This is a genomic window from Segatella buccae ATCC 33574 (assembly GCF_000184945.1).
Taxonomy (GTDB): Bacteria; Bacteroidota; Bacteroidia; order Bacteroidales; family Bacteroidaceae; genus Prevotella; species Prevotella buccae.
Genome location: NZ_GL586311.1, coordinates 860,402 through 918,072, shown reverse-complemented (window position 1 = coordinate 918,072; position 57,671 = coordinate 860,402). Strand labels below are relative to the sequence as shown.

Annotated in this window: 44 protein-coding genes and 1 pseudogene (2 of these 45 running past the window's edge); 32 read left to right on the top strand and 13 right to left on the bottom strand. The window is 51.1% G+C overall.

Features of this window, described 5'->3' with window-relative positions; translation table 11 throughout:
• Both HMPREF6485_RS03405 and HMPREF6485_RS03400 read left to right on the top strand, forming a co-directional pair.
• Positions 1 to 182: the 3' end of a SufE family protein gene (locus HMPREF6485_RS03405; RefSeq protein WP_004341967.1), read on the top strand. The gene continues 235 nt to the left of window position 1, outside the view; 182 of the gene's 417 nt are visible here — the last part of the coding sequence; the start codon falls outside the window, past its left edge; it ends in the stop codon at positions 180 to 182.
• A gap of 69 nt (positions 183 to 251) precedes the next feature.
• Positions 252 to 788: an RNA methyltransferase gene (locus HMPREF6485_RS03400; protein ID WP_004344695.1), complete on the top strand. Its 537-nt coding sequence runs from the start codon at positions 252 to 254 to the stop codon at positions 786 to 788.
• Positions 789 to 867: 79 nt separating this feature from the next.
• Here the strand turns inward: HMPREF6485_RS03400 and pncB are convergent, their stop codons facing one another.
• Entirely contained in the window at positions 868 to 2,091 is a 1,224-nt protein-coding gene (pncB, locus tag HMPREF6485_RS03395; RefSeq protein WP_044126230.1) for a nicotinate phosphoribosyltransferase, read from the bottom strand.
• 318 nt (positions 2,092 to 2,409) lie between these two features.
• On the opposite strand from pncB, the gene cysS reads away from it, so the two are divergent.
• Positions 2,410 to 3,957: a cysteine--tRNA ligase gene (cysS, locus tag HMPREF6485_RS03390; protein WP_004344691.1), complete on the top strand. Its 1,548-nt coding sequence runs from the start codon at positions 2,410 to 2,412 to the stop codon at positions 3,955 to 3,957.
• Between the two features lie 161 nt (positions 3,958 to 4,118).
• On the opposite strand, the gene trhA is transcribed toward cysS, so the two are convergent.
• The gene (trhA, locus tag HMPREF6485_RS03385) at positions 4,119 to 4,775 is read right to left on the bottom strand and encodes a PAQR family membrane homeostasis protein TrhA (protein ID WP_004341971.1); all 657 of its coding nucleotides are present in this window, start codon (positions 4,773 to 4,775) and stop codon (positions 4,119 to 4,121) included.
• A 1,311-nt stretch (positions 4,776 to 6,086) separates the two neighbouring features.
• Here trhA and HMPREF6485_RS03375 point away from each other — a divergent pair.
• Complete coding sequence (locus tag HMPREF6485_RS03375; RefSeq protein ID WP_169310380.1) at positions 6,087 to 8,333, top strand: TonB-dependent receptor; 2,247 nt, start codon at positions 6,087 to 6,089, stop codon at positions 8,331 to 8,333.
• A gap of 686 nt (positions 8,334 to 9,019) precedes the next feature.
• Positions 9,020 to 9,435, top strand: a pseudogene (locus HMPREF6485_RS03370) (EamA family transporter).
• A gap of 31 nt (positions 9,436 to 9,466) precedes the next feature.
• Here HMPREF6485_RS03370 and HMPREF6485_RS03365 read toward each other — a convergent pair.
• A complete protein-coding gene (locus HMPREF6485_RS03365) occupies positions 9,467 to 11,551 on the bottom strand; it encodes an LTA synthase family protein (protein WP_004344686.1) in 2,085 nt (694 codons plus the stop codon).
• 204 nt (positions 11,552 to 11,755) lie between these two features.
• Between HMPREF6485_RS03365 and HMPREF6485_RS03360 the strand changes: the two genes are divergently transcribed.
• The 5 genes from HMPREF6485_RS03360 to HMPREF6485_RS03340 all read left to right on the top strand — a co-directional run bounded on the left by HMPREF6485_RS03360 (position 11,756) and on the right by HMPREF6485_RS03340 (position 20,940).
• Positions 11,756 to 12,436, top strand: coding sequence for an RNA polymerase sigma-70 factor (locus tag HMPREF6485_RS03360; protein WP_004344685.1), 681 nt, complete (start codon positions 11,756 to 11,758; stop codon positions 12,434 to 12,436).
• Between the two features lie 67 nt (positions 12,437 to 12,503).
• The gene (locus tag HMPREF6485_RS03355; RefSeq protein WP_004344684.1) at positions 12,504 to 13,505 is read left to right on the top strand and encodes a FecR domain-containing protein; all 1,002 of its coding nucleotides are present in this window, start codon (positions 12,504 to 12,506) and stop codon (positions 13,503 to 13,505) included.
• Between the two features lie 246 nt (positions 13,506 to 13,751).
• Entirely contained in the window at positions 13,752 to 17,039 is a 3,288-nt protein-coding gene (locus HMPREF6485_RS03350) for a TonB-dependent receptor (RefSeq protein WP_004344682.1), read from the top strand.
• 21 nt (positions 17,040 to 17,060) lie between these two features.
• On the top strand, positions 17,061 to 18,659 hold the full coding sequence (locus HMPREF6485_RS03345; protein WP_004344680.1) for a RagB/SusD family nutrient uptake outer membrane protein: 1,599 nt from the start codon (positions 17,061 to 17,063) through the stop codon (positions 18,657 to 18,659).
• Between the two features lie 316 nt (positions 18,660 to 18,975).
• Complete coding sequence (locus HMPREF6485_RS03340) at positions 18,976 to 20,940, top strand: glycoside hydrolase family 97 protein (RefSeq protein ID WP_004344677.1); 1,965 nt, start codon at positions 18,976 to 18,978, stop codon at positions 20,938 to 20,940.
• 207 nt (positions 20,941 to 21,147) lie between these two features.
• On the opposite strand, the gene HMPREF6485_RS03335 is transcribed toward HMPREF6485_RS03340, so the two are convergent.
• Positions 21,148 to 22,284 (bottom strand): hypothetical protein, encoded by a 1,137-nt coding sequence (locus HMPREF6485_RS03335; RefSeq protein WP_004344676.1) that lies wholly within the window; start codon positions 22,282 to 22,284, stop codon positions 21,148 to 21,150.
• A gap of 955 nt (positions 22,285 to 23,239) precedes the next feature.
• A complete protein-coding gene (locus tag HMPREF6485_RS03330) occupies positions 23,240 to 24,166 on the bottom strand; it encodes a hydrogen peroxide-inducible genes activator (RefSeq protein WP_004341980.1) in 927 nt (308 codons plus the stop codon).
• A 295-nt stretch (positions 24,167 to 24,461) separates the two neighbouring features.
• On the opposite strand from HMPREF6485_RS03330, the gene HMPREF6485_RS03325 reads away from it, so the two are divergent.
• From HMPREF6485_RS03325 to HMPREF6485_RS03310, 4 genes are all read left to right on the top strand, one after another.
• Positions 24,462 to 25,166: a superoxide dismutase gene (locus HMPREF6485_RS03325; RefSeq protein WP_004344674.1), complete on the top strand. Its 705-nt coding sequence runs from the start codon at positions 24,462 to 24,464 to the stop codon at positions 25,164 to 25,166.
• A 263-nt stretch (positions 25,167 to 25,429) separates the two neighbouring features.
• Positions 25,430 to 25,996 carry an alkyl hydroperoxide reductase subunit C gene (gene ahpC / locus HMPREF6485_RS03320; RefSeq protein WP_004344673.1) on the top strand — a complete coding sequence of 189 codons (567 nt, stop codon included), beginning with the start codon at positions 25,430 to 25,432 and terminating at the stop codon, positions 25,994 to 25,996.
• A 205-nt stretch (positions 25,997 to 26,201) separates the two neighbouring features.
• Positions 26,202 to 27,761, top strand: coding sequence for an alkyl hydroperoxide reductase subunit F (gene ahpF, locus HMPREF6485_RS03315; protein WP_004344672.1), 1,560 nt, complete (start codon positions 26,202 to 26,204; stop codon positions 27,759 to 27,761).
• A gap of 172 nt (positions 27,762 to 27,933) precedes the next feature.
• Entirely contained in the window at positions 27,934 to 28,422 is a 489-nt protein-coding gene (locus HMPREF6485_RS03310; RefSeq protein ID WP_004341985.1) for a Dps family protein, read from the top strand.
• A gap of 139 nt (positions 28,423 to 28,561) precedes the next feature.
• Here HMPREF6485_RS03310 and HMPREF6485_RS03305 read toward each other — a convergent pair whose 3' ends face one another.
• A complete protein-coding gene (locus HMPREF6485_RS03305; protein WP_004344669.1) occupies positions 28,562 to 29,374 on the bottom strand; it encodes a carboxylesterase family protein in 813 nt (270 codons plus the stop codon).
• Between the two features lie 77 nt (positions 29,375 to 29,451).
• Positions 29,452 to 30,054 carry a DUF4840 domain-containing protein gene (locus HMPREF6485_RS03300; protein WP_004341987.1) on the bottom strand — a complete coding sequence of 201 codons (603 nt, stop codon included), beginning with the start codon at positions 30,052 to 30,054 and terminating at the stop codon, positions 29,452 to 29,454.
• A 370-nt stretch (positions 30,055 to 30,424) separates the two neighbouring features.
• Here HMPREF6485_RS03300 and HMPREF6485_RS03295 point away from each other — a divergent pair, with 370 nt between their 5' ends.
• Together HMPREF6485_RS03295 and HMPREF6485_RS03290 are read left to right on the top strand one after the other, a co-directional pair.
• Positions 30,425 to 30,991 carry an RNA polymerase sigma factor gene (locus HMPREF6485_RS03295; RefSeq protein WP_004344666.1) on the top strand — a complete coding sequence of 189 codons (567 nt, stop codon included), beginning with the start codon at positions 30,425 to 30,427 and terminating at the stop codon, positions 30,989 to 30,991.
• Positions 30,988 to 32,301 (top strand): porin family protein, encoded by a 1,314-nt coding sequence (locus HMPREF6485_RS03290; protein WP_004344663.1) that lies wholly within the window; start codon positions 30,988 to 30,990, stop codon positions 32,299 to 32,301. Before HMPREF6485_RS03295 ends, HMPREF6485_RS03290 begins: the two co-directional genes overlap by 4 nt.
• A 218-nt stretch (positions 32,302 to 32,519) precedes the next feature.
• Here HMPREF6485_RS03290 and rnr read toward each other — a convergent pair whose 3' ends face one another.
• A complete protein-coding gene (gene rnr / locus HMPREF6485_RS03285) occupies positions 32,520 to 34,811 on the bottom strand; it encodes a ribonuclease R (RefSeq protein ID WP_004344660.1) in 2,292 nt (763 codons plus the stop codon).
• Positions 34,812 to 34,947: 136 nt separating this feature from the next.
• Complete coding sequence (locus HMPREF6485_RS03280; RefSeq protein ID WP_036927264.1) at positions 34,948 to 35,319, bottom strand: winged helix-turn-helix transcriptional regulator; 372 nt, start codon at positions 35,317 to 35,319, stop codon at positions 34,948 to 34,950.
• A gap of 233 nt (positions 35,320 to 35,552) precedes the next feature.
• Here HMPREF6485_RS03280 and HMPREF6485_RS03275 point away from each other — a divergent pair, with 233 nt between their 5' ends.
• From HMPREF6485_RS03275 to HMPREF6485_RS03220, 12 genes are all read left to right on the top strand, one after another.
• Entirely contained in the window at positions 35,553 to 36,008 is a 456-nt protein-coding gene (locus tag HMPREF6485_RS03275; protein ID WP_004344656.1) for a cupin domain-containing protein, read from the top strand.
• Positions 36,002 to 36,307, top strand: a complete 306-nt coding sequence (locus tag HMPREF6485_RS03270) for a winged helix-turn-helix transcriptional regulator (protein WP_004344655.1) — start codon at positions 36,002 to 36,004, stop codon at positions 36,305 to 36,307. The genes HMPREF6485_RS03275 and HMPREF6485_RS03270 overlap by 7 nt, the downstream gene beginning before the upstream one ends.
• Positions 36,308 to 36,926: 619 nt before the next feature.
• On the top strand, positions 36,927 to 37,922 hold the full coding sequence (locus HMPREF6485_RS03265; protein ID WP_004344653.1) for an NAD-dependent epimerase/dehydratase family protein: 996 nt from the start codon (positions 36,927 to 36,929) through the stop codon (positions 37,920 to 37,922).
• Positions 37,923 to 37,989: 67 nt separating this feature from the next.
• The gene (locus tag HMPREF6485_RS03260) at positions 37,990 to 38,949 is read left to right on the top strand and encodes a phosphatase PAP2 family protein (protein ID WP_004344651.1); all 960 of its coding nucleotides are present in this window, start codon (positions 37,990 to 37,992) and stop codon (positions 38,947 to 38,949) included.
• 105 nt (positions 38,950 to 39,054) lie between these two features.
• Complete coding sequence (gene miaB / locus HMPREF6485_RS03255) at positions 39,055 to 40,389, top strand: tRNA (N6-isopentenyl adenosine(37)-C2)-methylthiotransferase MiaB (RefSeq protein ID WP_004344649.1); 1,335 nt, start codon at positions 39,055 to 39,057, stop codon at positions 40,387 to 40,389.
• 68 nt (positions 40,390 to 40,457) lie between these two features.
• A complete protein-coding gene (locus tag HMPREF6485_RS03250) occupies positions 40,458 to 42,299 on the top strand; it encodes an ABC transporter ATP-binding protein (RefSeq protein WP_044125783.1) in 1,842 nt (613 codons plus the stop codon).
• Between the two features lie 83 nt (positions 42,300 to 42,382).
• A complete protein-coding gene (locus HMPREF6485_RS03245) occupies positions 42,383 to 44,392 on the top strand; it encodes an LTA synthase family protein (protein ID WP_004344646.1) in 2,010 nt (669 codons plus the stop codon).
• Positions 44,389 to 45,372, top strand: coding sequence for a lysophospholipid acyltransferase family protein (locus tag HMPREF6485_RS03240; protein ID WP_004344645.1), 984 nt, complete (start codon positions 44,389 to 44,391; stop codon positions 45,370 to 45,372). Before HMPREF6485_RS03245 ends, HMPREF6485_RS03240 begins: the two co-directional genes overlap by 4 nt.
• The gene (locus tag HMPREF6485_RS03235; RefSeq protein WP_004344644.1) at positions 45,369 to 46,265 is read left to right on the top strand and encodes a glycosyltransferase family 2 protein; all 897 of its coding nucleotides are present in this window, start codon (positions 45,369 to 45,371) and stop codon (positions 46,263 to 46,265) included. Before HMPREF6485_RS03240 ends, HMPREF6485_RS03235 begins: the two co-directional genes overlap by 4 nt.
• 32 nt (positions 46,266 to 46,297) lie before the next feature.
• Positions 46,298 to 47,080, top strand: a complete 783-nt coding sequence (locus tag HMPREF6485_RS03230; RefSeq protein WP_004344643.1) for a DUF5672 family protein — start codon at positions 46,298 to 46,300, stop codon at positions 47,078 to 47,080.
• A 541-nt stretch (positions 47,081 to 47,621) separates the two neighbouring features.
• On the top strand, positions 47,622 to 47,864 hold the full coding sequence (locus HMPREF6485_RS03225; protein ID WP_004342003.1) for a hypothetical protein: 243 nt from the start codon (positions 47,622 to 47,624) through the stop codon (positions 47,862 to 47,864).
• Complete coding sequence (locus HMPREF6485_RS03220; protein WP_004342004.1) at positions 47,846 to 48,124, top strand: Txe/YoeB family addiction module toxin; 279 nt, start codon at positions 47,846 to 47,848, stop codon at positions 48,122 to 48,124. Before HMPREF6485_RS03225 ends, HMPREF6485_RS03220 begins: the two co-directional genes overlap by 19 nt.
• 181 nt (positions 48,125 to 48,305) lie before the next feature.
• Here the strand turns inward: HMPREF6485_RS03220 and glf are convergent, their stop codons facing one another.
• Positions 48,306 to 49,499: a UDP-galactopyranose mutase gene (gene glf / locus HMPREF6485_RS03215; protein WP_004344640.1), complete on the bottom strand. Its 1,194-nt coding sequence runs from the start codon at positions 49,497 to 49,499 to the stop codon at positions 48,306 to 48,308.
• A gap of 169 nt (positions 49,500 to 49,668) precedes the next feature.
• Here glf and HMPREF6485_RS03210 point away from each other — a divergent pair, with 169 nt between their 5' ends.
• Complete coding sequence (locus tag HMPREF6485_RS03210; protein ID WP_004344639.1) at positions 49,669 to 50,736, top strand: C1 family peptidase; 1,068 nt, start codon at positions 49,669 to 49,671, stop codon at positions 50,734 to 50,736.
• An 81-nt stretch (positions 50,737 to 50,817) separates the two neighbouring features.
• On the opposite strand, the gene HMPREF6485_RS03205 is transcribed toward HMPREF6485_RS03210, so the two are convergent.
• Together HMPREF6485_RS03205 and HMPREF6485_RS03200 are read right to left on the bottom strand one after the other, a co-directional pair.
• Positions 50,818 to 51,549 carry a nitroreductase family protein gene (locus HMPREF6485_RS03205; RefSeq protein ID WP_004344638.1) on the bottom strand — a complete coding sequence of 244 codons (732 nt, stop codon included), beginning with the start codon at positions 51,547 to 51,549 and terminating at the stop codon, positions 50,818 to 50,820.
• Between the two features lie 99 nt (positions 51,550 to 51,648).
• On the bottom strand, positions 51,649 to 51,909 hold the full coding sequence (locus tag HMPREF6485_RS03200) for a SemiSWEET family transporter (RefSeq protein ID WP_004344637.1): 261 nt from the start codon (positions 51,907 to 51,909) through the stop codon (positions 51,649 to 51,651).
• A gap of 196 nt (positions 51,910 to 52,105) precedes the next feature.
• Here HMPREF6485_RS03200 and ychF point away from each other — a divergent pair, with 196 nt between their 5' ends.
• The 3 genes from ychF (at position 52,106) to HMPREF6485_RS03185 (ending at position 56,940) form a co-directional block, all read left to right on the top strand.
• Positions 52,106 to 53,209, top strand: a complete 1,104-nt coding sequence (gene ychF / locus HMPREF6485_RS03195) for a redox-regulated ATPase YchF (protein ID WP_004342009.1) — start codon at positions 52,106 to 52,108, stop codon at positions 53,207 to 53,209.
• Between the two features lie 169 nt (positions 53,210 to 53,378).
• Positions 53,379 to 54,224 (top strand): prolipoprotein diacylglyceryl transferase, encoded by an 846-nt coding sequence (gene lgt / locus HMPREF6485_RS03190; protein ID WP_004342010.1) that lies wholly within the window; start codon positions 53,379 to 53,381, stop codon positions 54,222 to 54,224.
• 172 nt (positions 54,225 to 54,396) lie between these two features.
• Entirely contained in the window at positions 54,397 to 56,940 is a 2,544-nt protein-coding gene (locus HMPREF6485_RS03185; protein ID WP_044125781.1) for an alpha-L-arabinofuranosidase C-terminal domain-containing protein, read from the top strand.
• Positions 56,941 to 57,129: 189 nt separating this feature from the next.
• Here the strand turns inward: HMPREF6485_RS03185 and mutS are convergent, their stop codons facing one another.
• Positions 57,130 to 57,671, bottom strand: partial view of a DNA mismatch repair protein MutS gene (mutS, locus tag HMPREF6485_RS03180; RefSeq protein ID WP_004344633.1) — the final stretch only. Its footprint extends 2,128 nt past the window's final position; only the last 542 of its 2,670 coding nucleotides appear in the window; its start codon lies off the right edge, out of view — the gene reads right to left on this strand; the stop codon is at positions 57,130 to 57,132.

Here is a 57,671-nt window from a genome sequence, read left to right as displayed (position 1 = left end):
GCATCATCGCCCTGCTCATCCGCGTCATCAGCGGGCACACACCGCAGGAAATACTCGATGCCGACCTCTATTTCATCGACCGCATAGGACTGAAAGAGCATCTTTCGCCCACGCGCTCCAACGGCCTGCTGGCCATGGTGAAGCAAATCAAGGCCTACGCACTGGCCTATTCCATGAAATAAGGGGGACAGCAGGACAAGGAGTTCATTTAACACCCACCACCTGTCACCTACCACTTATCACCTGCCCAAATGCGCAAACTACGCACCATAGAAATGTCCCGCCTGTCGGTGGAGGAGTTTAAGGAAGCCCCGAAGCTGCCGCTTGTCGTCGTGCTTGACAACGTAAGGTCGCTCTACAATGTCGGTTCGGTGTTCCGTTCGGGCGACGCTTTCCGTGTGGAATCCATCTATCTGTGCGGCATCACCGCCACTCCGCCCAACGCCGAGATACACAAGACGGCACTCGGAGGGGAAGACTCCGTAGACTGGAAATATTTTGCCACAACCGAAGAAGCCGTCAACCAACTCAAGGCCGACGGCTACTTCGTATACAGTATCGAACAAGTGGAGGGCTCGACCAAACTGCAAAGGCTCGAAACCGGGCAGGGACAACGCTACGCCGTGGTCTTCGGCAACGAGGTGAAGGGCGTGAGCCAAAGCGTGGTAGACTTGTGCGACGGATGTCTGGAGATACCTCAATTTGGCACCAAACACTCGCTCAACGTGAGCGTCACGGCCGGCATCGTGATCTGGGAGTTCCTAAAGAAAATGAAAAATGAGAAGTGAGGAGTTAAGGGTTGTGGGGGAATAACTCTTAATTCCTCTTTTTTCACTCTTAACTCCTCACTTCCCATTCCTCACTCCCTCACCCTATCAGCTTCAGCAGATAGGCGCATTTTTCAGGGTTGCCGAGTGTTTTGCCCTTGTCGCAAGAGAGTTTCACGCAGTCGTGCCATTCTCTTTTCTCGGTGATCCGGCAGCGGGTGAGTTTCACGACGATATTCATGGGCTTGGCATTCTCCACATCGCAAGTGAGAAACGTGCCCATACCGTAGGAATCTTTCATGCGCCCGCCCACGTATCGGTGTATCTCGATGGCCCGCTCGATGTTGAGTCCGTTGGAAAACACCACCTGCTTGGCCTTCGGATCGATGCCCAATGACTCGTATTTTTCAATGATTTTCTCTGTCTGTTCCTCCTCTATGCCACTGTCCACACGCAGTCCGTTGAACATCATGGCCATGCGCTTGGACAGATTGCTGAAGAACACACGGTCGCCGAAGCAGTCGTAGAGATAGATGCCGTTGTCGCCATCATAGACATCGCTGAACTTGCGCATCACATTGAAATTGCACTCGAAAATGCCGCTCACGTTCTCTTCGAACTCTATGAGCTGGTGGCTCATCGTACCGATGGGCACAAGATCGTACTTCATCGCGAAGTAGACATTGCTCGTACCGATGAACTTTCCCGTCCAAGGATGGAACATCCCCCCATCGTCTTCATATCCTCCCTGCTCGTCAATGGCCTTCATCGTGGCCATCACCATATCGTGGTGGTCGAACGAAAGGCGGCGGCGCGTGCCCATGTCGGCCAAGAACAGCTCGTTAGAGAGTATCCTGCGCGTCTTCTCCACACAACGCTCGCGCTCGCGGTCAGGGTCGTAGCGGTCGAGGTCGCCCTGCAATCCGTGCATCAGTTCGGACACGATGGAGAGTATCGGCATCTCCCACATGATGGTGGAATACCACTTGCCGCGTACGGAAATGTGCAGATGGCCCTCCTCGTCCTGCTCCACCGACACTTCGTGGGGATTGAATCGGTAGCCGCGCAGGAAAGTGAAATACCACTCGGGCAGGTAGTACATCCGCCGTTTCATGAACTGCACCTCCTCGTCAGTGATCATCACGCGGGGCATCATGCCCAACTGCTCCTTGACGAGTTCGCCAAACCCCTTGGGATAGACGGTGTTGTTGCGGTCGAAAAACGTGTATTCCACTTCGGCTCGTGGATACTTTTGTAGCACGTAATACTGGCAACTGAACGTGTAGGCGTCGTTGTCGGTGAGATGATAGATGATCTGTTGCATGACTGTTAGTTTATGGTTTGGCCGGTTTCCGGCTGTCTGTTCTTGCCCGTAAAGGGACAACGCTTCCGTCCGGAATGCCGCAGTCGGCATGGGAGATGGCAGACCGGGAAGCCTATCGAGTGCAAATATACGAAAAATACCGGTGCGGGAATGCTGTCGGGGCTATATTTTTACATCGGGCCCCGCCTGCACCCGGTTGGCACAATCCCACAATCGTGCGGCCCCGGCCATTTTCGCCACGTTTTATTTTGCCATTATGGCAGAATTGCTTACTTTTGCATGAGATAAGAAAGAAGTAAAAGAAAACAAGCAAGATACATGGAACAGACCCTTCTGATTTACAATACGCTCAGTCGGAGCAAGGAAAGATTTGAGCCGTTGCATGCCCCCAATGTGGGCATGTATGTGTGCGGACCCACCGTGTATGGCGACCCGCACTTGGGACATGCCCGCCCGGCCATCACGTTTGACATCCTTTTCCGCTATCTGAAACACTTGGGCTACAAGGTGCGCTACGTGCGCAACATCACCGATGTGGGACACATGGAGCACGATGCCGACGACGGCGACGACAAGATAGAGAAGAAGGCACGGCTGGAGCAACTCGAACCGATGGAGGTGGCGCAATACTACACCAACCGTTATCACACGGCCATGAACGCACTCAACGTGCTGCCGCCGAGCATCGAGCCGCAGGCCACGGGCCACATCATCGAGCAGGAGGAGCTGGTAAAGCAGATTTTGGACAACGGCTACGCCTACGAGAGCAACGGTTCCATCTATTTCGACATCGAGAAGTACAACAAAGACCATAAATACGGCATCCTCTCGGGACGCTCGTTGGAGAATATCGTCAACGAGAGCCGTTCGCTGGCAGGCGTAGGCGAGAAGCGCCATCAGGCCGACTTCGCCCTGTGGAAGCGCGCCATGCCCGAACACATCATGCGATGGCACTCCGTTTTTAAATACAAGACGGGGAGCTACTACGAAAATAAAAAAGCAAAATACAGGCAAATAACTATTGAAGGATTTCCCGGTTGGCACTGCGAATGTACGGCAATGGGACGCAAATATCTCGGCAACCACTTCGACATCCACGGCGGCGGCATGGACTTGGTGTTCCCGCACCACGAGTGTGAGATAGCACAGGCCGTGGCTTCGCAGGGCGACCAGATGGTGCGCTACTGGATGCACAACAACATGATCACCATCAACGGGCAAAAGATGGGCAAGAGCCTGGGCAACTTCATCACGCTGGAGCAGTTCTTCACCGGTTCTCACGACAGTCTGGAGCAGGCCTATTCGCCCATGACCATCCGCTTCTTCATCCTCTCGGCCCACTATCGCAGCACGGTGGATTTCTCCAACGATGCCCTCAAGGCGAGCGAAAAGGGACTGGAAAGACTGATGAACGGTCTCAGCGACCTCGACCGCGTGCCCGTTTCCGACACCTGCGACGAAGTCACAGACCGGTTTGTGAAACAGCTGCGCCAACGCTGCTACGATGCCATGAACGATGACTTCCAAACCCAACTGGTCATCAGCTACCTCTTCGAGGCCTGCCACGTGGTGAACACGCTGCTCGACCACAAAGCACATATCTGCGCCGACTGCCTGAAGGAACTTGCCGAGACGATGCGTCTCTTCGCCTTCGATCTGCTCGGACTGAAGCCCGAGAATGGCGATAACAACGAGGCGCGGGAAGAGGCCTACGGCAAGGTAGTGGACATGGTGCTCTCGTTGCGGGCCAAAGCCAAGGCCGACAAGGACTGGACGACGAGCGACAAGATTCGCGACGCGTTGGCAGATGCCGGATTCGAGGTGAAAGACACAAAAGACGGAGTGACGTGGAGACTGAATAGGTGAAGAAAAGAAAAGCCTCACCCCCGGCCCCTCTCCGAGGGGAGAGGGGGAGTGAAAAGCCCATAGAACTTTCTTATCCTTGAAAGGTCTATGGGCTTTTTACTTTGATTTACACGATTTCTTAACTCCTCATTCCCAACTTCTCACTCCTAACTTCTTACTCCCTAAATGTATTCCATAAGGATGTCCCACACGGCGATGATGTGGCAGATACTGCCGCCTAGCACAAAGAAGTGGAACACGGTGTGCATGAACCGCCGCTTGTTGATGCTGTAAAACACCGCACCGGTGATATAACACACGCCCTCGGCCACTATCCACACAAAAGCGGCCGTGGAGAGAGCGTCTATCAGCGGTTTGAAAGCCACGAGCACACTCAGGCCCATGCCCACGAAAGCCAGCGTCTCAAGGTTGCTGTGATCCTTGAGACGGGCAAAACTCATCACCGTGCCGGCGATGGCACAAGCCCAAATGAAGCAGAAAAGACTCCACCCCCAATAGCCCTCGTCGCGCAAAACAATGAGCGTGATGGGGGAATAGGAGCCGGCAATGTGCCAATAGATGGCGGCATGATCCCACTTGCGCAACCGCTCTTTCCACCGCGACCAGGCCGAAAGGGCATGATAGGCCGTGGAGGCGATATAGGACATGAGCATACCGAAAAGATAGAGTATCACACCTGCCGTGGCCCAACCGTTGCCGCGGGTAAAGCACCAGTAGAGGAAAAGCGTGCCGAAGACCACGCCCAAGGCTATGCCTCCGGCATGTGACCACGAGTTCCAAAGCTCTTCACGATGGTTGAAATGTATCTTCAAACGCATACACCTTAATTTATATAATGGGTTGCCCTTCGCCGCCACGAAGATACTCTTTTTTTCCGAACCGCACGGCTTAAGCAATGAAAACAACTACAAAAATATGTTTAAAGGCCCTTGTGTTCGCGCACAAACGTTGATTTAAATCAAGAAAGTGGCACTATTACACTAATAAAAGTGAATAAAATTTGCCGGGTCGGGAATTAGCTCTATCTTTGCAAACGTAAACGACAAGTAAGCGGAACGATTGAAGGTCGCTTCATCAGAAATATCCGCCGAACGTCATCTCATAATACAGATTGTTTAAGTTAATAATAATAGATTTAGGTTTTTAGTTTATTTAGGTAAAGATTGTCAGGTATTAGGTAAGGTAAAAGATTTGATCAGCGATAACAAATAGGTTTTAGTTAAGGTTAGAAAAGATTGTAAGGTAACATTGATGTAAAAGGGGAACGCCGTGAGGCGCGAACCTGATGACGGAGGGGGATGACATTCTCAGCCGTTTTTTTAGCTCCAAATCGAAGTATGTCAAGGATGACAAAACACAAAAATCAGTGAAAGGCATCTTCACAAGATGTCGGATGACGGTGAAGAATATCAACAAAAACACCTCCACCAAAAAACTCCAACCAGAACGGAAAACAGGCTTTAAAATGCCGGAAAAGCCCGCCGATTTTCTCATTCGGGCTCTCCGAACTTGCAAAAGAGCCACACTTGAAAGCTGAAAGGGCCACAGTTGCAGCGCAACTGTGGCCCTTTTGCAAGCCCATTTGGGCCGTTTCAAGAGCATTTTCAGGCTCAAATCCGTGTCAACAAAATTCAAGTAACTGACTGTCAGTGCTTTAAAAACATCGCCAAATTCGCTCATTTGCACCCAAGTGGGTTGCCCGTTGAAAATATCGCAAGCAGAGAGACCGAAAACGAACAAATAGTTTGACAATCATTCTATTCTCATAATTGCGATGCAATTAATCATTGAAAAAGAAGAAAACTTATCATGAGTAGGGCAGAACTGTAATTTTCCCCATTATAATACCCTCTTTTAGATTATCTTCTCTCATCGGACACAACTGTTAAAAAGAAACTATTTTTCACATCTTCATTTTGATATTAAAAAGAAAAAATATACTTTTGCTTTGTCTTTCAAATAATTTTTAATCTTTGCACAGAGATTTATAAGATTGACAACGAACTTATTTTATAAACTTAACAAACAGAAAACATGGAAGATTCTCCATTGTCCACATTCCTTTGAGGGCGATGATAAAATTGTCTTATGACAGTTCTGTCATTGCCTTCTTTATAAATGATATAACTATGATGATTGTCAAGAAATTGTTCTACTGCCTTGTCATTTTGTTTTTAATCTCACATATCAGCCATGCCCAGACTGCAACGATTGCCGGACGAGTTGTGGATGCCGATGGCCATGCCCCCATAGAGCTTGCCAATGTCGCTTTACTGACTTCAGACTCTACGTTTATCGCAGGAGATGTCACCGATTCACTCGGCAATTTCCGGATCGCCTTTGAATCGTCAGCCACGGAGAAAGAATTTATCGTTCAGGTCACGCACCTCTGCTACATAAAGCAAAGCATCATGTCAAAGTCTGCCACTGATCTCAAAATACAAATGAAAACTAACGGCTATAATCTCTCGACCGTTAACGTGACCGCAGTCAGAACCAAGGTCAAAAGACGCCTTAATCTGGAATATCTCGTGACTGACGACATGAGACGGAACAATCAACTTACCTCAGAGATTCTTGAAAAAATACCCAGTGTGTTCTTGGATTTTAACAACAATATCTATGTCAGGGGCAACAGCAATGTCTTGCTTTTGAAAGATGGCATGAAGATGCGGCATAGCAACCTTTTGGATTTAATCCCCGCCGGGACCGTGCAGAAAGTCATTATAAGCTATCATGTCCCGAGCAAATACATGAAAGACGGTTACACATCTGTCATCAACATCATCACAAAACGAAATGATGGCATAACATTGGAGGTCAAGCCTAATTTTTCATACGACAATTCGTGGTATGACGATAAGTTCAACATGAATCTGGAGAAAGGGAAAAGCTCTTTTCAGCTTCATTATCAATTGAGGTACCGCCATCTCAAGCAAGATGAAGAAACGGTGACCGGCAATAAGAAATCAAAGTCGGACTTGACAGAAAAGCTTGAAGCTGACCCTTACAGAAGTGTTGACAATGAGTTCTTTGGCAGCTATACGTATCACCCTACAAGCAGAATCTCATTCGGTCTAAAGGCCTACGCCGACCTTTATAGAGAAAACATAACCCGGCTGTTTAAAGAGACACGCAATAGCTACAATTACTATCATGAGCGGTTTAACACACAAGACTACGAGGCTTTCGCCATCTATAAAGACTCTACCTCAAAGCTCCAAATGAATGTCAGCTATGATAAGGAATACGTCAAAGACAAAGACAACTATTTTACAACTGCAAACAGTGTCGAACAAAAAAACAATTCCAAATCCTACACAGCAGAATTGGGATACGAGAAAAGGTTTGGCGATAATTTAAGTTTAAATGCAGGGGCAACATATTGTCATGAAAAAGACAAAGCCTATTTCAACAATTCCGGTACTGATGTGGCCGACACGTATAAAAACAATACCACGTCGGCCTATGCGGAGGCAAATTATACGGTCAACGACAACCTTATATTAGATGCAGGCCTCAACATCCACAATTATCAAAGAACGTTCAGAAATGGTACGGAAGTCAAGAAGCTAAATTTTTATCCCGCTTTTTCCGTATCATATACGATGCGTGAACGACATACACTCGTTTTGGATTATTCTTCGACAATAAATGAACCAAATCTTTGGGTTCTCCTGCCGTTTACAAGAAGCACCAGTCCTAACGTATATAAGAAAGGAACTCCCGAACTGAAACCAGAAAAGACAAGCACGCTATCTTTAGAGTACAGCTACTCCAAGGGGGATTGCTATTTTTCAGCAATGCCTTATTTCAAGCGATTAGAAAATTCCATTGAATATAGAGCTGCCTCGCATAACAACGGCACTTTAATAGACTACATCAATGCGGAGAACCATCATGAATACGGTGTAGATTTCTCCTTTTCCGGCAACCTTCTCAAATGGTGGCTTGTCAATCTGAATTTTAGCGGGGCAAGGCAAAACATTTCCCAAAACGAGTATTATAGAAAGCATCTATATACTATTAGTGGGCAGATTGTAAGTTTATGGACCTTTGCCCATAAGTGGTCGTTCGTCCTCCAATATAAGTATAACGGGAGGCAATTGGCCTATAACGGTTATCAAAAACCATCTGACATCAGTCTTTTGCAATTGACATATAAGATGAACAAAAATATAAAATTAGGCCTTTTGTATGTTCAGCCATTTGGCAACATGAAGACCGAAAGTCAGAGCTATTATGAGAATGGCCATGTGAAGAGCAAGGATGTGATTGATTGCCGGAAGATTCTTTTCACGTGTACCTTCAACTTCACCAAGGGCAAAAAATCAGAGAAAAAAAATATCTTCCAAAATAAGGATAGGAAATATTGATGCGGTGGATTGACACTTTCCCCTGTAATTTTCCTCCAGCATCCTCTCTAAGTTCGAGACTTTATTGGGCATTTTCCCTGTCACTTACATGTAGGGTATACTCTTCTGGAAATATGTTTTATATCCCTTATAAGTCGCTGTGTTCGCACACAAAACCTTGATTTAAGTCAAGAAAGAGGTGGAAATGTGCTAAAAAACATATCAAGTCGCTTGCCGAATGAGAAAATAAGCATACCTTTGCATCGTCAAAAGGTTATTAGAATTTAGGTTTAAGATTGTTAGTAAAGGTATTAGTTAAGGTAATTAAGATTGTACAAGGACAACGGTATTAGATTAAGGTAAGAGAAAGATTGTTTTGACGGACAACAGATTTAGAGATTGTTAGAGAGCATAAAGATCAAGTAGATTGTTTAGGAAGAGTAGTAGTTAGTTCATAGGTTTGAGAAATTTGAGAAATCAGATGAAAGTGCGCAGCCCGAAAGGCCGCGCACTTTTCGTTTTCAAAATGGTTGCCTCCCCTATCGGCAGGCAACAAGAATCTGGACAAGGCCTCATCACCGCAAACCATTGGTAAACAGAGTATAATTTTTGGGGAAGCCGGGGGTGTTTCTGTGAATTATTCTTTCTTTAGGCACAAGGTCGCAAAAATAATGCTACTTTTGTTTCCGTCAAAAACCATTTGCGCCATGTGGAAAGTCTATGCGTTATTGTCGGCCCTGTTTGCAGCACTGACTGCAATCTGCGCCAAGGTGGGTGTGAAGAACATCAATTCTGATTTGGCAACGGCCATCCGGACTTCCGTCATCCTGATACTGACATGGGGAATCGTGTTTTTCGGAAAACACCAGACAGAAGTCAGGGAGATAAGCCATCACACTTGGCTTTTCCTGATTCTGTCCGGTGTCGCTACGGGGCTGTCGTGGTTGTTCTATTTCAAGGCCATTCAGATAGGAGATGTCTCCAGAGTGGCCCCATCGACAAGTTGAGCGTTGTCTTCACCATCATCTTTGCCTTCCTCTTCCTCCACGAGAGAGTCGGCCTGCCAGTCGTTATCGGGGCTATCCTCATCGCCGCCGGCAGCATTCTGATGCTTTCAAGATGACGGTCTGCCCCACCGTCGCCCATCCGCCCCGTCATTTCTCTCTCAAATAGAGGTTGGTGTATTGGTAATAGGCCTCGGCTTTCATGACGAGAGCCTGCTGTGGCTTGCGGCTCAAAGTCTCCTCAAAGGTGCCGTCGGCAACCGGAGCCACGTCATATTGGGTAATCTTCCTCACCGGCGAAAGCACCGTGAGACAGTCGTTTTCCAAATATCCCAAATCCTGATAGGTGGCCATAAAAGCCCGTGGATGAAATGAAGACGAGAGAATGTCCTGCCCGGCAAAGTGCACCCGGCACTGCAGATGGAGCAGGGAGAGCAGTGTGGGCATCACGTCGATCTGCGAACACACCTTACCGACCGACTCAGGAGCTATGCGCCCGGGACTGTAGACAAGACAAGGTATGTGGTATCTGTCCAAAGGCAATGATGTCTTTCCGGCACTGGAAGCACAATGGTCGGCAATGACGACAAACACCGTGTTGTGGAACCAAGGCTTGCGGGAGGCATCGCGGATGAACTTACCGATGGCATAGTCGGTGTATTTCACCGCTGACTCACGCGTGTTTTTGTCACCGTTTACCTTGATTCTGCCATCGGGATAGGTGTAGGGACGGTGGTTGCTGGTCGTCATGATGTGGGCAAAGAAAGGTTTGCCACCCTTGGCATCGGCATCAAAGACCTTCAGACTCTTGTTGAACATGTCTTCATCGCACACGCCCCAGATGTTGGCAAAGGTGGTTTCCTGCGGACGAATCGATGACCGGTCGATGACCTCATAGCCGTTGTGGGAGAAGAAATCGCCCATGTTGTCAAAATAGCTGTCGCCTCCGTACAGGAATTGCACCCGGTAGCCCTGCTTCTTGAGCACACTCCCCACAGAAAGGTCGCCCATGCGATTGTTCTTTTGTTTGATGATGCTCTCCCCGGCACTCGGCGGCACACAGAGCGAAAGGGCCTCAAGACCACGCACTGTGCGATTGCCGTTGGCATAGAGCCGGTCGAAGACAAGGCTCTCCTCCATCAGTCGGTCGAGGTGGGGCGTGAGATGTTCCGTGTTGCCATATCTCGACAGGAAGTCGGCACTCAGGCTCTCCACCGTGATGAGCACGATGTTGCAGCGTTGGGGCTGAAGCGAATCACCGATGACTTTTCCGCCTTTCCCATCCAGTCCGGCCAACCGGCGATACAAGGCTTTGCACTTTTGCGCAGGGAGCATCGTGTAGAACCGGTCATACTCCAAACGGTTGCTTCGGAACGCTATCACGAAATCGCAGGCCCCGTTTTGCTCCAGTTGGGTGACATACTGATTCCGGCTCGACAGCGAGTGGGTGAACACCGTCATCCCGTAACCGATGGCACAGGCCACCAGATAGATGCCCAAGTGGACGGCGAGCAGTCCGGGGCCGTAAAGCCTGTCCAACTTGAACCGCTCCTTTCTTGACTGCCGGCAAATGATGCCCACCGAAAGGAGCAGGAGCACAAGGCACAGTGGCACAATGGCGTAGGACTCCATGATGTTGCCGATGACCTCATGAGTGTAGACCAGATAATCCACGGCGATGAAATTGAATCTGACTCCGAACTCCTGCCAGAACAGATACTCGCCGGCAGAGACCACCAACAGCAAAAACACATAGACAGCCCACGCAAAGTAAAGCGATGCACGCCGCCACGCCATGCGTATTCGCGGGAGAAAATAACGGAGGGAGAAACTCAGCAGCTTCCATCCTAAAAAGAGCTGTCCTATCTTCGGTGCACCACCGCCATACTGGTGGAACAGGGATTGCGGCCAAAGTGAGTAGAGAAAGGCCGCTATCAGCAGGGCCTCGATGGCAAGGCCCGTTTTCCGGCCATACTTCCATTCGTTCAGTCCGAGATAGAGGATGGCGATAGGAATGGTGAGCAAAACGCCCATGCCGAAATCGGAAAAAACGCCGATGCCCAAACACCGAATCACTTCCCGGAAGGTGAGTCCCCCGTCGGAAGGTGTCGACAGCATGAGAACCATGCGGAGCAAGAAGCCGATGATAACATACAATTTCAGGAACTTGCACATCATAAGAAACCCGGGATTCCGATACTGCACATCATTTCCTTGAAAGAATTTGATTTCCATTTGTTTAATTTTTACTTGACACGCAAAAGTACGAATAATTCCCGTATTACTCTTCCATAAAAGAAAGAAATCTCTTCCTGCACCGAGACAAAGCGGCGACAGCCGTTAAATGGACAGAAATCTACAGAAAGTTTTATGGGATGAGCATGTCCGATTTAGAGAAATTTGAGCTATCTTTGTCCCACCGCTATTTTAACTGATATCATGGTTATCCGAAAAATCAATCTACAGAAGCAATCATCCGATAAGTTTACACGCTCAACCGGAGACGACGATGAGAAAGAAAAACCGGAACAGCAATCTATTGAGAGCCGACTAAGAAGCGGCGACGAGGAAGCTTACCGACTGCTTTTCAAGCAACACTATGCCGTGTTGTGTCACATCGCCGACCTCTATGTGCATGACAGGTTTACGGCAGAGGGCATCGTGGGAGATGTCATCTTCCATCTTTGGGAGGCGAGAGAACATCTCATCATCAGGAGTTCCCTGCGCAGCTATCTGGCGAGGAGCGTAAGAAACAAGTGTCTGGACCATATCAAATCGAAACACAACAAGACCGAACAGCCCCTATCGGTCACTCCCGAGGCCGAAGCGGCATACGGCAACCAGCGGGTCACCGACGGCAACCCACTGGGCGACTTGCTTTCCCGAGAACTGGAAAATGAAATCATGACGGTTGTAGACAACCTGCCGGAAGAGTGCCGGGAGGTTTTTCGGCTGAGCAGGTTTGAAAACAAGAAAAGCCGGGAGATTGCCGAGGAACTCAGCATTTCGGTCAACACCGTGAAATACCACCTCAAGAATGCTATCAAAACCTTACGCGAGCGGCTGAAAGACCATCTCCCGGCAGTGGTCATCGGGCTACTGAGCCTGTTAATTAACTAAAAACATCCTGCATGTCACTATCCCGGCAGGAGCGTAAAATCGTCTAACCCATAAACAAGCAACAATAATGGAACATAAAGATATAGAAGAACTGATCGTAGACTATCTGGACGGCGAACTGGACGAGGAGGGGAAAAAACAACTCCTGCACTGGTGCAACGAATCGGAGGAAAACCGGAAAAGACTCCGCGAATGGGAAGAACTGTGGGCTTCGGCCGTCACACGCGGACAACTGGACGGCTATGATTGGCGCAAGGCATACGACAAGTTTGCCGGACGGGTGGCCGATCAAGACACAAGCAGCAACCGTCGGCCACACCTCTACAAATGGGTGGCGGGCATAGCCGCCTCGCTGCTGGTGCTGTTTACTGCCGCCTATGTCTCCTATCAGAAGGGGCAAAAAGACCTGGCCACAGACTTTTCCGACATATTCATCACCACTCCCGAAGGCTCCAACACAAGCGTGACGTTGCCCGACGGCACATCTGTCGTGCTGAATGCCGGCTCAAAGCTGTCCTATTCACAAGGCTTCGGTATCAAGGACCGAACGGTGAGCATCACGGGAGAGGGCTATTTCACTGTGGCAAAAGATTCCCGCAAACCTTTCACGGTGACCTCGGGCAGCATGAGGGTGAAAGTGCTCGGCACCAAATTCAACTATCGGGATTATCCGACGGATGGTTTTGCCGAAGTGGTGCTTGATGAAGGTAAGGTGAACATAACCGACTTCCCCGGACAAAGGCAGGGCGTGACACTTATCCCCCACCAGCGTGCTGCACTCGACAAGCGGTTGGGCAAACTCACCGTGAGCAATGTCGACCCGGCAATACGGCACACATGGACCGATGGCGTTTTGTCGTTCACAGGGCAGTCGCTGGGTGTCATTGCCCTGACGCTGGAGAGAAGCTATCATGTGACTATCACATTTGCAGACGACACCAAGCGCAACCTCCACTTCTACGGTGACTTCTACCGCGACAGCCAGTCTGTGCGCGAAGTGATGGATGCTTTGTCGGCCACGGGCAAGATATCCTATAAGATAAAAGGTAGGGAAATCGTCATCTATTGAAAAAACATGGATTTCACACTACCCTGCCCCACCGTGCGAATCGTCTTAAAGGCAGATAATTTATTACCTGACCATCAAACCTTTAAGACGTATGATAGAAATAAGAGCTGTTAGACAGTAGCTTCCCGGTGCCATATAGCCGGCATCTCGGGAGGTTCGTCTGCCGAACCACTTTGACCGGCAAGACACTCCGTGAAAAGTTTTTCCATCACTTCATCCATCCCATTCATTTACTGCTTTAATATCATGAAACAAAAGAAGCAAGTACTACTGTCAATCATACTTCTATGCTTCTGCATAGGAATGGCAGCACAAAGTGTGAACATGACCAATGTCACCGTGAAACAGGCATTGGCGCAATTACAACAGAATTGCGGATATTCGTTCGTCTATGAGGTCAACGACCTGAACACCAACAAGCGAGTCAGCGTAAAGGCCGACAACTGCGAAGAGGCCCTTGCGCAACTCCTCCGCGAACAAGGCGTGAGTTACACCATGAAAGGCAAAACAGTGATTATCTCCAAGAAAAATTCCCCTTCCAACCACACACGCTCACAGCAAGATGGCAACAAGCGCAGCGTGAAAGGCATTGTGAAAGACATGGAAGGAGAGCCGATTATCGGTGCATCCATCCGAGTGAAAGACCGTGAGGGCAGTGGCACCATATCCGATCTTGACGGTAGTTTCGAACTCAACGTATCACCCGGAGACCAACTCGAAATCACATACGTGGGGTTCGGCACACGCACCGTGAAAGTAGGCAACTCCTCATCGTTGAGCATCATCCTGAAAGAAGACGATAAAGCACTCGATGAGGTTGTCGTAGTGGGGTATGGAACTATGAAAAAATCTGATTTGACAGGAACAACTGTCCAAATTAAACCTTCTGCTATTACTTCCAGTATTACGGGCAACGCATTGGAGACCTTGCAAGGGAAAGCTGCTGGTGTAGCTGTTTTCAACAACAACCAACCTGGGGCTTCACCCTCTATTCGTGTGCGTGGTTCCGGTTCTATCAGTGCAAGTAATGAGCCGTTATATGTAGTCGACGGCTTTCCTTTGATGGATGCTGATATCAGTGATCTCAATCCTTCCGATATCGAATCAATGGAAATTCTAAAAGATGCTTCTGCTACAGCCATTTATGGAAGTCGTGGGGCAAATGGGGTTGTGATGATTACAACTAAAAAAGGACATGAAGGAATGAAAAACCTAAATATCAGTTCTTCTTTTGGTGTACAATTCCCCGGGCGTAAGATGAATTTGATAACCGGGAAAGACTTTATTAATTTTGAAAATGCCGCTTATATAAATCAAGGAGGAGAACCTATCTTCAAAGGTAATGAGAAAGCTGCCACTAATTGGGAAGACGAGATTTTAAAAAGTTCTGCCATAGTGCAAGACTATAATCTAAATTTCAATGGTCAATCTGGCAGCACACAATATATGACGAGTGGTGGATATTATAAGCAAGACGGACTGATACCTACTCAAAATTATGAGAAATTCTCTTTTCACACAAACGTGAGTCATAAGTTTAACAGCTGGTTAATTTTAGGAGCAAATGTACAATACACGTATGCCACCCGCAACAATCAAGATAACGCTTTAGGCAATGTGCCACGCTATGGATGGGCCACGGATTCTCCTACAGATGAAAACGGAAACTATGTCGTGCCAGACAATCCTTATGTCACCGATGCTTGGAATCCTTTGAAAGATTTTCATAATGAAACTCACCGCATCAAGACAAATCGTATTATCTTGAATTGTTTCACAGAAATGAAACTACTAAAGCATCTTACTTATCGCTTGAGCATAGGGCAAGACATCCGAAACCACAAAGGATATGACTTTTACACTTCGCAAACAGTTTCTAATTCCAGAACCGGCAAGGGAAGTGGAGGACATAATTGGTTCCGCAATCGAAGCAAGGTAATGGAGAACGTCCTTACCTATGCCAACCAATGGGATGTTCACCGCTTTACCGTGACAGGTGTCTATTCATGGCAAGATTTCCTTTATGAGAATCTTGGCATTAATGGTAGTGGATTTGAAATGGATCAGACCGGAGCATGGGATATGAATTTGGCAGACCGGTCAACTGTCGCCTATAATTCTAATAAATATGCAAACAAATTAATCTCATTTACAGGACGCGTCACCTATGCTTATAATGATAAGTATCTGCTTACCGCGACAAGCCGTTTAGATGGCAGTTCACGTTTCGGGATGAACAACAAGTGGGGGTATTTCCCGTCATTAGGATTAGGTTGGCGCATTTCACAAGAGAAATTTCTCACCGGTAATTCCATTATCAGCGACTTGAAAGTACGTACCAGTTTTGGTGTAACCGGAAATCAAGAGATTGGAAACTACAGGTCGTTGCCACGCTTGACTTCTGACACAAGCAACGGTTACACAGACGGAACCGACTATTTGATTGGCTTCTATGAAAGTATTGGTAACAACGACTTAAAATGGGAGCGTACAAGCCAGTGGAATTTTGGGGCAGACATAGGCTTATATAACCGAATAAACATCAATTTCGATTATTATACTCGCAACACACGAGACTTACTTTACAATGTCCCTATTCCTTCCACTTCTGGTTATTCAACAATATTAAGTAACATAGGCCAAGTGCAGAATAATGGATGGGAACTAACAATCGGCGCGAACATTTATAAAGACAAGGAATGGAGTATCGATGCCTCCATCAATGCCACATATAATAAAAACAGAATCAAAGAACTTTATGGAGGTGTAAACAAAGTAGTAATCCAAGACCAATCTATGGGATTAAGTCGTCGACTCATTGTTGGTCAGGCAGTAGATGCTATTTATGCTTACCATTCTTTAGGGATTATTCGCACACAAGAGCAACTTGAGGCCTATAAGAAATCTGTTCCTTCAGTAGCTTCCACTGCAAAATTAGGTGACGAAATGTATCAAGATACAAATGAGGACGGCACCCTGTCTGCCGATGATTATATTTGTATCGGCTCTATTCAGCCTAAATATTTCTATGGATTAAACTTAAATATTTCCTATAAGCAATTTTCGTTGGCTGTATACGCCCAAGGTGGCTTGAAATATGCCTCCATAGCTGGTTCGGAAAACAGTTCGACAAAGGGCAGTGCGTGGGCCATAGGATACAGCAACTTAAGCAGTTACTTGCTTTATGGAGAGAATCAAGTTTCTAATCTGACTTATATCCCTACCCAGTATGCATACGATCGTATGTGGTCTGAGACTAATCCTAACGGAAATTTCCCTACTGCCGGAGCACATAACACATTTCTCTCCGACCGAACTAACGGTGATTGGAACTATTTTATACTAAAGAATATCCAATTAGCTTATAATTTGACATCATTGATCCATGTGAAGACAATTCGCAGCCTATCTGTCAGTCTTAATTTTCAGAACTTCGTGACTATTGCCAATCATCGAGGCTACAATCCTGTCAATGGTGATATTTCTAATCCGTGGGCGAAATCTGTCACTTTGGGAATTAATATCAAATTCTAATGTTTTAAATAAAGGACAATTATGAAAATCCATTCATATTTTATTGTGAGTGTCTTAGGATTGGCTATGCTAAATAGTTGTACCGATCTTGCAGAAACTCCATACACATTTGTCTCACCTGACACATTCTACCAGAATGAAAAACAACTTGACGAGGCGTTAATGACCGAATATAGCGCATTCCGCAATGTTGCCGGAAATTGGCAAAATATCATGCGTTTGGAAGGTTGCACAGAATTTGCACAACCATCGCGTGGCCCTAAAGATAACAACCAGAACATTAATGATTGGTATAATGTGAATAGTGCCAATAGCACTGGAACTTTCAGCAATATGTGGAATCGTTGTTACATTACAATAAATAGGGCCAACACTATATTGGAGCGTGGAGCCAGGATTACCATTGATGAAAGTAAAAAGAAACAGGTATTTGCCCAAGCTCGCTTCATGCGCGCCTATTGCTACTATTATTTGGTAAGGCTTTTTGGAGGAGTTCCAATACCTCGACACATGACCAATTCTATGAAAGACTTAGGATTAGGCCGTAGTTCCGTTTCTGAAACGTGGGATTATATTATTGCAGATCTAGAATATTGTGAAATCAATCTACCGGCAAAAGGCATGACAGCCTACGATGCTTTTCGTCCAACCAAAGAAGCTGCACAAACCCTATTGGGCTCTCTCTATCTTTGGCGTGCCTCAATGGAAAACAATGTGGAATTCTATACCAAGAGTGCGGAATACAATAAAAAAGTAATAGGGTCTGGCAAGTTCCATCTACTGTCCGACTATAAGAGTCTTTGGTATATGTTTGCGGGAGAAAAATCTAAATATAATGATGAGTCTATCTTTGAATTGGCATATACTCGTCTCTCGGGACAACATAATCAATTACACCAAATGTTCGGCACATTTGGCGATTCTTATTACAATTCAGTAGGGGGGAGTTATTTCTATCTTCGCATCGGCCCTTCCATTTATGCTTATGAGAGCTATGCCGATAATGATATTCGGAAACAGGTTTTTGTTGTGAAAGGTACGGCAAAGAAAAGTAGCACGCTCTACAATATGGAATTCGTTCCAACTGACAAAGGGCATTATCCCGGAAGTAAAGGCTGGCAATGTTGTACACCAGGTAATGGAAAATATTATGATTTCTCGGCAGAAAGTGCCATTGCCTTGAAATCAGCCAATAATTGGATGTTATTACGTTATTCGGAAGTCTTGCTGAACTATGCAGAAGCTCTCAATGAGATGGGGCAAACTTCAGAAGCACTTAAATATCTGAATATAGTGCATTCGCGCGCCGGACTTTCCGCTCTTACGATTTCTGGAAAACAAAATGTGGATAATGCCATATTTCAAGAGCGCGGATGGGAATTTATCGGTGAAGCAAAACTATATTTCGATGAGTTACGCACCAATCGTCTTGGGAAAAACATTTATGAGTTCCTTGAAAAAGGTGTAAAAGAAAATATGTACTATTTCCGTCATGCGAATTTCGTTCCCAAGAAAGAGTTTCTGTGGAAAATTCCTCAAGGAGATCTTGATTCTAATCCTTTATTAAAGCAGAACCCAGATAACATTTCTGATCGGGGCTATCCATTAATAACCAATTAGGTTTGATACCCGATGAAATATAAGTTTTCTTTTTGGAAGGATGACTGCCGGAAATAACCGGTGGTCATCCTTTCTTTACAACTAAAAGCATCCCTACTTACAAGATTTTTTTTTAAAAGTTTATCGAATCCTAAAAAATATTTGTACCTTTGTTTCAATGCGATGAAGATCGCTTATCTTATGCTTTTTACGATCATAAAAAGCATAAAAGGGTTATAGCATCATCTAATAGTATTCTATACCCTCCATATACATAACATCAAACATTTCTTAAAACCTCCAGATTACCAACAACTCTATAAATCAACAACTAAGAATGAGAAAAACAATGTTAGGATGCCTCCTGCTGCTGGGCGCAGTTTATGCAAATGCAGAGAATCACACGGTGAAATCGCCCGACGGCAGACTGGTGGTCAACATCGGATGTGAAGAGGGGAAAGCGTTTTACACGGTAGATTACGACGGAAAGCCAATGCTCGTGCGCTCGGCATTGGGACTGGTGGCCGACTATAGCGACTTCTCACAGGGACTGGCCATGGGCACTCTGAAGACAGAGGGGCCGAAGCGTCTGACCTACCGGATGACACGCACGAAGCGGTCGGCGGTGGACCATGAGGTGACCGAAGCCACTGTGGGGTTCGCCAACGGCAAGCGCGATTCCATGACGCTCCACCTGCACATTTCAAACAACGACTTGGCCTACCGCTATGAGTTGCTTCGGCCGAAAGCCGACAATCCCAAAGCGGTGGTGATACAACGAGAGGTGAGCTGCTTCAACTTCCCCGCACAGACGACCACTTTCCTCTGTCCGCAGATAACGCCCATGACGGGATGGGAACGCACGAAACCGTCTTACGAGGAAGAATACACCCCTGATGCGCCCATGAACGTGAAGTCGCAATATGGCATGGGCTACACGTTTCCCTGCCTTTTCAAGGTGGGACAACACGGTTGGGTGCTGGTGAGCGAAGCCGGGGCGGCAAGTGCCTATCCCGGTTGTCGCCTCAGTGACTATGAGGAAGGCAAGGGCTACACCATCGCCTTTCCGCAAAAGGGAGAGAACAACGGACTTGGAAGCGAACTGGCGGGCATCGCCCTGCCGGGCACAACGCCTTGGCGCACCATCACCGTGGGGCCTTCGCCGGCTCCCATCGTGGAGACCACGATTCCTTTCGACGTGACAGAACCTCTCTACGAGCCGTCGCAAGACTACCAACCCGGGCGGTACACATGGAGCTGGCTGATATGGCAGGACAACTCGACCAACTACGATGACCAGGTGAAGATGATAGACCTTGCGGCCGCAATGGGCTATGAGAGTGTGCTGGTAGACGGCTTGTGGGACAAGCAGATAGGCCGCGAGCGGATGGAGGAACTGAGCCGGTATGCCCAGAGTAAAGGAGTGCGGCTGATGCTTTGGTACAACTCCAACGGATTTGAAAACGATGCCCCGCAAACGCCGCGGCAAATCATGAACAATGCCATAGCCCGCAAGCGGGAGATGGCCTGGATGCAGCGCATCGGCGTGACGGGCATCAAGGTAGACTTCTTCGGGGGCGACAAGCAACAGACGATGCAACTCTACGAAGACATCCTGAGCGATGCCAACGACTACGGGCTGCAAGTCATCTTCCACGGAGCCACCCTGCCCCGCGGCTGGGAGCGGCTATATCCCAACTACGTGGGCAGCGAAGCGGCACTGGCCTCGGAGAATGTGTTTTTCACGGACTATCATGCCAAGAAAGAGGCTTTTGAGATGACCATGCACCCTTACTCCAGAAATGCCGTGGGAAGTTTCGACTGGGGCGGAATCATCATGAACAAATATCTCAGCCCTGACAACAAGAGCCGCCATCAGCGCCACACGGGCGATGTGTTTGAGATGGCTACGGGCATCACCAACCAAATCAGTGTCAACTGCGTGGCACTCTATCCCAACAACCTGCAGGATGTGCCGCAATGGGAACTCGACTGGCTGAAGCAGCTCCCCAAGAGCTGGGACGATGTGAAGTTCATCGACGGTTATCCCACCCGCTATGTCGTGTTGGCCAGAAGGAGTGGCGACCGCTGGTATGTGGCAGGCCTCAACGCCACCGACAAACCTCTGAAACTGACGCTCCGGCTGCCGATGTTTGCCGGACAGACCGTCAACCACTACACCGACCTGCCCAAGAAGAAGGGCGAGAAGTTTCTCCCGAGCATGAAAGGCCGGCTGAAAGTGGGCAAAAACGGTGAAGCACAGGTGGTCATCCAGCCCAACGGCGGCCTCATCCTCGACTGAAAGACGGCAGACCCTTCTGCACAATAAGAAACGATAACCCTAAAAATGCAAAGCCCCGAAAGTTAGTCATGAAACTTTCGGGGCTTTTTACAAGCTGTTATTTGGATTCCGAAGTGGTGAAAACTCCCACTTTCCCGGGTGCAGTCTCTACAGGCCAGAGGAGGTGGGAAAGTGGAAGGATGCCCACGATCACGTATGAGCTTATCGCTATTTCACCACGACTTTCTTTCCTCCGTGGATATACACACCCCTCACCGGAGCCGTCGTAGCCCTGCCTTGCAGGTCGTAATAGAGATTGTCCGCCGCTTTGGTTCCGGCAGAAGCATTGACCCTCTTCACTCCCGTGGCTGTGCCGACAATGTTCTCCGGCAGATAGATGACGACATTTTCATAGATGGTGGCCCACTCCCTCTTGCCATTGGCATGTACATCGGCCGCTCCGAAGAAGTCCTTTTTGTCGGCCACACATTTATAGGTCTTGCTTCCGGCATCGAAAGCCATCGGTAGTTTGAGCCCCGTGTAGCCCTCCGTGTTCATGCTATGGTCGCTCGTTGCCGCCCCGGAGACAAGCACAAAGTCTTCCACGGCACTGTAGTTGCCGAGGTATTGGTTTGTGGGGATAAAGAGTGCTCTCCCGCCATTGTCGTCGATGACGGTCGCATGGGCCCATGCATCGCCAAACGATTCTTCCAGCCCTTTCAGGAAAATGGTGCGGTCAACGGCTGTGCAGGTAATGCTCCGGTCGGCATTACCCGAACCATAGAGATTGTCAGTGTAGGTGTAACGTGCGCTTCCCGAGAAAGAGTCAAAGACACTCTTTTCGACAAATGACGGATTCCGGGCCTGTTTGTAAAGGATATTCTTCCCGTCCTTGACATAGTAGAGGGCGTATTTCATGCCGGGAGTGGCCGAAATGACCTTCCGTCCGCCTTGCTCCTTGACTTGCAGGGTCATGTTGCCCGCCATAGGCGTGTTTGTCACAGGGTCGAGTTCGGCAAAAAAGATAGTCTGCATCTTGCTACCGACACCAAACTGCACTTGCTCCACAGCCTGCCCGTTGGGGAATGAGAGTTTGCCCGAAATCTTGTCGAAGGTGCCCTTCAAGTAGCCTCCATAGTCGATCAGGTCGCGCATATACACATCGTTGCCGTCTGTGAAATAGAACTGTATCTCACGCACGTTGCGTGCCATAAACCCAAAGTCGTGAAGCCGGAGTTCGTCACTCAGATAATAATAATCCGTCGGCTCCCCTGCGGGCGGCTCAACAAAACCTTCATTGCCACTCTGCGCCATTCCTATTGCAGGCAACAGGAGCAACGCCCATAAAAATGTAAATAGTCTCATAAGCTGTAACTTTTATTTTAAGTGAAACATTGGTTCGGCCAATTTCCGGGATTCAAATACAACGATAAGATACCGAAACAGCCCGTTTTTCACGGTTCGGTGCCATAATCCGAATATTTTAGACATCCCATTAGAGCCTTATATGGTCTTTTTCCGCATAAAAGTAGGTATTCTTTTTGATACTACCAATACCATTGCTTTTAATTAGTCAGGTTTTAACACTTTTCATTGGCAAACCTTCGACATGTGTCTTTCTGCGTTTGGGCTACTCTGCCATTCTTCCTATGACTCCTGCATACATCTCATTCGCTCAATTAGCATCATTTTCCGACCAAGACAATATCTGACGGAGAATCGAACGAACATGAAATTTTCTTCCCACAACCTTATTCATTCCATTCGACCAATTCGCCAGCAATCAAACATGGTCCGGCTCTATGACTGTCGTGTTTTTTCACCATCGATTTGCAATTCGGGACTTTCTGTTGTATCTTTGCAACGGCAAAGGGAGCACACGCGTGCTTCCTTTTTTTAGTTCCCGGCCCTTCACCAGTCCGTCAACTCCTTAAAAAGATACGTTTCCACCTTGAAGTGGGGTGTCATCCGGCCCGGATGAGCTTCTGACTCGGCCCGGATGAGCTTCCAAGTGTGGCCGTTTTGCAATGTCGTTTGGGCCAAGTGGGGAAATTGATAGGCCTGATGAGACGAATGGGACGAATGAGATAAGACAGAAAGATGAGTGTGGAAAAATTGTGTGTAAGGCTTTTTCTCAATCTTTGTAAGTTTCATGCTATATAGAACATTGTCCTCTTGTTCACAAGTCAAACTATATGAGGCCCGGATTCTCCGGTACAGTCGTCCCCTTGCCTAAGAGCAGACCACTCAAGAAGCCAAGTGTATCACTCCCTCTTCTCCCCTCGGAGAGAGGCCGGAGGTGAGACCTTCTTTTTTATCCCTACACCCTCTGCTGCATCTGTTTCAGTGTCAGCATATCTTCGGGTACGGCACTCTGTATCTCCTCCACCAGCATTTGGCGCAGGGTGGTGCGTATGAAGTTTCTGTTGGTCAGCATCACGATGTCACGCGTCGGGATGGGGATGGCAAACGGGCGCACAAGACTTTTCTGTTTCTCCGTGAGTTGCAGTATCGCCAACTCGGGGATGAAAGTCATGCCCTTGCCGCTCTCCACCATGCGCATGAAGGTCTCGATGCTGCCCAGCGAGTAGGCCCGTTGGCTCTGGCTGGCCCCTTTGAGGTGGCAGAACTTCACGAGCTGGTCTCTGAAACAGTGGCCCTCGTCGAGCATCCACAGATATTCACCTTTCAGGTCGGTCGTCTTGATCACCTTATTTTGATACAGGTTGTCACCCTCCGACACGTAGCCGAAGAACTGCTCGTAGAACAAGTGTACATTCTCGAAATCTTCCATCTCGTCGAGCAGGGCCACGATGCCCACATCGATGTCGCTGTGGCGCAGGGCCCGTTTGATGTCCTCGGTCTTCATCTCCATGATGCGGATGTCCATTTCCGGATATTTCTTCATCAGCTGGGGGAAAAACCGGGGTATCAAGTAGGGGGCTATAGTGGGCAAGATGCCTATGTGGAATGTGCCAAGCAGCGAGTGTTTCTCCTCCTCCACGGTCTCTTTCAGTTTGCGTGCCCGCACCAGCACCTTCCATCCCTGCTCTATCACCTGCCGGCCGATGGGCGTGGGCACGATGGGCTGCCGCTTGCGGTCGAAGAGCTTCACGCCCAGTTCGTCTTCCAGTTTCTGAATCATCGAACTCAGTGTGGGTTGCGTCACATTGCACGCCTCTGCCGCCTTGGCAAAATGTTTGTGCCGGTAGACGGCCATCACATATTCTATCTGTTGGAGTGTCATAATCGGTTGATTTAGCGTTGATGGGGCAGTTGACAGATTGCCCGCTTGGTCATGATGATATGCAAAGATAGCTTTTTTCTCACATACGACATCCTATGAAGACTATATTTTTTTCCTTTCCGGCCACAAATCATTATAAATGGTGAAGTGCGATAAACAGAGGGATTACGCGGCGCTGATAGATTTCTTCAATGTGGAGATAGATAATATCTGTTTGAGGCAATGGAGGGCATTTGTAACTTTGCACCGGAAATAAGACAAAAGACTATTCATCAATTCATAAAACAAAGAAGCAATGATAGCAATGGAAATGCCCCCGATGCCATACGTGGAACAGGCTCTCGAACCGGAAGTGAGTTTCAGGTTGGTGAAAAGCGAAAGAAATCAGGTTATTAACAATAAAAACAATAAGAAAATGAAAATACAAATGCCCGTACTCCCATACGCAGCCAATGCTTTGGAGCCCGTTATCAGTGAGCAGACCATCAATTTCCACTACGGAAAGCATCTGCAAAACTACGTGAACACCATCAACGGCCTTGTTGAGGGCACCGAGTTTGAAGGCAAGAATCTTGAGGAACTGGTGAAGACTGTGCCCGAAGGACCGATGTACAACAACGCCGGACAGAGCCTCAACCACACGCTCTATTTCTTGCAGTTCATGGCTCCAGTGAAAGACAACGCCCCCAAAGGCAAGATAGCCGAGGCCATCAATGCCGCCTTCGGGTCGTTTGAGGAGTTTAAGAAACAGTTTGGACAGGCTGCCACATCGCTTTTCGGTTCGGGATGGGCGTGGCTGTCGCAGGACAAAGACGGCAAACTCGTCATCACCAAGGAGGCCAACGGCGGCAACCCGCTGCGCAGCGGACTCAATCCGCTCATGGGTATCGACGTGTGGGAACATGCCTACTATCTGGACTACCAGAATCGCCGGGCCGACCATATCTCCGCTGTGTGGGAAATCATCAACTGGGAAGTAGTCGAGGGCAGACTGAAGTAAAGACCTTTCGCCCTCTGCCCTGCAAGGCGCAGAGGACCTGCCATGCCGGAGGAAGCCCAAGACGTGTATCGAGAGAGAATATTAAAGATAAAACGACAGTCACTTGAATCCAGCATGAGGGAGACGCTCTCGCCCTGTCAGGAAAGGAGAGCGTTTTTCAGATAATCATCAAAACAAAAATAACAACCATGCTTTCCCCACAGCTGAAAGGCATCTCTTCCTTGTCGGAGGAGAACGGAGGGAGGCTTTAATTCTCAAGAATTATGGAATCAATCATCAACGCACAAGTACCCGAGTTTAAAGTAAACGCTTTCCAGAACGGAGAGTTCAAGACCGTTTCCAACGAAGACATCAAAGGCAAGTGGACCTTGTTCTTCTTCTATCCTGCCGACTTCACATTCGTGTGTCCCACGGAATTGGTAGACCTCGCAGAGAAGTACGACCAGCTGAAGGCCGACGGAGTGGAGGTGTTCTCGGTGAGCTGCGACACCCACTTTGTACACAAGGCTTGGCACGACGCTTCCGACAGCATCAAGAAAATCAAGTACACCATGCTTGCCGACCCTCTCGCAGTGCTCGCCAAAGGCTTCGGTGTATTCAAGGAAGACGAAGGTCTGGCCTATCGCGGCACCTTCCTCGTTGACCCGGAAGGCAAAATCAAGATAGCAGAGATTCAGGACAACAGCATAGGCCGCAATGCCGACGAGCTCGTTCGCAAGGTAGAGGCTGCCCAGTTTGTAGCTACCCACGACGGTGAGGTGTGCCCCGCCAAGTGGAAGAAAGGCGCAGAGACACTGAAGCCGAGCATCGATCTCGTAGGAAAAATCTAAGGCCGGTTTTTCGGTTTGCCTCCCCAAGCGGGGGAGGATAATTTCCTCGACAGTCCTCCCCTATCGCAGAGGAGGACTGTCTTTGTCTCCACTGTGGGGACGCGAGGGAAAAAGGTCACAGGCAACGGCCCTTGAAAGTTGCCTACCGACACAAAAACGACAATATAAACACTCTCCGACAAGAGGAGAAGAAAGGAGAACCAGCGTGTTAGATTCAAACATTATAGAACAGTTGAGGGGCATTTTCGGTGCTCTCGAAAACCACTTCGAGTTGCGTGTGGTGGCCGATGAGGCTAACGAACATGCGGCGGAAATGAAAGCTTTTGTCGAAGATTTCTGTTCGGCATCCGGACAACTGTCGGCCTCTTTCGCCGGAAGCCGGACGGGCAAACTGGAGTTTGAGCTGCTCAAAAATGGGGAGGAAACGGGTGTGAAGTTCCGGGGCATCCCCAACGGGCATGAGTTTACTTCGCTCATCATGGCCGTTGTCAACGCCGATGGCAAGGGCAAGAATCTGCCCGACGAGGCCATCTGCCGGCGCATACGCTCACTCAAGGGCGACATCCGGGTGCAGACCTATGTGTCGCTCACGTGTACCAACTGCCCCGATGTGGTGCAGGCCCTCAACCTCATGGCCCTCATCAATCCGAGGTTGAGTAGCGAGATGGTCGACGGGGCACTCTTCGAGGAGGAGGTGAGCAGCCTCAACATTCAGGCCGTGCCGTCGGTCTATGCCAACGGCGAGCAGCTGCACATCGGCCGGGGCGACTTGGGCGTGCTCTTGCAGAAGTTGGAAGACCGGTTCGGAAGCGAGCTGAGCGACAGTCAAGAGACCGTGGAGCGCGAATACGATGTGGTCGTTCTCGGCGGTGGCCCTGCCGGTACGTCGGCCGCCATCTACTCGGCACGCAAGGGACTGAAGGTGGCACTCGTCGCCGGACGCATCGGCGGACAGGTGAAAGACACCGTAGGCATCGAAAATCTCATCTCCGTTCCCAAGACCACCGGGGCACAGTTGGCCGACGATTTGCGTAAGCATCTCTACAATTACCCCGTGGAAGTGTTCGACAATCGCAAGATCGACACCGTGGAATTTGCCGGCAAGCAGAAGCGCATACACGTGAAAGGAGGCGAGGTGTTTCTCTCTCCGGCCGTCATCATAGCCACGGGAGCCAACTGGCGCAAGCTCAATGTCAACGACGAAGCCAAGTACATCGGCCACGGCGTGCATTTCTGTCCCCATTGCGACGGGCCTTTCTATAAAGGCAGGCATGTGGCCGTGGTGGGAGGAGGCAACTCCGGCGTGGAGGCGGCCATCGACTTGGCCGGCATCTGTTCCAAAGTGACGCTTCTGGAGTTTGGCGAAGCTCTTCGTGCCGACACCGTGTTGCAAGAAAAGATAGGCTCGCTGCCCAACGTGGAGGTATTCACCATGTCGCAGACAATAGGTGTGCTGGGCAACGGCGAGAACGTGACGGCCTTGCGCGTGAAAGACCGCAACACCGACCAAGAGCGCGAAATAGCCGTCGACGGCGTGTTCGTACAGATAGGTTTGGCTGCCAACAGCGATCCGTTCCGCGACCACTTGCCGCTCAACGCCCGCAAGGAGATAGAGGTGGATGCCTTCTGCCGCACTTCTGTTCCCGGTGTCTATGCGGCCGGCGATGTCACCAACGTGCCTTTCAAGCAAATCATCATCGCCATGGGTGAGGGAGCCAAAGCCGCCCTCTCGGCCTTCGACGACCGTGTCAGGGGCGTGATCTGACGCATGGCAAGGCATCCATCAGACCCTTTGTATAAAGGAGTTGAGCCCGGATTATAGTTTCCCTCTATCCTGTCATAGTATTTTTCTGTTGTGGGAAATACGGATTCGCAGTATCTTTGCATCAGAAAAAGAAACAAAACGTGTAACAATAAAAAATAGAAAGGAACAAGTTATGAACACATTGAATTATCTGGGTTTGGATGAAAAGAAAGTAGCCAACGTCGTAAACGGTTTGAGTCAGTTGCTGGCCGATCTGCAGGTATTCTATTCCAATCTCCGTGGTTTCCACTGGAACGTGAAAGGCAAGGGCTTCTTCACCCTCCACGCCAAATATGAGGAGCTTTACAACGATGTCGCCGGCAAGGTAGACGAAGTGGCAGAGCGCATCTTGCAGTTGGGCGGAACACCCGAAAGCCGTTACAGTGAGTACCTGAAAGTGGCTCGTGTGAAGGAAGAAGGCAACGACCCTGAATGCGGACGCGAAGGCATGATGAAGGTGCTCGACACGCTTGCACTGCTCATCGGCCAGGAACGCAAACTGGTGGAACTTGCCGGCGAAGCCAACGACGAGGTGACTACAGCCCTCATGGATGACTATCTGAAGTCTCAGGAGAAGACTGTTTGGATGCTGGCAGCCTTCCTCAGTAAGAAACCCGAATAACCCAACACAAGAACATTATCTATAATATCAGAACTTTTTTTCTAACGAACAATCCCATGATCATCGCCCGATGGTCATGGGATTGTCGTTTATGGGTATCCTCCACCACTACTTTTCCGTGTTACAAAGTCTTTGATTCCTAATCTTTCTCATATTCCTCGGGCAGCACGCGCAATTCGTTGTAGGTAGAAGCGATGTCGGTCTTGTCGATTTCAAATGTGGTGTCAAGCGTGCGCGGATGGTCGTGCAGCGAGTGGGCGAAGAGCCAGTCGTAGGTCTTTTGCAGATAGAAAAGACGGGCCAGCAGGGCATGGGAGCCTCCCGAAATCCAGTCGAAGCGCAGCAGGCGGTCGTTGTGGGAGTCTTGCAACCCTTTTACCACCTTCTTTGACTCGTTGATGTTCACAGCGCGGTCGGCCATACCATGCATAATCCAGAGCGGTACACTGCCCAACGGCTGCACATCCTTGAGACTTGTTCCCCCGCAGAGAGCCATTGCCGCAGCCACTTTTTGGGGATAGGTGCCGACGAAATCGAGTGTGCCGTAGCCGCCGAGACTCATACCGAGCACATAGACGCGTGTCGTGTCCACGGGATAGTGTGCCTTCATCCATTCCAGCAGGTCGTTCAATTTACGTGGGTTCCATGCTCCGCCGGGATTCTGCGGTGCCACCACGTAGGCCGGGATAATCTTCCCTTTCTCCAGTGCATCAAGTGTGCCATAGCGGCGCACCCGTTCGAGGTTGTTGCCGCAAAGGCTGGCCCCGTGCAGGAAGATGACGACGGGTAGCGGATGGCCGCCTTCCTCGTATTCCTCGGGCGTGTAGAGCCAGAAATTGTAGCCGCCGTCGATGACGTTACGCTTGGCCTGAATATCGCCTTTGGTCTGTGCAGAGACACTCGCCGTGGCGAGCATCCACACGAAAAGAAACAAGGAAAATAACTTTCTCATGGGCACAAAGATAAGAATAAGTTTCTGATAATCAATGGCCCAGAAAGAAAGTTTAACAAGGAAAGGATCTTTAGGACTTACTTCTTGTCTGCAACAAAAACAAACGGCTTTTTATCGCTCAAGTGCCTTGTCTGTTTGCCGTCGAGATAGATGGCTGCGGCCACAACCTGCATGACGAGCTGATTCTTGGAATTGATAGCTCCGAATGAGAAAGGACTGTTTACATAGAAAGCCAACTGATATTTGCGCATCTTTCCGCCGTATGTGAGCGAAGCGGTAGGAGTCTTCGGATTGATGAGGAAACCGGCCGGCGAAACTTTATAGAAACCGATGCGGCACTCTAAGTTCTGGTCGGGCATGTTGCTCACAGCCTCTTTCAGGTCGGTGTCGGCAATGTAGTTGGCAATCACCTTCATGGGAAAATTGTTCACAACCAGCGTACTGTCGGTGGCAATCTCCCACGAGATATTCAGCGTATCGGCATTGTCGTTCACATTGTCCTTGTTTTTGGCTTCATAAATGATTTTTCCCGTGTGTGTACCCTTTACCGCAAGGAAAGCCGTCTGCACTTCTTCCTTGGTGAGACTTTTGGGCCCGTCGTCGCTGGTGCATGAAGAGAAAGTTGCACACAAGGCTGCCACACAGCCGAACATCATGGAAAGCATTTTAAGATTTTTCATTGTTCTGTTCTTGTTTTGTTAGTTGATTTTGGTATTGATGCCCTTTAAACGTGACGTTTATTCATATCTTGCTCATCAAGAGGTTAATAAAAGTTAATACACGTTGGGGGATTAAAGGCAACGGCTTTTTCATTGGGTGTTCACCCATTTGAGATGTGGTACCCATGTCTTTGACTCCCTCCAACTCCTTTGACTCCTAAAAACCGATTTACATTATTTAATATAGAAAGTCCTCCAAAAAGTTGTTGTTTCGGGCAAGTTTTCTTTTCTTTGCACATTTAAAAGACAGATACTCAAGATGATAGTCTTATCAACCGGATACCTGACGGGCACACCTGTCTGTTGACTAACGCCAAACAGCCACGGAGGAATGCTCAGAAAGGTACAGAACAAAGAACAGCAAATCATAGAACTCTTCCGCCGGGGCGACGCCTCGGCCATGGATGAGCTGTATGCCTGTTATGCCGACTATCTCACGGCGGTGTGCTATCGCTACATTCCCGACGACGACAAACTCAAAGATGTACTGCAAGAGAGTTTCATCAAGATATTCACCAAAGTTTCGAGTTTTGAATACCGCGGTGCCGGTTCGCTCAAGGCGTGGCTCACGCGCATTGTAGTCAATGAGGCTCTCAACGCCCTACGCAGGGAGGGGGCGGCCCACGAACAGAAACTCGCCACCAACCTGCCCGATCTGCCCGATGAGGAACCTGATGTGGGTGAGCTCAACGAGGAGACACTGTTGGGCATGATAGGTCGGTTGCCTCAGGGCTGCCGCACAGTGTTCAACCTCTTTGTGATGGAGGACAAGAGCCACAAGGAGATAGCCGCCTGCCTGGGCATCAAGCCCGACACCTCCGCCTCACAACTCCACAAGGCCAAGGCTTTGCTGGCAAGGATGATAAACGAATACAGACGAAAGAACGGACAAACATGAAGGAGCAATGGATACGCAAGCTGCACGACCGCTTGGGGGACAGCCGCAAGAAAGCACCCGAGGGTCTGCTTGACGACATCAAGCGGGAGATGGCACGTCGGGGCGTTAGCCCCATGCCTGCCCCGAGTCGGCCACAGAAGCACTTCCCGGCCCGCATTGCAGCTCTCGCAGCTTCCGTTGCAGCCGTGGGGTTGACCCTGCTCATGGTGACGCTCATGTCCCTGCTCATGGTGACGCTCATGCCCGACAGTCGCTCTTTACCCACAGACGGTGATGTCGCCACCACGGCCCCTCAACCGGTCATTCGCACCGGTTCGGCTTCAAGCAATGTCTCTACTCTTCCCCTCCCGTCCACCGGTCTTGTGGCCCGTCTTTCCGGCCCTCCCCATTCTGCGGCCTCCTCCCTATTGTCGGCCACATCCTTTGAGGCTGTCACCGAAACAGAAGAAAACAGCCAACCACAAGTGCCGCCCTCACAAAACCCCGAGAGGCATAACGACAAGCAACCACTCCCGGAATCTGCTTCCCGGCAGCCCGTTCCTGCTCATCGGGATAGTCGGCCCGTTTCTGCATCCGACCATTCTCCGGTGGCATTGGGGCAGCGGCAGGAACGGGAATGTAGCCGGAGGGCGACCCGTATAGACGCTTTCTACTCGGGCATGGCGACCGACTATCGGGGTGCCGCCAATACCGAAAGGCTCTCGGCATTCGACGTACAAGATACACCTTCCTCCACCGACAACCCAGAGTATATGGTCAGTGTGCGCGACTATGCTCCTTCCACCCCCATCACTGAGGCTCACCACCGCCAACCGGTGAAAGTGGGTGTGACGGTGGCCTATGGTCTCAACGACCGTTGGAGCCTGCATACGGGACTTGTTTATAGTTATCACTCGTCTGACATCACGCGCGACAACGGCATCGACACCCACTCCTCGCACCAGCGGTTGCACTTTGTGGGCATTCCTGTCGGTGTGGGCTATCGGGTGTGGCAGGGCAGTCGTGTGGGAGTCTATGCCACAGCCGGTGTCACGGCCGAGAAAATGGTGAGTGGAAAAGCCAAGACTCTGCACAAAGTCTTGGGGCAGGAGCCCACCTTCACCGAGGAGCGTGTGAAGATGCGCGAGCTGCAGTTGTCGGCCGATGCAGCCCTCGGTGTGGAATATCGGGTTGCCGACCATATTGGTTTCTATGCCGAACCGGGTGTGGGTTACTACTTCAGGAACGGCAGCGATGTGGAAACCATCTATCGCCAGAAGTCCCTTGGCTTCAACTTCAATGTGGGGCTAAGAATAGCGTTGGGGAAGTAAAGGGCCTCGGGAGGATGCCTACGGTTGATTGAGCGACACTTCCTTATAGACTTTGTGGCGGCCTATGTGGCAATGCCTTTCTCCGACAATCTGCCCGGCATCCCCGTCAACGGTATCTACTGATGATAAAGGGATTAGACGTTTGCAAACGGCAATATGACTAAGAACGCCTTAGCCCCCCCTCACAGCTTGAGTAGCTTGAGCAGAAAGACAGCCGGCTACACATTTCTTTTTCTCCGGCTTTTCCGGTTGTTTTTCTGCGATTTGCCGTTTCTTGGAGCCTCCTGTCTGCCTGTTGGTTGGGAGTTTCCGGCACCGGCCAGCGTGAAGTCGAGTTGTCTCTTCTCGAGGTTGGCGCGGGCCACCTTGATGCGGATGGGGTCGCCAAGCTGATATTTGTTGTGGCGGCGACGGCCCACGAGACAGAAGTTGCGCTCATCGAAGTCGTAGAAATCGTCACCGAGGTCGCGCATGGGCACCATGCCCTCGCAGTGGTTTTCGTCGATCTCGGCATAGATGCCGTAGGAGGTGATGCCGCTGATGTGGGCATCATACTCTTCACCCAACTTATCGCCCATGAATTCCACCATCTTATATTTGATAGAGTCGCGCTCGGCGTTCTGCGCAATCTGCTCCATGTCGGAACAGTGCTCGCACAGTTCCTCACAGTGCTTCTCGTTGGCCGAACGCCCGCCGGCCGCGTAGCGCGTGAGCAACCGATGGACCATGGTGTCGGGATAGCGGCGGATGGGAGACGTGAAGTGAGTGTAGTAGTCGAAAGCCAGACCGAAATGGCCGATGTTGTGGACCGTGTATTTGGCCTTCATCATGGCGCGCAGGGCCACACTCTGGATGAGTTTCTGCTCCGGCCGCTCCTCACAGTCGTCCATGAGCTTGTTCAGGCTGCGGGCCATGGCCCCACGCGTGCCCTCGGTCTTGATTTTGTAACCGAACTTCACGACAAACTCGCGCAGCGTCTCAAGCTTCTGCGGGTCGGGATTGTCATGCACCCGATAGGGCATCACCTTGGGCTTCTTGCCCTTCTTCACCTTGCCCACACTCTCGGCCACGGTGCGGTTGGCCAGCAGCATGAATTCCTCGATGAGTTTGTTGGCATCCTTGGAACGTTTGAAGTAGCAGCGCGTGGGCTTGCCATGCTCGTCAACATCGAAGTGAAGCTCCTCGGAGTCGAACTTCACGGCACCACCCTTAAACCGCACCGCGCGCAGTTTTTTGGCCAGCCGGTCGAGCATGATGAGCCGCTCGGCATTCTCTCCGCGGTAGGGATTCTTCTTCGTGGCCGGTGGGGCAGGCTGCCCCGTGCCGTCCACCACCCCGTTGTCTTCAAGCAGCTGCTGCACCTCCTCGTAGGCATAGCGGCGGTCGCTCTTGATGACGGTATGCACGATGCGGTAGGCCTTGACCACGGCATCGTCGTCCATGTCGAATATCACGCTGTAGGCCAGCTTCTCCTCATCGGGGCGCAGCGAGCAGATGAAGTTGCACAGGCGTTCGGGGAGCATGGGTATGGTGCGGTCAACGAGGTAGACGCTCGTGGCCCGCTTCACAGCCTCCTTGTCGATGATGCTGCCTTCGGTGACATAGTGACTCACGTCGGCAATGTGAACGCCCACCTGCCAGAGTCCGCTCGGGAGCTTCTGAATGGACAAGGCATCGTCGAAATCCTTGGCATCGCGCGGGTCGATGGTGCAGGTGAACACGTCGCGGAAGTCTTCCCGCTCCCGATAGTCCTGCTCGGTGATCTCACCGGAAATCTTCTCGGCGGCCTCCTCCACCGCTTTCGGATATTTATAGGGCAGTCCGTATTGCGCCAGAATGGTGTTCATCTCCACATCGTTGTCGCCGCTCTCGCCCAAGATGTCCACCACCTCGCCCACAGGGTTCTTGCGCTCGCCGTCAGGCCACTGCGTGATGCGCACCACAGCCTTATCGTCGGTCTTGCCCCCTTTGGTCTTGCGACGCGGAATGATGATGTTGTGGGCAAACACATCGGCCTGCGGCACGAGATAGGCTATGTCCCTGTCCACCTTCAACCGGCCCACAAAGGTGTCTTTGGCACGGTCGAGCACCTCTATCACCTGCGCCTCCTTGATGTGATTCTTGCGGCGGGCCATAAAGGAAACCTTCACCCGGTCGCCGCTGAGCGCACCCATCGAGTTGCGCTCCGACACGAAGATGGGTTTGTCGCTGCCGTCGGGTATGAAAGAGTTTTTACCGTTCTGCTTGCGCACAAACCGCCCCTCCTGCACTTGTCCCGAGTCGTTGAGCCGGTAGCTGCTGTCGGTGACGCGCACGAGAAACTCCTCCCACGTCATCTCCTCCATGATGTCGATGGCCAGCATCTTCAGCGGATGCGTGTCGAGATGGAGCGTGCGGAATATCTCTTTGAAACTGAATGTCCTGCCGGGCTGAGAGGAGAAAAACTCTTCCAACAGTTCGGTCAACTGTCGCTTGTTCAACCGTTTTCCTCCTTTTTTTCCTTTTCCCATAGTCGATGTGTTTTATTTTTTATGAGGACAAAGTAACAAAAATAATCTGAGAAAACACCTTATCCGTTACAATAAATTTGCATTGCATCTGTGTTTCGGCGAAATAATGGGCAGAACACCTGCCATTGATGGTAATTCAATCTTTCAGCAGGTATTTCATTCTGGCTGCAACAATATCGTCCATATTGGAGACCGCCCAGTCGAGCAGATTGTCTATCAGCGGCAAGAGGGTCTTCCCCCTCTCCGTCAGCGAATATTCCACCCGCGGCGGTATCTCGGCATAAGCTTTCCTTGCAACCAAATCGTCGGTCTCCAATGTCTTCAACGTGGCAGTGAGCATCTTCTGTGAGATGTCAGGAATGTTGCGGCGCAAGTCGCCGAAACGCATCGGATTGTGCTGCTCCAATGTGAAAAGTACCAGCATCGACCATTTGTCGCCTATCCTTGACAGCACATTGCGTATCGGACAGTCGGGAAACAACCGGTCTCTTGTTTCTGTTCTATTCATCATTTTTGTTCCTTAGTTTGTTATTACTGCACAAAAGTAACTATTTGATTCCGTGCTTGATCATTTATTTTGTTAAACAGTGCTAAATCCTTTTTCCGCAAAACCACTCGCCGCCATAATAGTTACCTCGGGGTAACTGTCGCACCTCTCGGTGCCTACTTGTGGGAGTGGTTGATTCTCAATAACTTTGCAATCGGAAACAAGAAATAACAACAATATTAAATAACAGAACAATGAAAGAGATTAAGACTATCAAGAGCGGCAAGAACTTTACCGCAGTGGAAGTGGGAAAATGGAGTGAAATCAAGGATTACGAGTTGCATTTGGGGTCTGACATAACCATTCCCGGCAAGGTGTTTGTGGGCAGCGCGCTTGGCGCGACGGGAAGTGAGCTGTCTTTCCAGTCGCTGGTGCCCGGGCAGGACAGTGGTTTCCTGCACACCCACAAGACTCACGAGGAACTCTACTTCATCCTCAAGGGCAAAGGCGAATACCAGGTAGACAGCGAAGTGTTCCCCATCGGGGAGGGCAGCATCATCCGGGTGGCTCCCGAAGGCAAGCGCGCCTTGAAGAACACGGGCGACGGAGAGATGATTATGCTCTGCATCCAGTACAAGGCCGATTCCTTCGCCAAGGATGACACGCCTGCCGGAGACGGCGTCATACTCGAAGATGCACTGACATGGTAACAGCTCCCAACCTTTCCAAATGTCCGATCCGCAATGTCCTTTCAAGGATTTGCAGACCGGACACGCTTTGGGTGCTGCATCTGCTCGAGGCACACGGCGAAGCAACCTTGCACGACTTTGGCAAGTGGATGGAAGGTGTCAGCTATGAGGATATGGAAAATGCTGTCCGTTCTCTGGCGGAAGACCGCATTATCGGTCTCGACACTCGGGGCAAATACAGCCTGACCGATACGGGCAGGTCGTTTCTCCCTCCCATGCGGGCTTTGGAAAAATGGTGTGAGAAACAAATTGAGGAATAGAAAGCCGGAAGACGATGAGGATGAGGAGTTGACCACTCCACTTGGGTGATTCGGTCAATGTTTGGTGGGGAGACATCCGAACAGATAACTGTCAAACTATTTGTTCGTTTTCGGCCTCTCTGCTTGCGATATTCGCAACCGACAGCCCACTCGGCGTAAATAAGCGATTTTGGCGATATTTTTAAAACGCTGACAATCAGCAGTTTGAATTTTACTGACAGTTAGTGGAGTCCGAAAACGGGTCTGAAAGGGCCCAAACGAGCTTGTAAAAAGGCCACAGTTGGCGTGCAACTGTGGCCTTTTCGTGTGCTGACTGTGGCTCTTTCACAAGGTCTGAGAGCCCGAGTGAGAAAATCGGAGGGCTTTTCCGGCGGTTTAAAGCCGGCGTTCCGCTCTGGTTGGAGAATTTTGGCAGAAGTGTTTTTGTTCATATTATTCACCAACATCCGGCAGTTTGCAGAGACAGTTCCCATCGGTTTCTGCCCGCGTGTGACCGACACATAGATTCAAACACCAATGTTTCCTAACGATGGCCTAATGCCCTTGTTTTTAGCGAATTTCGCCCTTTTCTCGCCTCTTCTCGTTTTTTTATCGTATCTTTGCCCCAAAAAATGAAAGAATGAAGATTCTCATAACGGGTGCTTCGGGCTTCATCGGCAGTTTCATCGTGGAAGAAGCGTTGAAGCAGGGCATGGAGACATGGGCCGCCGTGCGCCGATCGAGCAGCCGGCAATATCTGCAAGACGGGCGCATCCATTTCATCGAACTCGACCTCTCCTCTCCGGCCGACTTGGAACGCCGGCTGGCAGGCATGCAGTTCGACTATGTGGTGCATGCGGCCGGAGCCACGAAATGCCTCCACGAAGAGGATTTCTATCGCGTGAACACCGAGGGAACGAAAAACCTCGTGCACGCGCTGCTCAAGGTGCAGATGCCCCTGAAACGGTTTGTCTACCTCTCCAGTCTGAGTGTCTTCGGAGCCATCAGGGAGCAACAGCCCTATCAGGAAATCACCGAGCACGACACGCCGCGCCCCAACACGGCCTACGGCAAGAGCAAACTGGAGGCGGAAAGGTTTCTCGACTCCATCGGCAACGACTTCCCCTACATCGTGTTGCGCCCCACGGGGGTGTACGGCCCGCGGGAGAAAGACTACTTCCTGATGGTCAAGAGCATCCGCAGCCACACCGACTTCTCGGTGGGTTTCCGCCGGCAGGACATCACGTTCGTCTATGTCACCGATGTGGTGCAGGCCGTGTTTCTTGCCCTCGACCACGGCATGAGCGGTCGCAAATATTTCCTTTCCGACGGCCACGTGTACCGCAGCAGCACGTTCAGCAACCTGATCCGTGAAGCGTTGGGCCACCCTTGGTGGGTGCGCATCAAGGCTCCGATATGGATGCTGAAGGTGGTCACGGCGGTGGGCGGGCGCATCGGCCGGATGACAGGGCGCATGTCGGCCCTCAACAACGACAAATACAACATACTGCGGCAGCGCAACTGGCGGTGCGACATAGAGCCTGCAATGGACGAACTGGGCTATCATCCGCACTATCCGCTCGACCGGGGCGTGAAACTGGCGGTGGACTGGTATAGAGAGAACGGCTGGCTGTAAGCCCGAAGAGAACAGCACAGTGGACAAACGAGAATCCAAAGAGGGACTCTCCGTGACAAAGAGTGGAATGAAGATATTTTCAGAGATATTCAAGATAGAGAAGAAACCTGCGAAGGGACTGATGGCTTTTGAATGGGTGGTGCTGGCCTATATGGCGCTGACGCTGCTCGTGATGCTTTTTACCTACACCAAACTCCAAAACCCGGAGTCGATGCTTGTGGGCCGTCTGCGCGTGGCTGTCATCATGGCGGCCATGTGGGGTGTGTACCGGCTGTTGCCCTGCCGGGCAACGATGATGCTGCGCGCGGCTGTGCAGATGGCGTTGCTGGCATGGTGGTATCCGGACACTTACGAGATCAACCGCCTGTTTCCTAACCTCGACCACGTGTTTGCCACTTGGGAACAGCAGCTTTTCGGTTTCCAGCCGGCACTCGTCTTTGCACGCAACTTCCCCTCGGCAGTGATCGGCGAACTCATGGACATGGGCTATTTCCTCTACTATCCCATGATAGGGGCGGTGACTTTCTGGTATTTCCTCTTCCGCTACAAGGAGTTCAAGCGCGTGGCCTTCATCCTGCTGGGCTCGTTTTTCATCTACTACGTGGTGTTTATCTTCCTGCCCGTGGTGGGCCCCACGTTCTATTACAAGGCTGTAGGGCTCGACAGCGTGGCCCGCGGCGTGTTTCCGGCCATGCACGACTACTTCAACACCCACACCGACTGCCTGCCCAGTCCGGGCTATGCCGACGGACTGTTCTACCGGCTTGTGGAAGACGCCAAGGCTACCGGCGAACGACCCACGGCCGCTTTCCCAAGCAGCCATGTGGGGGTGAGCACCGTTTGCATGTTGCTGGCGTGGCACTCGGGCAGCAGAAAGATGTTCTGGGGGTTTCTGCCTGTCTATCTTTTCCTTTGCATGGCCACTGTGTATATCCAAGCCCACTATCTCGTCGACGCGCTGGCCGGCTTTGCAAGTGCCGTGGTTATCTATGCCGCGCTGTTCTTTTCCACCCGAAAAATGGCCTGATAATCCCGCTTCCCCTTCTGCCGGGCCGCCCAAATGGAGTTTTTAGGGAATGCGGCTGCGGCTTCACGATTTATTTAGTAACTTTGCACCCCAATCCGATTGAAAATGAACAAGAAACTTTTTATAGAGACATACGGCTGCCAAATGAATGTGGCCGACAGCGAAGTGGTGGCCTCCGTGATGAAGATGGCAGGCTACGAACTTTGCGAAAAGGAGGAAGAGGCGGATGCCATCTTCCTCAACACATGCAGCGTCAGGGAGAACGCGGAGAACAAGATATACCACCGGCTTGACACCCTACACGCCGAACGGAAGAAGGGTCGCGAACTGATATTGGGCGTGCTGGGCTGCATGGCCGAGCGCGTGAAAGACGATCTCATCGACAACCACCACGCCAGTCTGGTGTGCGGGCCCGACTCCTACCTCAACCTGCCCGACATGGTGGCCCAATGCGAAATGGGCAACAAAGCCATCGACATAGAACTGTCGAAGACGGAGACCTACCGGGATGTCATTCCCCAACGCATCGGGGGCAACCACGTGAGCGGTTTCGTGAGCATCATGCGAGGCTGCAACAACTTCTGCCACTATTGCATCGTGCCCTTCACCCGCGGACGGGAACGCTCGCGCGATGTGGAAAGCATATTAAAAGAGGTGTGCGACCTGCGCGACCGTGGCTTCAAGGAGGTGACGCTGCTCGGGCAGAATGTCAACTCCTACGGGCTGCTGCCCAACGGCAAGCGGCCGGCCGACGGCACTTCGTTTGCCCAACTGCTGCGCAAGGTGGCCGAGACCGTGTCCGAAATGCGTGTGCGCTTCACCACTTCCAACCCCGAAGACATGACCGACGACATCGTGCAGGCCGTGGCCGACATGCCCAATCTCTGCAACCATATCCACTTTCCCGCCCAAAGCGGATCGGACAAGGTGCTTAGGCTGATGAACCGCAAGTACACCCGGCAGCAATATCTCGACAAGGTGGCCACCATCAAACGGCTCATCCCCGACTGCGGCATCACCACCGACATCTTCGTGGGCTATCACGACGAAAGCGAAGAAGACTACCAACAGACGCTCTCATTGGTGAGGGAAGTGGGCTACGACAGCGCCTTCATGTTCAAATACTCCGAGCGGCCGGGCACATACGCTGCCGAGCATTTGCCCGACAACGTGCCTGAAGAGGAGAAAGTGCGCCGGCTGAACGAGCTCATCAAACTGCAAACGGAAATCAGTGCCTTGCAGAACAAGAAAGATGAAGGCAAGGAGTTCGTCATCCTCATAGAGAATTTCAGTAAGCGCAGCCGCCAACAGCTCATGGGACGTACCGAACAAAACAAGGCTGTGGTCATCGACAAAGGCAACCACCATATAGGCGAGTTTGTGAAAGTGCGCATCACCGGTTCCACATCGGCCACACTTTTTGGCGAAGAGGTGAAATGATGCCAACGAAATAAGACCGCCATTCGTTTTGCGGTCTTATGATTAAATACTATCTTTGCATTCATAATATGAAAGAATTCTTACTGGTTCTGCGCCGATTCATTCCGCCCTACAAGCGCTATCTGGCCTTGTCGGTGATATTCAATATACTCTCTGCCGTATTGAATATCTTTTCGTTTATGACCCTCATCCCCATTCTGAGGATTCTTTTCAAGACAGACGATGCCGAGCGGGTGACTTCACTCATCGGTTGGGACAGTGTGCATTCGTTGGACAGTTTCCTCAACTACGCTGTCAACAACGCCAATTACTACATCCAAGGGCTCATCACCGATTTCGGAGCCACCACCACCCTGCTCGTGATAGGACTCGGACTGGCTTTCATGACCATGCTCAAGACGGGAGCTTACTTCCTGTCTTCGGCCACGATAATACCCATCCGCACGGGTGTGGTGCGCGACATCCGCAACCAGCTCTACAGGAAAATAACCTCCCTGTCGCTCGGATTCTTCAGTGAAGAGCGCAAGGGCGACATCATAGCCCGTATGAGCGGCGATGTGCAGGAGATAGAAAACAGCATCATGTCGAGTCTCGACATGCTTTTCAAGAACCCTATCCTCATCATAGCCTACTTCACCACGCTCTTGCTCATCTCCTGGCAACTGACGCTTTTCACCATTGTCTTCGTGCCCGTGTTCGGATGGTTCATGGGGCTGGTGGGCCGGAAACTCAAACAAAACTCCATCAAGGCGCAGTTGTTGTGGAGCGACACGATGAGTCAGGTGGAAGAGACGCTGGGCGGTCTGCGCATCATCAAGGCCTTCTGTGCGGAAGAGAAGATGAACGAACGCTTCGACAAGGTGAACTGCGACTACCGTAACAACGTGATGCGTGTGAACATCCGACAACAACTGGCCCATCCGATGAGCGAGTTTCTGGGCACGGTGATGATCATCATCGTGCTTTGGGTGGGGGGCATTCTCGTACTGAACAACCACACGTTGAGCGGCCCGAGATTCATCTACTACCTCGTGATGCTCTACTCCATCATCAATCCGCTCAAGGAGTTCAGCAAGGCAGGCTACAACATTCCTAAGGGTTTGGCCTCCATGGAGCGCGTGGACAAGATACTGCAAGCCGAAGTGGCCATCCACGACCCGGAGAAGCCCGTGGCACTCAACGGCTTCAAACACCAAATAGAGTTCCGGCATGTCTCTTTCAAATACGAGCAGCAGTGGGTGTTGAGAGACATCAACCTCGTCATACCCAAGGGGAAAACCATCGCACTGGTGGGACAGAGCGGCAGCGGAAAGTCTACCCTGCTCGACCTCATTCCCCGTTACTACGATGTGCAGGAGGGGGAGGTGCTCATCGATGGCATCAACGTGAAAGACTTGGGGGTGCATGACCTCCGCCAGCTGATAGGCAATGTGAATCAGGAGGCCATCCTCTTCAATGACACCTTTTATAATAATATAGCCTTCGGGGTGGATGGAGCCACGCGCGAGCAGGTGGAAGAAGCGGCTAAGATAGCCAACGCCCATGAGTTCATCATGCAGAGCGACAAAGGCTATGACACCAACATCGGTGACCGGGGAGGCCGGTTGTCGGGCGGACAGCGGCAACGTGTGAGCATCGCACGTGCCATCTTGAAGAATCCTCCCATCCTCATTCTCGACGAAGCTACCTCTGCACTCGACACCGAGAGCGAACGGCTGGTGCAGGATGCACTCGAAAGGCTGATGAAAACCCGCACGACAATCGCCGTGGCCCACCGCCTGTCGACCATCAAGAACTCGGATGAGATTTACGTTTTGCACGAGGGACGCCTCGTGGAAAGCGGAACCCATGACGAACTGATGGTCAAGAACGGCTACTACAAGAAACTGCACGACATGCAGGAGATTTAAAGAGAACGGCAAGCCGGACGCTGACAAGGATACAATGTAGCGGCCGGAAACCTCGGAACCGGACCAAAGAAAACAAAGCAAGTATGATGCAGAGAAGGAAATTTGGATTGCTTGACACCATCGTGTCGCCGGCAGTGGCCCTCATGGGCAACCTGCTCATGGCATACGTCGTCTATTTCATTGCCCGTGTGGCCTATCTCTTGGAGAACTACGGAGCGTTCTCTGAAGGGCTGTCCCTGTCTCATCTTTGCATCATCTTCGGGGGGGGACTCGTGTTTGACACCTCCGCCATCCTCTACACCAACATGCTCTACATCGTGATGATGCTCTTTCCGCTTTCGTTCAAGGAAACAGCTGTCTATCACCGGATATGCAAATGGCTCTTTGTCGTGGTCAACACGCTGGCGCTAATCATCAATCTCTGCGACTCCGTCTACTTCCCCTACACGCTGCGGCGCACCACCACGAGTGTGTTTCGGGAGTTCGACAACGAGAATAATCTTGGTGGCATCTTCTTCACCGAACTCCTCCGCCACTGGTATTTTATCCTCTTGGTGGTCATAGTGGCTTTCCTGCTATGGAAATTCTATCTCACTCCCCGCACTTTCAGCCGACAATACCAAACGTTGAAGCAGCGTCTGGTTTTCGCCGGCGTGATGCTTGCCTCGCTGGCCGTGGCCACTCCGCTGGTCATTGGTGGCTGTCGGGGCGGCTTGGGAACGGGTGTGCGCCCCATCACCATTAACAATGCCAACCAATATGTAAGCAGTCCGAAAGAATGCGCCATCGTCCTGAATACCCCGTTTGCTCTCCTGCGCACCATCGGTAAGAGTGTATTCGTGGTGCCCGACTACTATCACAGCCAACGAGAGCTCGATGCCGTGTTCACCCCCATACACCGGCCGCAGCCCGCACACGCCTTCCGGAAGAAAAATGTGGTGGTGCTCATCGTTGAAAGTTTCGGCCGTGAATACATCGGAGCGTTCAACAAAGACCTCGAAGGAGGCCGCTACCGGGGCTATACACCCTACACCGACAGGCTCATTGCCAAGAGTCTGGTGTTTCGCCACTCCTTTGCCAACGGTCACAAGAGCATTGACGGTATGCCATCTGTGCTCTGTGGCATTCCGATGTTTGTGGAACCCTTTGTGCTCACGCCCGCTTCGATGAACACCTACACCGGTTTGGCCGGCCTGCTGGACAAGGAAGGTTACGAGACGGCTTTCTTCCATGGTGCCAACCGGGGCTCTATGGGCTTTCTCGCCTTCGCCAACAAGACCGGCTTTCAAGAATACTACGGCCGGCAGGACTACGATGCCGACACCCGATTTGGCGGCGATGCCGACTTCGACACCAACTGGGGCATTTGGGACGAACCCTTCCTGCAATACTTCTGCACCAAGATGGGGGAGATGCGGCAACCTTTCATGACGGCTCTCTTCACCGTTTCGTCCCACCACCCTTTCGTAGTGCCCGAGAAATACAAGAATGTCTACAAGGAGGAAGAGCTCCCCATTCACAAGTGCATACGCTACACGGATATGGCCATCGGCAAGTTCTTCGAGACGGCTGCCCGCCAACCGTGGTTCAAGAACACCCTCTTCGTGCTCACCTCCGACCACACCAACCAGAGCAACCACGATGAATACAAGAGCGATATCGGCACGTTCTCCGCTCCCATCATCATCTACGACCCAAGCGGAGAAATCAAACCGGGCGTGAGCGATGCCATAGCCCAGCAAATAGACATCATGCCCACGGTGCTGAGCTGTCTGGGCTATGCCAAGCCCTACCTTTCCTTCGGATGCGATCTGCTCACAACACCGCCGGTGGAAACCTACGCGCTGAACTACATCAACGGTGTCTATCAATACACCAAATATGGCTACGTGCTCCAATTCGACGGCAAGCAGACCAAAGGACTCTATGCCTTGACCGACCGTGTGATGGCGCATAACCTGCGGGGCAAACTCCCTGTGCAGGCCAAAATGGAGCGTGAAATCAAAGCCATCATCCAACAGTACATGTACCGCATGGTAAACGACAAGCTGATGCCTGACAGCCATCCAAGCAAAAGAAACCAAACAAGATGAAAAGAATCAAGCACGCACTCTACTATATAGCCTACACGCTGGCCTACGGCTTCTGGTATCTCATGTCGCTGTTGCCTCTGCGGGTGCTCTATGTGCTGTCCGACCTGCTCTGCCTGCTCATGGCCCGTGTGATGAAATACCGCCACAAGGTGATATGGAAAAACCTCACCGAGTCGTTTCCCGAAAAGAGCGAACAGGAATTGAAGCAGATTGAGCGCGGCTTCTATCATTATTTCTGCGACTACATCGTGGAAACCATCAAACTGATGACCATGAGCCGGGAGCAACTCATGCAGCGCATGACCTTCACAGGACTTGAAGAACTCAACAAGGTGCTGGCCGACGGACAGTCCGTAGCCGTCTACTTGGGGCATTACGGCAACTGGGAATGGATCACAGCCATGCCCCACTGGATTACCGGCCAAGCACTTTGCTGTCAACTCTACCACCCGCTTGAAAACGAATATTTCGACCGCCTGTTCAAATATGTGCGTGAGCGTCAGGGGGCACTCTGCATCTCCATGAACGAGTCGTTGCGAAAGATTCTCCAACTCGGCCGTGAGGGCAAACCGTTGGTTGTGGGCTACATTTCCGACCAGTCGCCTCTCTGGTGGAACATCCACCACTGGGTGGACTTTCTACACCACGACACACCCGTATTCACCGGGGCCGAGCGCATTGTCAAGCACACCCGTCAGGCTTTCGTCTACGGCGATGTGACACGTGTGAGCAGAGGGCATTACAACTGCGAAATGAAGGTGATAAGCCGGAATACAAGCCAAATGAATGACTTCGAAATCACCGACATCTATTTCCAAATGCTCGAAGAGACCATCCGCCGGCAGCCGGAGTGCTACCTCTGGAGCCACAACCGGTGGAAGCGCACCCGCGAAGGCTTCAACTACTATTGCTATGTGGACGAGAACGGAAAAGTGATGATGCGCAAGAATGTAGGACAAAATAACGATACCACAGAATGAAGATAACAGCCGTCGTAGTGACTTTCAACCGCCTCGAACTGCTCAAGCAGGGCATCGAGTGTCTGCGCAAGCAGCAAAAGCTGACCGGTATCATCGTTGTGAACAACGGTTCCACCGATGGCACCCGAGAATGGCTCGACGCCCAACCGGGCCTCCTCGTGGTGCATCAGGACAATGTGGGCGGTTCGGGCGGCTTCTACACGGGCATCGAACGGGCTTATAGTGAGGGAGCCGACTGGATATGGTGCATGGACGACGATGTGTTTCCACGTCCCGACTGCCTCGACCGCCTGCTGCCCTACACCGACCGGCCGGAAGTGGGAATCCTCTCGCCCCGCCGTCTGCTCGAAGGCAAGGTGTTCACCCACGAGTTCCGACACTTCAATTTCACCAATCCCGTAGGTTCTTTGCACAGTCGCAAACTGGCCAAACAACAAGTAAACCAAGCCACAGAGATTGTGGGGGCCGACTTTGAGGGGCCGTTCATCTCCCGGCGCGTGGTGGAAAAAATAGGTCTGCCCAACCGCGAACTCTTCATCTTCTGCGACGACACCGACTATTGTCTGCGCGCCCATCTGGCCGGTTTCAAGCTCCTCTACATCCCCGAAGCCCTGATGGACAAGCACAAGTTCTTCTCCAACGATACTTGGACCAGCCGCAACCGGAAAAAGAAGTGGAAACGCTACTATCAGGTGCGCAATGAAGCCTATCTCAACCACCACTACGGGCGCAACTTCGGAGTGCGCTATCTGCGCAGTTTCATCGGTGTGGCGGGCTACATCATTCCTGCATTGCTCTCCATGCCTTTCACCGAGGCTTGGCAGTGGAAAGATCTCTCCATGCTCTGGACGGCCTATCAAGACGGCATACACGAGCGGTTGGGCAAGAGATAACCTCTCTGCGCCCTGCATCAACTGACAATCTTATGGCTCACAAGAACGTTCTCATCATCATCCCCGTCTACCGGCCCGAACTGAAAAGTTACGAAGCCGCCGCCCTTGCCAACAATCTGGAGAAACTGGCCGACTATCCTGCCGTGTTTCTCAAGCCGTCCGGCCTCGACCTCGGTGCCCTCCATGTCCAATATCCGCAGGTGGGCGAGGTGGAGGTGTCACCCCAATGGCTCGGTACGGCCCGCGGCATAGCCGGTTACAACGAGATGATGATGTCGGCCGACTTCTACAGTCTCTTTAACGACTACGAGTACATACTCATCTGCCATGTCGATGCCTGGGTGTTCCGCGACGAACTGGACGACTGGTGCCGGCGCGGCTACGATCACGTGGCGGCCCCTTGGCCCACCCGCAAACGCTATACCCGCTTCCCACTCAAGCAATACCTTTGGCTCAAACTCCGCCTCAAGCCTGCCCATAAGATACTCCATTGCCAGATGTTCGGACGCATCGGCAACGGCGGTTTCTCCCTGCGCCGTGTGTCGGTCTTCCGTGACGCCTGTCTGAAATATGCCGACGAGATAGCCCGCTTCAACGCCCAAGAACATGTCCTCTACAACGAAGACCTCTTCTGGGCCCTCATTCCACAAGAGCTCCGGCTGCCCACCGTGCCCGAAGCCCTCAAGTTTTCGTTCGACCTCAAGCCCCGTCTCTGCTACGAGCAGAACGGCCGTCAGCTGCCCATGGCCTGCCACGGCTTCAACAAACCCATGCGGGCAGACTTCTGGCGGCAGTTTTTGCCCCCGATCATTTGACCAATAATCTCCCCGCCCCAGCCAATGTTTAGTGGGGAGACTTTCGGATAGATAATTGTCAAACTATTTATTCGTTTTCAGCCTCTCTGCTTGCGATATTTGCAACAAGCAACCTGCTCGTCGAAAATAATCGATTTTGGCGGCATTTTTAAAGTGCTAATAATCAGCCGTTTGAATTTTCTCAACACATATCAGAGCCCAAAAACAGCCCTGAAAGGGCCCAAACGGGCTTGCAAAAGGGCCACAGTTGCAATGCAACTGTGGCCCTTTCGGCATTCAACTGTGGCTCTTTCACAAGCTCGGAGAGCCTGAATATGAAAATCAGCTGACTTTTACGGTGATTTCAAACCACCTTCCCATTCTGGTTGGAAGATTTTGACGGATGTGTTTTTGTTGATATTATTCGCTATCATCCAATATCTTGTGGCATCACCTTCCACCGATTTTTATAAATAGGTGTACACAAATAAGTACGCGGAAATTTGCAAACTTGAAATAAAACACTTATCTTTGTTCGAGATAACATTAGATTCATAGAGTCATGCAAGTAATCACAACAAGAGAATTTAGAGCCAATCAGAAAAAATATTTCGATTTGGCCGAGAACGAGACGGTTTTTATCGCTCGTAAAAATGCCCGTCCGATAGTCCTCAACGTTGCTGACGACGATGATTTCTTGTCCAAGAAAGAACTTCTGGCTATTCAGAAAGGACTGGAAGACATAAAAAGTGGCAGAACGACAAAAATTAAAGACATAAACAATATATGGGACAGTATTCTGTAGAACTTGCGGGAACATCGAAAAAGGATTTGCAGAAAATCTACAAATCAGGAAACAAGGCTGTCATTAAGAAAGTTGAGACCTTGTTTCTTGAATTGTCAGAACACCCATATACCGGGACAGGGAAGCCGGAGCCACTGAAATATTTGCCCAATATGTGGTCAAGAAGATTGGATCAGAAAAACCGGTTGCTTTATACCATTGACGAAGATATTGTAACCGTCTACGTGGTTTCCCTTCAAGGACACTATGATGACAAATAAAACAAGCAACGAGAATTCTTATCTCGAATTTACCAAATCTATTATTGACAAACAAAACTAAACGAAACAAAAGGACGGGCATATAATGTTGCTCGTCCTTTATTCGCTTCATTTGTGAAATTCGCCGACACTCACATAGATTGTTATCCACGAAAGAAGTGCGTTTACCCCTATTCACATTTCAGTCGATTTCCATTCCCAACACCTGCTCGATGATGGGTGCCATGTCGTAGTATTTATATTCAGCCAACCGGCCTCCGAAGACAACATTCCGCATAGTTGCCGCCAATTCGCGGTACTGTCCGGCCAGCCGGCTGTTCTTTTCGTCGTTCACGGGATAATAAGGTTCCATGCCATCCTGCCACTCCGTGCTGTATTCCCGCGAGACCACGGTCTTGGGATTGGCATACACGGCAGGGCCGAAACTCTCGAAATGCTTATGCTCGATGATGCGCGTATAGGGAACGTCGGCCTCGGTGTAGTTGACCACGGCATTGCCCTGATGATTGGGCTCATTAAGCACTTCGGTCTCAAAGCGCACCGTGCGGTAGTTGAGTTTGCCAAAACGATAGCCGAAAAACTCATCCAACTGCCCGGTATAGACAAGCGTGGCAGCCTCAGCCTCCCGGGAGCCGGAAGTGCAGCCGTCGGTCGGGGGCATCGTGAATTGCCATCGGCCGGATGCCCCTTGCTTACAACCGATGTCGAAGAAGTCAACCCCCGTCACGGTCTCCACCCCTGCAAGCAGACCATCGATGAGTTTGTTGTAGCCACCGATGGGTATTCCCTGATAGGCATCGTTGAAATAGTTGTTGTCAAACACCATGCGCACAGGCAATCGCTTGATGATGAAAGCCGGCAGTTCGGTGCATTTGCGCCCCCATTGCTTCTCGGTGTAGCCCTTGATGAGCCGCTCGTAGATGTCGCGCCCGATGAGCACCTGCGCCTGCTCCTCAAGATTGCGCGGTTCGGTGGCCCCGTCGGCCTGCATACGGGCCACGGCTTCGGCCCGCTGTTCGTCGAGTTTGGCCTGCGCCTCTGCAGGGGTGGTCACACCCCACACGGCATAGAAAGTGTTCATGTTGAACGGCAGGTTGTAGAGCCGCCCCTTATAGTTGGCCACGGGCGAATTGGTATATCGGTTGAACTCCACGATGCTGTTGACGAAATTCCACACCCGCTTGTTGCTCGTGTGGAAAATATGAGCACCGTAGACATGCACATTGATGCCTTCCACGCTCTCGCAATAGACATTGCCTCCCAAGTGGGGGCGCTTGTCTATCACCAGACAACGCTTGCCGGCCTGCCGGGCACGATAGGCGAAAGTGGCTCCGAAAAGGCCGGAACCCACTATCAGATAGTCGTATTTTTCCATATCAGTGTGTGTTGGGAGGGAAATATGCCAATGAGAAAAAATTCATTGCCGTGTCATTCGCACTCATTTTCTATCCTCCGATATTTATAACTTCATTTGCAAAAATAGCTTTTTGATTTGACATTTACAAGTGATTGAAAGGAAAATTCACTAACTTTGCATCATCGGAATGAAACAGAAAATCATCATAGCCATGGCCGGACTGGCCCTCTTGACGGCCTGCACCCGCAGGCAGCCTCAACGGCAGAGGGCAGGAAAGATACGGATGGAGGCGTACGTGAAGTGTACACCCGCGAAAGACCAGGGGCGCAGCGACCTGTGCTGGGTCTATGCCATGCTGGCCACCATCGAAAGTGAGCGGCTGATGATGGGCGACTCGGTGAATCTGTCACCGGCTTTTGTGGCCCGCATGATGATGCGCGAACAGGCCACAGACTATTATTTCTCACGCGGAAAGCACCCCATCAGCCTGCGAGGTATGGCATCCATGACCTTGCGCTACATGGAAAAATACGGTATGCAGCCTTACACTTTCGAGGAAGAGAAGCATCCGGCCGACTATGGCACGCTCTGCCGAAAGGCCATGCTCATGGGCAATGAGGCCATCACCCACCGCACGGGACCAGACAACTACCTCGCACGGCTCGACAACCTGCTCGACGAAGAGACAAACTTCTCTCCCTTGCGGTTCGTACACATGCTCGGAGCTGAATACACCACGCTCCAATTTGCCCAAAGCGTGTGTCTCCCGGGAGATTATCTCTCACTCACAAGTTTCACCAACCATCCCTTCTTCCGCTCATTTGAACTCGAAACACCCGACAACCGCCTGCGCGACACATTCTACAATCTGCCCCTCGACACACTCATGGCCCACATCAGGCAGGCACTGCTCACAGGCCACCCTGTGTGCTGGGAGGGCGACATCAGCGAACCGGGATTCCGCTCGCCTGTCAACGGGTGTCTGGTGACGGAAAAAGAAGAAGGACACACAGCCACCCAACAAGAACGGCAACGTGACTTCGACCGGTTGCTCACCACCGACGACCATGCCATGGAGATGGTGGGGATGTTCCGCCTGCGGGGACGAACCTATTTCGTCTTCAAAAACTCGTGGGGCAAAAATTATGGCAACGAGGGCTTCGTCTACCTTTCGGAAAACTATGTGAGAATGAAAACCATCGCTGTGTTCATGAGCCGCAATGCCTATAAGGGGGTGCCGCTCAATCAGCCGTAGGCCTCTCTTGGCTACACGTATCTGCCAAAAGGCAAATGCAGAAGCAAAGTTTATTGCACTCCAAGACAGTCCCAATGCCTGCTATTGTCCCACTCTGTGGTAGGTTTCTTCAAAAGGCAGACGGAAACGGTCGCCCCAAACGCCGTCGGGAAGGCGCACGCCGCAGGTAACCACCATGTTAATTTCCACCCCGTAGGGTAGCCCGAGTGCTTTCTTTACCAACCGACTATCGAATCCTTCGAGCGGACAGGTGTCATAGCCGGCTTCGCTCATGGCCAGCATGAACGTTTGCACAGCCAGCGCACAACTCTTGTGTACCACCACCCGCATGTCACTCTCGGACACCTGATGCACGATAGGGCGGAACAGACCGATCGTCTGGGCAAGCATCTTGCGGGCCAATCCGGCCAGTCCGAAGCAGCGCGAGTAGAGGAAAGGTATCACCCGATCATAATAGAGATGCTGCTTTGCCGTGCGCTTCAACTGCTTATCGGCAGGACTGTTGCGCCGTATGTTACCCTCCTCAAAGGCAATAACGGCACGGGCATGGCTGTGATAGCGGTCTTGCCGGGTGACAAACACCACCATCTGCCGGGCCGAACGGGCCGTGAGCTGATTGAAGCAGGCCCGGCTCAACTTCTTCAGCACAGCCTCATCGGTCACATGATAGCACTCCCACAGCTGCATATTCGAACTCGTGGGAGCCAGTGTGGCCATTTCCAAACACTGCTTCACCCGCTCCGCGTCAATCAGTCGGGCCGGGTCGAAATGCCTTACGGCCCGCCGATGTTCCAGAATCTCTTGTAAATTCATATCTCTTGCTGTTTATTTAAGTTTGGGAATTATAAGGAGTTACCGGAAGCCAAAGGCGTTGGAGACCCCACTCTTAACTCCTCATTCCCCCCGATTGCTCTATAACGCCGTGAAAGCGGCCACGAAGCCGAAGATGATACCGGGCGTATTGGCTATGGCCAAAGGCAGGTCGCGCTTCTCCTTGAAAAGTCCGTAGGCCACCCACAACGTGCAGTTGATGCCGGCCATGAAAGGCTGAATGAAAGTGCCCTTATGCCCCTCCAGATTGTTTTGTATCTGGGGGAAATAGAATACATACATCAACACTGAGGTGGCCATGCCTACCCAGCCCATGGTACCGAAGAATTTTTCTTTTGTCATTTTGTCTTTTAACTATAAAACGAGTTCTACTTTTTATCTGCCGGGAGTCAAGACGATTCCCGAAATATCTATTTAATGTCACAAATATAAGGATTAAAATTGAATAATGTCGTTTTATTTGTGTATTTTTGCACTATCAATCAAATTATCGGCCGACAACCCCAATCGGCTCATCATAAAACGTTTAGAAGATAAAATGGCTTTAAAATGCGGCATCGTGGGACTCCCCAACGTGGGCAAGTCCACACTTTTCAACTGCTTGTCGAGTGCCAAAGCGCAGTCGGCAAACTTTCCTTTCTGTACGATAGAACCCAATCTGGGCGTTATCACCGTGCCCGACGAGCGCCTCAACAAGTTGGCCGAGCTCGTGCATCCGGGACGCATCGTGCCTGCCACGTGCGAGATAGTCGACATTGCCGGACTCGTGAAAGGCGCATCCAAAGGAGAGGGACTGGGCAATAAGTTCCTGGGCAACATCCGCGAGTGCGACGCCATCATCCATGTGGTGCGCTGTTTCGACGACGACAACATCGTACGCGAGGGAGGCATGGCCGTAGATCCCATTGCCGACAAGGAAATCATCGACACCGAATTGCAGCTTAAAGATCTCGAAACCATCGACGCACAGCTGGCCAAACAGCAGAAGACGGCGGCTGCGGGCAACAAGGATGCCAAGGTGATGGTGACAGTGCTGGAGGCTTTCAAGGAGGTGTTGGAGCAGGGACGCAACGCCCGGGAGGTGAGTTTCGACAGCAAGGAGGAACAACAGGCGGCCCACGACCTGTTTCTGCTCACTACAAAGCCCGTGCTCTATGTGTGCAACGTGGATGAAGCGAGTGCCAAAACAGGCAATGACTACTCGCGCCGGATAGAAGAAATTGCTGCCCGAGAAGGGGCCGAGGCAATGGTTATCGCCGCCAAGACGGAGGAGGACATCGCTTCGCTTGAAACCTACGAGGACAAGCAGCTGTTTCTCGAAGAACTCGGACTGACGGAGAGCGGCGTGAACCGACTCATCAAAAAGGCCTACGCGCTGCTCAATCTTGAAACGTTTATCACGGCCGGAGAGATGGAAGTGAAGGCCTGGACTTACCACAAGGGATGGAAAGCACCGCAGTGTGCGGGCGTCATACACACCGACTTCGAAAAGGGATTCATCCGTGCCGAGGTCATCAAGTATGACGACTACATCCGTTATGGCTCTGAAAGTGCCGTTCGAGAAGCCGGGAAACTGGGCATCGAGGGCAAGGAATATGTGGTGCAGGACGGCGACATCATGCACTTCAGATTTAATGTATAATCTTTTTTCAGGAGTTAGAGGAGTTAAAAGGAGTTAGCACTCGCTTCGCTCGTTAGGAGTTAAAAGAATAGTCTTATTGCCTGAGTTTATGAAACTGTTAGAAGTAAAGCTGTTGTCTTGACCCCCTTTCACCCCTTAACTCCCTTAACTCCTACAAAATCAAACTAACATGAACCACCTCTTATACATCGTTTGGGGCCCGAGCGAAACAGCTTTCCACCTCGGTCCGCTGGCCATCCGCTGGTATTCGCTTTGCTGGCTCATCGGTCTCGCCTTGGGCTATCTGCTCATGAAGCGGCTCTACAAGGAGCAGAAAATAGCCGATGCCAAGTTTGAACCGCTGTTCATCTACATCTTTGTGGGTGTACTGCTGGGTGGAAGACTCGGCCATTGTCTGTTCTACGAACCGGAATATTTCCTCAGTTCGTTCGAGCATTTTGTGGAAATGATAGTGCCCATGCGCCATTTGGCCGACGGCAGTTGGAAGTTTGTGGGCTATCAGGGGCTCGCCTCCCACGGCGGCGTGATCGGTATGCTCATCGGCATCTACCTCTATTGCCGCAACACAGGCGTGGGCGGATGGGTCGTACTCGACAATATGGGCATCTGTTCGGGCATCACGGCTACATTCATCAGACTTGGAAACCTGATGAACAGTGAAATCATCGGCAAGGTGACCGACGTGCCATGGGCTTTCATCTTTGAGCGCGTAGACCAATATCCACGCCATCCGGGACAGCTCTATGAGGCCATCGCCTACGCCTGTTTCTTCCTCATCATCTATATGGTCTACCGGAAGAAAGGCCCCGAGACCGTGGGCAGCGGCCTCTACTTCGGTCTTTGTCTCACACTCATCTTCACTTTCCGCTTTTTGATAGAATACACCAAAGAAATACAAGAGGCCTTCGAGGCCGGCCTGCCCATCGACATGGGACAGATATTGAGCATCCCATTCATCGCCATCGGCCTTTGGGCGATGAGGAGAAGCAGGCGAGTGAATAAAGTAGACAAGTAAACGAGTGGACAAGTAGACAAGTTATTTGTCTTCTCAAACAGGTGAAGCTTGTAAGTTGTTTGGCAAACAACTCGTTTACTTGTCCACTCGTTTACTTGTCCACTTATCTACTCGAATCCCCTAATAATCCATAACCCGTCAACTCATCTACTTGTTTACTCATCAACTAAAAATGAAAAAACTACTTTCCTTCCTTGCTGTCGCAGCCGTGGCAGCCATCGGCAATGCCCAAAGTGTGAAGCCGGCATACTCCGTTTTGGGAAAAGACACCATCTGCCAGGTATTCATCTATTCGCCCGGAGACAGGGCCGGACTCCATCTTGCCTATCTGGACGACAACGACCGGTGGCAAGATGTGGGCCAGCTGTGCTCGTCAGACTACGGCCGGTGGGGCTCTGAGAAAAGGATGTACCACCCGTTCGTGCTCCACGCCTCCGACGGAACGTGGCGCGCCGTGTGGTCGGTGAATGACTATGCGCCCTGCATCGCCGCAGCCTACAGCGAGGATCTGATTACTTGGAGGCCCCAGGACTACCCGCAAATGTCGGTGCAGGGATGCCGGAAACCCATCATGTTTCAGATGGAAGACGGGACTTTCGACATCTATTTCCACTCCGACAAGGGCAACCGCTATGTCCATGCATCCAACGACTTCCGCACTTTCAAGGAGGATGAGGAACCCAGCACCATAGAAGACGTGGTGTGGACGCGCGACACGGCCACCGTAGGCGGAAAGCACTATGAGGGCAATCTCTTCGACATTCCCAAACTACACCTTTCTTATATAAACGACTATTTCCGCGCTCTGGGTGCCGACGGCATCATGAGCAGCGAGAGTATGGCGCAAGACAGTGAGCGTTTCAAGACGCTTACGGGCCTCAAGGCGCGGGTGACGGTGGACAAAGCACAGACGAAAGCCATCAGTGACAAGCTCGTCGGGGTGTTCTTCGAGGATATAAGCTATGCCGCCGACGGAGGTCTGTATGCCGAACTCATCCAAAACCGCGACTTCGAATACAATGAGCGCGACCATAAAGGATGGTCGCCCTCCACTGCCTGGCATTCGCCGAAGCCCATCAAAATTGCCACGGACAATCCCCTGAGCAAGAACAATCCCCACTATGCAGTGCTGGCGACCGACACCTTGCAGAACGAAGGTTGGGACGGCATAGCCGTGAAGAGCAGCCAACAGTATGCCTTCTCTTTCTATGCACGCAACTTGGGAACAGACAAGAAGCAGTTGCAGGTGGCACTGGTGGGCGACGACGGGCGCGAACTGGCCAAGGCAAAATTCAAGCTGCAAGGCGAAGGATGGACACAATACAGAGCCTTGCTCAGCGTGAAAGCGGACAAGAACGCTCCGACAGAGAGCCTGCACAACGCCCGGCTTGTGATCGTTCCCAAAGGGGAAGGCGAAGCGGCGATAGACATGGTGTCGCTCTTTCCGCAGGACACCTACAAGGGCCACGGGCTCCGCAAAGACCTCGCCGAGACGATTGCCGCCCTGAAACCTAAGTTTGTGCGGTTTCCGGGCGGCTGCATGAGCCACGGAGACGGACTCGACAACATCTACCATTGGCACCACACCATAGGCCGACCGGAAGACCGCGTGCCGGACAGAAACATCTGGAACTATCACCAAACACGCGGACTGGGCTTCTACGAGTATTTCCAATTCTGCGAAGACATCGGCGCAGAGCCCCTGCCGGTGCTTGCCGCTGGCGTTCCCTGCCAGAACTCTTCCAACAACGCCTGTGGCTACGGCGGACAGCAAGGGGGCATCCCCATGGCCGACATGCCGGCCTATTGTCAGGAGTTTCTCAATCTGATAGAGTGGGCCAACGGAGATCCGGCAACCTCCAAGTGGGCGAAGATGAGGGCCGACGCAGGGCATCCGGCTCCGTTCCACCTCAAATACATCGGTGTGGGCAACGAAGACATCATCTCCACGCCCTTTGAGGAGCGTTGTCTCATGATATGCAAGGCCATCAAGGAGAAGTATCCCGACATCATCGTGTGCGGCACGGCAGGGCCTTTCCACTATCCGTCGGCCGACTACATAGAGGGTTGGAAGTTTGCCAAAGAGCACCACAACATCATCGACATGGTGGACGAACACTACTACGAGAGCACAGGATGGTTTATGAACCACTTGGACTATTACGACCATTACGACCGCAAGGGTCCGAAAGTGTATGTCGGAGAATACGCTTCGAGAACACGTACGTTGGAGTCGGCGTTGGCCGAAGCACTCTTTCTCTGCCACGTGGAGCGCAACGCCGATGTGGTGAGCATGACAAGCTATGCGCCGCTTTTGGCTAAAGACGGTCACCACAACTGGAATCCCGACCTGATCTATTTCGACAACACTGCCGTCACCACCACGCCGAGTTATGAGACGCAACGCCTTTTCTCGGCCTACAGCGGCGACCACTACACGGCATCCACGATCACAGCACCCGATGTTCCGGCCAACAGACTGGCCTCGAGCGTGGTCTCCGACAGCAAGACGGGCAAGACCTACCTGCGTCTCGTCAACGCCTTACCTGTGGAAGTGGACTTCGAGGTAGGCGGACTCTCCATCCCCACAGGCTCACGGATAACCGGTTTCAGCGGCCTACCGGCTGATAAAAAGACGGAAACCGTCACTTCTTCCGTCACCAAAGACAACCATATTTCACTGCCTCCGTATTCCGTAAGGAACATTGAGATATGATTTTTTAAGGAGTTAAGGGAGATAGGGAGAGGAGTTAAGGGAGTTAAGGAGTGAAAGGGAGTTAAGACAATAGCTTTGTTGCTTGATCCATCGACAATATCAAGATGTAAAGCCGTTGTCTTAACTCCCTTTCACTCCTTAACTCCCTTAACTCCTCTCCCTATCTCCCTTAACTCCTAAATTACTTCCTTACTCCTTTCCTCCTCCTACAATCTTCTTGATATCATTCAGCTTGTTCAGTGCCTCCATAGGTGTGAGGTTGTTGATGTCGAGCCCCAGTATCTCGTCACGAATCTGTTCGAGCACCGGGTCATCGAGCTGGAAGAACGATAGCTGCATTCCCTCACGACTCTCGTCGAGATGCTTCACGCGCGCCTTTCCGGCCGCTCCCACGCCCGAGTTGTCGGCTTCGAGCTGTTTCAGGATGACATTGGCCCGCTTGACAATGCTGCGGGGCATGCCCGCAATCTCGGCCACGTGGATACCGAACGAGTGTTCGGAACCGCCCCGTTCGAGTTTGCGCAGGAAGATGACCTTGCCGTTGAGCTCTTTCACACTCACGTTGTAGTTCTTGATGCGCGGAAAGTTCTTCTCCATCTCGTTGAGCTCGTGATAGTGGGTGGCGAAAAGCGTGCGTGCCCGTGCCTTCGGATGCTCATGCAGATACTCCACAATGGCCCACGCAATGGATATGCCGTCGTAGGTGCTTGTGCCCCGGCCCAGTTCGTCGA

Bases quoted from the DNA above. Each gene is read 5' to 3' on its own strand.
- HMPREF6485_RS03275 (WP_004344656.1), top strand. From the start codon at position 35,553: ATGAAAGAGATTAAGACTATCAAGAGCGGCAAGAACTTTACCGCAGTG.
- HMPREF6485_RS03240 (WP_004344645.1), top strand. From the start codon at position 44,389: ATGAAAAGAATCAAGCACGCACTCTACTATATAGCCTACACGCTGGCC.
- cysS (WP_004344691.1), top strand. From the start codon at position 2,410: ATGGAACAGACCCTTCTGATTTACAATACGCTCAGTCGGAGCAAGGAA.
- HMPREF6485_RS03345 (WP_004344680.1), top strand. From the start codon at position 17,061: ATGAAAATCCATTCATATTTTATTGTGAGTGTCTTAGGATTGGCTATG.
- HMPREF6485_RS03185 (WP_044125781.1), top strand. From the start codon at position 54,397: ATGAAAAAACTACTTTCCTTCCTTGCTGTCGCAGCCGTGGCAGCCATC.
- HMPREF6485_RS03235 (WP_004344644.1), top strand. From the start codon at position 45,369: ATGAAGATAACAGCCGTCGTAGTGACTTTCAACCGCCTCGAACTGCTC.
- lgt (WP_004342010.1), top strand. From the start codon at position 53,379: ATGAACCACCTCTTATACATCGTTTGGGGCCCGAGCGAAACAGCTTTC.
- ahpC (WP_004344673.1), top strand. From the start codon at position 25,430: ATGGAATCAATCATCAACGCACAAGTACCCGAGTTTAAAGTAAACGCT.
- trhA (WP_004341971.1), bottom strand. From the start codon at position 4,775: ATGCGTTTGAAGATACATTTCAACCATCGTGAAGAGCTTTGGAACTCG.
- glf (WP_004344640.1), bottom strand. From the start codon at position 49,499: ATGGAAAAATACGACTATCTGATAGTGGGTTCCGGCCTTTTCGGAGCC.
- HMPREF6485_RS03270 (WP_004344655.1), top strand. From the start codon at position 36,002: ATGGTAACAGCTCCCAACCTTTCCAAATGTCCGATCCGCAATGTCCTT.
- HMPREF6485_RS03250 (WP_044125783.1), top strand. From the start codon at position 40,458: ATGAAAGAATTCTTACTGGTTCTGCGCCGATTCATTCCGCCCTACAAG.
- HMPREF6485_RS03375 (WP_169310380.1), top strand. From the start codon at position 6,087: ATGATGATTGTCAAGAAATTGTTCTACTGCCTTGTCATTTTGTTTTTA.
- rnr (WP_004344660.1), bottom strand. From the start codon at position 34,811: ATGGGAAAAGGAAAAAAAGGAGGAAAACGGTTGAACAAGCGACAGTTG.
- HMPREF6485_RS03400 (WP_004344695.1), top strand. From the start codon at position 252: ATGCGCAAACTACGCACCATAGAAATGTCCCGCCTGTCGGTGGAGGAG.
- HMPREF6485_RS03230 (WP_004344643.1), top strand. From the start codon at position 46,298: ATGGCTCACAAGAACGTTCTCATCATCATCCCCGTCTACCGGCCCGAA.
- HMPREF6485_RS03205 (WP_004344638.1), bottom strand. From the start codon at position 51,549: ATGAATTTACAAGAGATTCTGGAACATCGGCGGGCCGTAAGGCATTTC.
- HMPREF6485_RS03280 (WP_036927264.1), bottom strand. From the start codon at position 35,319: ATGAATAGAACAGAAACAAGAGACCGGTTGTTTCCCGACTGTCCGATA.
- HMPREF6485_RS03365 (WP_004344686.1), bottom strand. From the start codon at position 11,551: ATGGAAATCAAATTCTTTCAAGGAAATGATGTGCAGTATCGGAATCCC.
- HMPREF6485_RS03225 (WP_004342003.1), top strand. From the start codon at position 47,622: ATGCAAGTAATCACAACAAGAGAATTTAGAGCCAATCAGAAAAAATAT.
- HMPREF6485_RS03295 (WP_004344666.1), top strand. From the start codon at position 30,425: ATGCTCAGAAAGGTACAGAACAAAGAACAGCAAATCATAGAACTCTTC.
- HMPREF6485_RS03290 (WP_004344663.1), top strand. From the start codon at position 30,988: ATGAAGGAGCAATGGATACGCAAGCTGCACGACCGCTTGGGGGACAGC.
- HMPREF6485_RS03310 (WP_004341985.1), top strand. From the start codon at position 27,934: ATGAACACATTGAATTATCTGGGTTTGGATGAAAAGAAAGTAGCCAAC.
- HMPREF6485_RS03360 (WP_004344685.1), top strand. From the start codon at position 11,756: ATGGTTATCCGAAAAATCAATCTACAGAAGCAATCATCCGATAAGTTT.
- HMPREF6485_RS03300 (WP_004341987.1), bottom strand. From the start codon at position 30,054: ATGAAAAATCTTAAAATGCTTTCCATGATGTTCGGCTGTGTGGCAGCC.
- HMPREF6485_RS03340 (WP_004344677.1), top strand. From the start codon at position 18,976: ATGAGAAAAACAATGTTAGGATGCCTCCTGCTGCTGGGCGCAGTTTAT.
- HMPREF6485_RS03200 (WP_004344637.1), bottom strand. From the start codon at position 51,909: ATGACAAAAGAAAAATTCTTCGGTACCATGGGCTGGGTAGGCATGGCC.
- pncB (WP_044126230.1), bottom strand. From the start codon at position 2,091: ATGCAACAGATCATCTATCATCTCACCGACAACGACGCCTACACGTTC.
- HMPREF6485_RS03220 (WP_004342004.1), top strand. From the start codon at position 47,846: ATGGGACAGTATTCTGTAGAACTTGCGGGAACATCGAAAAAGGATTTG.
- HMPREF6485_RS03210 (WP_004344639.1), top strand. From the start codon at position 49,669: ATGAAACAGAAAATCATCATAGCCATGGCCGGACTGGCCCTCTTGACG.
- HMPREF6485_RS03335 (WP_004344676.1), bottom strand. From the start codon at position 22,284: ATGAGACTATTTACATTTTTATGGGCGTTGCTCCTGTTGCCTGCAATA.
- HMPREF6485_RS03245 (WP_004344646.1), top strand. From the start codon at position 42,383: ATGATGCAGAGAAGGAAATTTGGATTGCTTGACACCATCGTGTCGCCG.
- HMPREF6485_RS03350 (WP_004344682.1), top strand. From the start codon at position 13,752: ATGAAACAAAAGAAGCAAGTACTACTGTCAATCATACTTCTATGCTTC.
- HMPREF6485_RS03330 (WP_004341980.1), bottom strand. From the start codon at position 24,166: ATGACACTCCAACAGATAGAATATGTGATGGCCGTCTACCGGCACAAA.
- HMPREF6485_RS03265 (WP_004344653.1), top strand. From the start codon at position 36,927: ATGAAGATTCTCATAACGGGTGCTTCGGGCTTCATCGGCAGTTTCATC.
- HMPREF6485_RS03305 (WP_004344669.1), bottom strand. From the start codon at position 29,374: ATGAGAAAGTTATTTTCCTTGTTTCTTTTCGTGTGGATGCTCGCCACG.
- HMPREF6485_RS03325 (WP_004344674.1), top strand. From the start codon at position 24,462: ATGATAGCAATGGAAATGCCCCCGATGCCATACGTGGAACAGGCTCTC.
- HMPREF6485_RS03355 (WP_004344684.1), top strand. From the start codon at position 12,504: ATGGAACATAAAGATATAGAAGAACTGATCGTAGACTATCTGGACGGC.
- miaB (WP_004344649.1), top strand. From the start codon at position 39,055: ATGAACAAGAAACTTTTTATAGAGACATACGGCTGCCAAATGAATGTG.
- ychF (WP_004342009.1), top strand. From the start codon at position 52,106: ATGGCTTTAAAATGCGGCATCGTGGGACTCCCCAACGTGGGCAAGTCC.
- HMPREF6485_RS03260 (WP_004344651.1), top strand. From the start codon at position 37,990: ATGAAGATATTTTCAGAGATATTCAAGATAGAGAAGAAACCTGCGAAG.